We start from the raw sequence: 46156 nt of genomic DNA, 5'->3' as shown, positions 1-46156 counted from the left end.
TCTTCAAATTGTCCTCCAGTGGAAAATATAGATGTATTTACTGCAACCAGGAAGCTTCCCTCTTAAGATAGAAACTATCAAACCCTCCCTTGTATGTCGCTTAAGAGGAAAATACCCTTTAGGTTTATTTCTATTCCTAAAGGGTATAAAAATAATATTTTCTTCCCGTATCAGTTAGCAACCACCAGTTGAACTGGTGGTTGCTAACTTAGCTGATATTGCAGTATTTTTTATGGGATAAAAAAGTGAATATTATACTACTTTGTAATTATTAACTATTATTTGACACAAGCCATCATTTAACAGCAAAATTTGACATACTATATTTTATTATACCTACTCATGAATATAAATTCAAGGATATTATTGTGTAAAGAAAAAAGTGTATAAATCTGGAATATCTATAGGCTGCTGTTTTCGCTTTGGCGGTGTCGGCGGAAGGACTTCATTCATATAAGGTCCAATCATAGATACGGTATCTATAACTTCCATCCGGGATCTGATACTTCGATCCGCTGTTTTATCTAGTTCTATCGGAAGAATCACCTCAAAATGGCTTCCTTCTCCCAGTTTGCTCTCTACCTGAATGGTTCCGCCCATCATCTGGATGATATTGTGCGTGATCACCATTCTCTACCAAGTGTTCAAACTCTGTTTCATATTCCATCCATAATAAACTCATTTTCGGTCACTCCTCTTCCAAAACATTTTCATATAAAAAACGTCTTTCCTCAAACAGATGAAAAGACGTTTTTGCTCATATCATTATCTTATCAACAGGCATGGAGATGTTATCATTGGACGCAATAAGAGTGCTGTGCAAATTATATATTTCTCTAAACATGCGTCAATATCTTCTTGCTGACTTTTCTTATATATATTTATAAATGGTCATCTTTACTTTCTCAATATCCAAAGGTTTTGCCAGATGTGCATTCATTCCAGCAGCAATACATTTTTCAGCGTCCTCCTGAAAAGCATTTGCTGTCATGGCAATGATTGGAATTGTCTCAGCATCAGGATGTTTCAGTGACCGGATTGTTTTTGTCGCAGTAAGCCCATCCATTACAGGCATCATGATATCCATCAGAATTGCGTCAAAATAACCTTCCGGTTTCTCCTGAAACATCCTAACCGCCTGCAGTCCATCTTCTGCAACTGTCAGATTTGCACCTTCATCAGACAACAGAGTTTTCGCAATTTCTGCGTTCAGTTCATTATCCTCCACCAGCAATAAGTTTAATCCACTAATATCCATCTGTGCTGCTGTTTTCTTTACTGTATCTGGTGCGGAAGCAAGTTTAAACGGAATTCTGATAATAAAAGTTGATCCGATTCCTTCTTCGCTTTTTATTTTAATTGTTCCGCCCATTTTTTCAATCAGGCCTTTTACAATCGACATTCCCAGTCCAATTCCCTGTTGTGTACTTCCAGAATCATTCCTTTCCTGCGAAAACGGCTCAAATATATGCTTCAGATATTCCTTACTCATGCCAATGCCTGTATCTGTGATCGTCCATTCATATGTCGTAATTCCATCCACTACTTCTGTATAATCCAACACCGTTATTATCTTGCCGCCAATCCGGTTATACTTAATACAGTTTCCATAAATATTAAGAAAAATCTGTCTCATATGCACCGGACTTCCATAAATAAAAGGATATCGAAGCCCTTCTTTTTTTGAACGGAACTGCAGTTGAATTCCTCTGTCTTTTGCCCGCTGTTCTATGATAGTCAGAACATCCTGACTTAATTCATCAAAGTTGATGATTTCCTGCGTTAGCGGTACATTTCCATCTTCGATTTTGCTCATCTGAAGAATATCATTAATAAGTGACAATAGATAATCTGCGGCTACCTGCATTTTTCCGAAATTTTCCAGAACCAATTCACTGTCATCAAAATGCTTCTCAGCAATCTTCAGCAATCCGATAATGCCATTCAGTGGGGTTCTCATATCATGAGACATCCTGGAGAGAAAATCAGACTTGCTTTTATTTGCTTTCTTTTCACTTTCCAATGCAATTGATTTGTGCATGAAGTCATTTTTATCCAGCATGAGATTCCAATGTTCAATTGTTCCGTCTTCCTTTATTACTTTCTGTCCACGATCTTCGATGTATTTGTATGTGCCGTCCTTACAGCGTATCCGGTAAATAGTAGCATAATGATCGGAATGCGTATATTGATTTAATGCATCTGCAAGTCCGACCTTTACGTCATCTGGATGAGCAAGACCGATAATATTACCGCCAGAAGCGTCCATCAGTTCCTTCGGTGTTGCGTAACCGAGCATATTTGCAAATTGTTCTGAAACATATTTAAAAGAATATTCCGGGTCATCATTACTGATTTTGACACCGCCAGGGATGGATACGGTAAATAACTCCAGCTGACTTTGCAGTTTCTTCGTTAATTCCTCGATCATAGCCGTATGCTTTTTCTCTTCTTTCAGAAGCTTCGCATACTCTCTGTTTGATTTTTCCAGTGCCCTCTCTTTTTCCTCTAAGCGATAATGTTCTGTACGGTCAAGAACATAATTGACTGCAATGATATCTCCGGTTTCTTCTTCCCGGTACAGGGCCATGTGATCTTCTGCAAGCATGGGCTCAAAAGTAGCAGTCCTGGTCCAATATCGGAATGATATATGCCGTTCACCATTTTCAAAACGCTTTAACAGTCGTTCTCTGTCAAACTCGTGCAGAAAATCTTGGAGACCTTCTTCAGGTATGGTCAATGCCCATGCATCCACCAGACTCTGTAAGCTTGAATTTTCCGGCAAACCTAATTGTTCATTCAGATTATATTTTTTTCCATTAACTACCTGATACATGGAACCACGTACAATATTCTTTGTGAGATTGATCACGCAGTATCCATCGGCAATAGCAAATACCGACTCTTCCAAAAAACGGTTATTAATCATATCCTGACTCATACTTGTTTATCTCCCTGTAAATTCTCTGATACAGATTATATCCTTATCCAAATATATCCGTCAACAAAGAGTTTTTACATTGTAGAATGAAAATTTACACGCTCATCAGTAGTATTTGCAGGATTTAAAAACAGGAACATTTCATAAATTTCTCAGCTATATGGCAAGCCGGGAAGTCGGGAAAATAGCAATTCAGTAAATGTACTGAAAAAGAGTGGGGTGAGTGGGGATAGTTGCCAATATGGGGATGTTGGGGTAAAAGAAAAGCCATGGTTCGTGCCATGACCTTTCAAAAGAACATTTAATTTCCGCTTGCAACTCCGGCAAGTTTTACTGTCACATCATAAGTAGACGAATCATCTTCAACAGATTTTCCGTTGACGCAATCAGCGTCTGTTCCTTCCATCCAGATATACACATGAACGGCAATTCCATCATATCCTACATTTGTTGTATTTTTCTATTTTATAATGTCAAAATACCCGATAATTCCTATGCATACGTCTTTCTTCATAGGTGACCACAGCGTATGCAATTTCAGTTTATACATCTGACTATTATTTTCCAACGTCGCTTTTATCTGCACAGAGATTTCTTTATTTTGTACAGATGTCTGGTGTAACAAAACCCGAATAGATGCAGAAGATTCTTTAGAGCTGTAATTACATTTATAAATATGCCCCCGAATCCTATCTAAATATTAGGACATTTCAAGAAAAGCAGGAACTCTTCAAAGGAGTTTCCTGCTTATTTTTATTACCATTATTTTTTTACACCAATTAGTAATAGCCATCTATGATCAAACATGATTTGTGAATCTTTATTATATGGTGAAAAACCGGTTTTTCTACCGCCTTCCAATTCAGCTTTCATCAAATTTGTTATCTCTTCTTGCACATCTTCCGAAGTATCAGTCAGTTCCATCCAACTTTTTAGATTCACCGGCACCAGAGTAGTTTCTTCGCATTGCAGTGCAAAATCTTTCTTGAACATTTCTTCAAATTCTTCCCTGCTGAGGATTCTGGTATGAGAAGGATCACGCATATTTTCAATCTTATCATCAATTTCTCGTAAAGGCTCCTCGGCAGCTTCCATATCCCAGACCACCATCTTTCCCCCTTTTTTCAAGACACGTTTCATCTCTTCAAAAGGTTTCTCAGGATTGTCAAAATGATGGAAAGAAAGCCTTGTGATCACCAGGTCAAAGGTTTCGGGTTCGTATGGAAGTTTTTCTGCATTACCACTTTGAAAGTAAATATTTTCTATATGACTTTCTTCGGCAAGTCTGATTCCGTGTGCCAGCATTTCTTCCGTCATATCCAGACAGGTAATATCCTTTACATAAGGAGCCAGAGCCCTGCCACAAATACAGGTCCCGGCAGCTACTTCTAATGCATGTTCTTCTCCTGTTGCTGCGATTTTCTGAATCAGATAGTCTGTATATTCCACTTTTGACATATGATATGCTACAAATTTTTCAGCCTGTTTTTTGAATGACTGTCTGACTATATCATTATGATTCATTTCAAACGCCTCCTATCCTGTTCTTTGTTTTCTTATAATACCATAAAAACGGGATAAATGACTTAATATACAATATAAAATATATTATATTTAAAAAGAATATGTTAAAGCACAGTTTATGTCCAATAAAATACTGAACGGAGGAATATAAAATGGGTGATGCAAGTATTATTGCAAGACTGCTTGCTAATGGTCATGTTCAATACGGCTGGAGTGGAAATGGAGGGTATTTTAGCATGGTAGGAATTAGATTGCTATTATGGTATCAAGAGCCTAAAAATGTAGAATATCTATTTTCACTTGGGCAGACATCATTAATCGGAAAGATTGGAAGTGAAAAAGGCGGTTTTAACTGGTATGAAACTCATTGCCCTACAGGAGAGCCGTTCTGGCTAGCTAATACGGAAAGAATGATTTTTAGTAGAATAGTTCTATAAGCAACTGCTGATGATCGTCACAAGTTGTTTTTGGGGAGTCCGTGGCAGTAGTTTGGGAAGCTGCTGTCAAAGTGTCCAAAAAGATTTCTCTTAGTATACTGTCACCCCCAGCGGTTACAGATATAATTTTTATAAAATACATTAAGGGCAGACACCAAAAACCGAGGTCTTTGATGTCTGCTCTCTTGTAATTAGAATGAATCACCTGAAGACATATTTAGAATGGATTACTTGAAGCCGGGGCTTTTATTGAAGTGATCAGATCCATCCATTTATACATATACCAGTTTCCGTCCTTAGATGATTTATAAACATCGATCCATTTACCACTGTCAGAAGCCTTGCAATAGATAAAGGCTCTATACTGATCAGGAGATGGTATGGAAGGATTTGCCGGAATGTATATCTGATCTTCATCTACTACAGAATCCTGAGTTAATGTAATTGAATAAGGCTGTGAAGGTGTGTAGTCATTCGCCGGAGTTGCACCATTTAAGAATGCATTTCCAAGATAGAGATACTGTTTACTCTTTTTCATTTGCTCTGCTAATCTCTGCTTCTCATAAACAGATAACTGCTTATTGCATAAATATCCGATCATTTCTTCGCAATCTGTCTGATTTTCCGGTTTCCAGGTCCGAAGTGACATGACATAAAGAGCGAGCACCTTATATCTCCCATCATCACCGCTGATGTTATACTGCTTCAATTCTTCCACGTTTGTTGGAATTGTGCTGAAAGTATAGGTATAAGTATTCAGAGGAATCTCAATCACTACAGATTCGCCAGCTTCATTCTTGACTGACCGCTGCCCTTTTATAACTGCTTTCGAAAGAACTGGTTCAGTCTGAGGCTTTGTTTCCATGGTAACTGTAACTGTGCATGTAAGAACAATCCCTGCATCTACTTTGATTTCTGTTGTTCCAACATTAATTGCATGTACCTTTCCCTGACTATCTACCTCTGCAATATTCTTGTTTGAACTGGTCCATACGGGCAGATGCTTAGGATCCTGTACGCTAAGCTGATAATATTCACCTTTACGCATGCTTAAAGATGTTGCACTTAATACTGGTGTTTTTGCTGGAGCTGTGGTAGGTGTTGCTGTAGGCTCTGCCGGCGGATTTACCGGAGCAGAAGGTGTTGTAGGTGCTGGCTTTGCAGGTGCTTTTTTACTCTTAACAGTAACCTTACACTTGTATGTTTTTTTGCCAACCTTAGCTTTAATATATGCAGTTCCTTTTTTCTTTGCTGTAACGACACCCTTTTTATTGACAGTTGCCACTGATTTCTTTGTGGAGGACCATTTCACTTTCTTTTTTGTGCCTTTTACCTTTAAACGGTATTTCTTGCCCTGGGTCAAGGTAAGCTTTGTTTTGTTCAGTTTGATCTTCGCGGCACTTACAGATGTGGTATCCACTGCCAGACACATTACTACAAGTAAGAATGTAGTAAGCAGTACGCTGGCTTTTTTTAATGATTTTTTACCATTTCTCATAAGCATTTTCTCCTTCCTTATAAGCAATACTGTCCTTTTTATTCTTATTATACATAGTTGCTTCTGATTTGCACTAGCACTTCTGACAGTAATCGAAAAGGATTATAAAAATGCTGCTATGCATATATCATTTATTCATCTGCCTGCTCTGCCAATTTATTTCCTCTACAACGTATAACAATCATATCGAATCGCTTTTCCGCTTAACGTATAAGAAGGCTTCCTTCCTGCCAGAAAATCACTTTTCAGCGGTCGTTTTACAATGATCTTATCCGGGTCTGCGCTGATAGCGGCGTCGAAAAGGTCGGTCTCTTGGGAGCATGGGGGCTCCAGCTTCTGGATGAGCTGCAGTTTTTTGTTGATCAGGCTGGACTTTTGTCTTGCGGGGAACATGGGATCCAGGTATATGACGTCTACAGGATCCAGGAGTGCGGGCATTAATTCCACGCTGTTGCCTTCTGTCAGTTTCATGCGGGCAGCGATCTCTTTCAATACGGGATGCTTCTTTGCCCGGCGCAGGGCATCCTTCAAAAGAACAGCAATCACTGGATTCTGCTCATACAGAGTTACCTCATACCCCTGGGCAGCCAGAAGAAATCCATCCTCTCCCATACCTGCTGTGGCATCTATCGCCTTGCGCCCTGGCTTTTCTGATTTGGAAGCCCGTACCAGCATTTCATGCTGTAATCTTCCGTTGGTCACCCGGTGAAGCATATTTTCGAAATCTCCCTGATAAGCCAGACCATATCCGGTTAAAGAAACACCTTTGGAATTAAAAAGCACCGTCAGGTGCTCTCCCGGCTTTTCAGAGATTGGGGTATTTGTGCGCCTGGAAAAAGCTTCAGCCATATCTCTTGCGCCACCTTTTTCAAGGCAAACTACAATTTTCTCACTCATGTTCTCTTCTCTTTCTTTGTATCATATAAGTATTATAATTGTTGGCTTCTTTCATTACATTTTCTCAATCAGCTTGGAGTACACATGTTCTACAAACCATGGTTCTGTAGATTTCTTCAGCGCTTCTTCAGGGGAAAACCAGGCGACACCGCTGTTCTCGTCGGCTTTTATGGAGACAGCTTCCTCAGAATCTGCTTCCAGCAGATATGTTACATTCAGATGTAAATGGCTGGACACATATTTGCCCTTTTTCACATGTCCATCTACTGTAAGGGATTCCAAAGAAAAAATCTCCTCAGATACAGGACAGACATGGGAAATCCCCGCTTCCTCTTTCACTTCCCGAAGGGCAACTGCAAGTAAATCCGTTTCTCCGTCCGCATGCCCTCCCAGCCAGGACCAGGAATTATAAATATTGTGATAGACCATGAGAATTTTGCTTTTATCCTGATTTACCACCCAGGCAGAAGCAGTCATATGTGCTACCGTGTTTTCTCTGGAAAAAGCATTGGTATTATTTCTGATCCAGTTCAGAATAAGCTGCTTATCCGTCTCTTCTTGTTCATTGAACGGGGTATAATGCTCAATTTGGTTAAGTAGTTCCTGTCTGTTCATTATAGAGTGCTCCTTTTTATTGGTCTTGTACAATAGTATAACATAAGCAGATATTTATTTACACCTGAAAAGGAAGTATCTTTGTTATTCAAAAAGCTGTTTAGCGTTTTCAAGATTGGTCTTTCCCTTTATCTTTAGCAACACCTTTGTTACAGTCAGTGCAATGCCAGATTCGCTGCACAGAATTCTTACCTGGGAGAGAGGGCTATAGATCTGATCATCTTCTCCGGGGAGTATTGCAACAATTTTACAAGGAAGACTGGACATTGGTGAAATATTATTCCCGGGACTGTCCATAGCCGTGAAACTACTGTCGGAAATGGAACTGCTGTATTCAGTAGAACTTTTATTTGAATCGATACTGTCTAAGCAGTGCTGCTGTGTCACTCCACAGATTGCCTGGATAGCTGTCCTTCATGCACAGCACAGAAGTAAACAAAAGCATAAAACATGTATATAAAATCGTTACGAATGTAATATAGACAAACTGGCCTAAGAGCCATTTCTTCTTGGTGGTACGGATCAGCTGATAAGGAGTGACTGGTGTCATTTTCGGCAGGTCGGAGAACAGCAAAAGCAAAAGCATGGAACTTAGAAGCACTGCTGTTCCATCCCCGAAGGTCCACAGGAAAGGTTCAATTGCCTGTACAGGCGTATTGTAGTTATCCATAACAACCATGATTCTTCCTGTAAGCAGAAAACTGAGCACAAATTCCAGAAAGAGGGTAAAAATCACTTTGGGATTACGGAAAAAGCCGAAGAAATTGTAGCGTACAATTCCAAGTGTCTGCTTCATATCAGTATCCCAGACTACGGTCTATAATACTTCCGTCTACTGCATTGATGGTAAGAAAGCTCCAGGTAGGCCAATCTGTCGTATCTGAGTAGGTTTCGCCATCATATTCGGAGTCAATCTTGCGGGATCCGAAGAAATCCCAGACAGGAACCAGAAGACCGGTATGGGCATCTGTGGATGGCTCATAAATTCTGGCATAGCCAAGAACGATACGGTCAATATTGAATACCCTGGAATTTTCATAGGTAAGGTTGTCCGCGTTGGTGACGATCATCATTTTTTCGTAGATATTCATGATCTCGCTGAATGGAAGCAGGCTTAAATTCTCAGTCTTAGTTTCTCCGATGGTGTATGGATTGCAATAAGTCATGCTGTCGATTCCGTCTGCATTTACATAAAAATAAAGGTTTTCGTAAGCCCAGGTTTCCATAGTACTGTCCATGTCTTCAAGCGCTCCACCTGCATCCATGGTATAGGTAAGCGGAGTTCCATTTATGGTACGGCTGTAGTAGATAACATAACCACTTCCGAGATAACTGGAGTTATCATCTGTTCCAATGGACGTCTGAATCGCATAATCCCATCCGCATTGGTTTAAATCGTCAAGGCCCATGGCATCTGCTTTTTCCTGGGCTAATTTCTTCGCGTCATCCAACGAAATTCCAATAGATTTTTCGGTAGGTTTTTCATATGGACTGCTGCTGGAATAATCGGACCAGACAGCGTCAGAAGGGATTTCTTTACCGTCTTTTTGGGCTATCTTCTGGATTCTTACTTCCAAAGAATAGGCTCCCCAGGAAGAGGTACGATAAGAATATTGGGAGCCGTCATCTAACTGGGCGATACCGGTAAAAGCATTGTCTTCCATAACTTCACCAGTATTGCTGTATGTCTGTACTCCCACGGCAGGTCTTCCTTCTACCAGATTTCTAGTCTCAGGTGCAGATTCATACTGGTTTTCCCAATAATCAATGTCATCGTAAATATCATATATGAGATTGCCATTATCATCGGTTCCCCAATTATTAGGATCCAGATTTCCGTTGGCAACATCTTCTTTTAATTCGTCGATTTTTTTCTTGATCTCATCCTTTGTCTGTACATAATAGCTGTCTGCAGTGTAAATCTTCGCATTTGAGAAAAAGGCATCCGTGATACCATCAAGAAGATCCTGTGTGACTGCAGCTGGTGTAACAGAAATTGCAGATATCTTTTCCACATCTGGTATTTCTACTGCCGCATCCGTATTTACCACAAGCTTGGATGTGTCGTCTGTTACTTGACTTTTGTAAGTCTCAGGCGCATTGATCAGGTCGCGGATAGTGGTTCTGGCAGCTGAGGCATTATCCGGGTGAACGTCAGTGGAGGCAGCAGTATCACTTGTACCAGTACTTTCAGAAGCAGTTGTCTGATCAGCGGAGGAGGCATTTCCTGCCATATTGACATCCTTGTCATCCGCTTCTTTGTAAGAATCCAGTGCTTTATTTCCCTTCTGCCTTACAAGGGAAGATTCTGGTGTCTGTGCACATCCCGCTAACATTCCCATGCAGAGAGTAAGTCCAATCATTCTTTCTATATTCTTTCTCATTTGTTTGAAGTCTCCCTTTCGATGTTTGAACATAACCGGAGATTTAGGGGAACGGGTGTTTGATATTGCTCATAGTAATCACCGGTCATGTTCTGATATAGATTATAGTACTTGGAATTACACCAAATCTTCCGTAAATTGTAACTGAATTGTAATCTGGCAAGAATTTCTTTACCATTCAATGAATACACAGGTTCCCTTTCCTATTTCACTTTCAATTTTCATTTGAAATCCATGTATATCCGCGATTTTTTTACAAAGTGCAAGTCCCAGACCCACACTTCCATTCGCCCGGGAACGGGATTTGTCAACCATATAAAATGCCTCTGTCACTTTATCAAGATCTTCAGCTGGGATTCCTTTGCCAAAATCCTGGACCATCAGTTTCTCAGCCGTCGCTTCCAGTATGAGTCTGGAATTGTCCGCGGAGGCTTTTACTGCGTTGTCAATAAAATTGTTTACCAGACTTAACATAAGATCTTTGTCAAAGTTTTTCTTCAGATCAGCAGGTTCACACTGAAGTTCCAGACAGATATTCTTCTCTTTCAGACGGCAGAGGTTAAGCTGTCTGGAATCCTCCAGAAAAGATTTCACTGAATTTTCTGTTGGGGCAAAACGTGCCTCCCCAGTTTCATATAATCCGGTAAGTTCCAGCATTTTTACCGAAAGTCGGGACAGCCTGCGGCATTCACTGGAAATATAGGAGAGAGCTCTCTCCTGCTGCTGTCTTTGCAGGCGCACTGTGAGAAGGGTATCTGCATATCCCAGGATAGAGGTCATAGGTGTTTTCAGCTCATGGGCAAGACTTCCCATTAACTGTCGTTGTGTATGGTTTACAGTGGAAAGGCATTCAATCTGTTCTTTAACCTTGGAGGACATCTGATTAAAGCTTTTGCCAACCTGCGCCAGTTCCGTATCTCCTTCCGCAGGAACTTGTATATCATAGTTGCCTTCAGATACAGAAACCGCAGCTTCCCTTAATTTTGTAAGGGGTGCCATAATTTTCCGCAGGCTGAAAAAAAGAATTGTTCCGGTTAACAGAAGAAGAACCAGCGTCAACATACCCGCCTGATAAAAAAGGATCCTGTTACTCTCCAGAACATCAGAAACGTCTTTATAAGTGACAATCTGATAATTCAGATTTGTAGTTGACTCTGTGGAGGAATAAAAAAAAAGCAACAGTGTTTTACCGTCGGCTTTGCTGATAAGGGGATCACAGATATAAGTATCCGCGTCATACCATTTTCCGTGTAATTCCACTTCTCCCAGTTGTTCCTGGATTCCCTGAACATCGAAGTCATAGGCGGTACCGTTGTAAAGTTCTTCATCATTCTGATATAGAACAGCACTGTCATGGAAAATCTGTCGGAAAGCGTAGATAAGAATTCGGTTTCGGACTTTCTCATCGGAATTAGCGGACTGACTGCTTGTAAGTCTTAATTTCTCCTCAAATTGTAAAAGATTATTCTGAAATTTGGTATATTCATAGTTATTGATATACTGAATACTCTGATTCTTCCAGCGATATGAAGTATAGAAAAAAACAGCGGAGGATAAAATCAGGATCACGCAGGCCACCTGTAAAAAGATTTTTGTAAAAAGCTTCAAAATTCCACCTCCAGTCGGTATCCAATGCGGGGAATGGTTTTGATCCTGTTCTGCCAGCCCAGCTTTTTGCGGATACGTCCCACATGTGCATCTACTGTTCTTGTTTCTCCTTCGAATTCTACGCCCCAGAGACCGGCCAGAAGCTGCTCTCTTGTAAGAGCTTTATTGGGATTGCGGACGAACATCATAAGGCAGTTGTATTCCATTGGTTTCAGGTAAATTTCCTCTCCATTTCTGGTAACGGTATGGCTTATGGTGTCTATGGTAATATTGTTAATCTGTATCTGCTCCTGTAAATTTCCATGACGTTCCAGTACTTTCTCCAGGCGGACCATCACTTCCAGCATCTCGAAGGGCTTTACAATATAGTCTTCGGCACCTTCTTTAAGGCCTTTTACTTTGCTTGCGATGTCGGCTCTGGCGGTGAGAAAAATGACGGGAATGCCATAGTGATTCAGTTCTGGTAAAAGGGTATATCCATCTTTTCCAGGGAGCATAATATCTACAAGGGCGCACTGGAACTCATGATCCCAGGCAATTCCTTCGCTGGCGTCATTGCCGTCCAGGTAGCTTACGGTCTGGTAGCCGGTGACTTCCAGGTTCATGCAAAGTAAGTTATTGATTGCTGGTTCATCTTCTATTACAAGTATTCTGGCTTTCATTTCGGGTCCTTTCTTGTATACTCTGAAAAATAATCCTTATTTGATGTACTGGTTCTATTATACATGTTTTGGTAGTGATAAATGTAACCATATTGTAAAAAGCAGATATAGGGAAAAGTTGTGTGCGTTATTGATGGAAATGTGGCAGACTTTAAAGCTTTGTAGATATGGAGGCAGTCCTTATACAATCGCCCCACCTGAGATGGGTGGGGCGATTAAAAAATTATAGTATTTATTCAGCAGGTATTATTTCGCGAAGTGGTAACTGAGAAGTACAGAACAGTTACAAATTATTTACATGGAAATCAGTCCAAATGCATTTGCTACAGAGCTAAGCAGGATAATTGCTGCAAATATCGGGCAGAGGTATTTGATCATAAAGTTAAAAATCTTTTTCCTGCGGAAAGTTCCGCCTTCAGCTACTACTTCCTCCTCAATCTTTTCCACTCCCACTTTTCTGGAAATTAAAAGACAGGTTGCAAGTGCGGCAATTGGCATCATTACAGAATTGGTGAGGAAATCAAAGAAATCCAGAAACTGCATTCCAATGATTTTTACAAAGCCAAGCGGTCCATATCCAAGGGAAGAAAGAGTTCCAAGAAGAATCATGATCACACCAACAATAACGGTTGCTTTCTTTCTGTGCCATCTCAGTTCGTCCTGGAAGGTAGATACAGCGCTCTCCGTCAGGGCAATAGAGCTGGTAAGAGCTGCGCACAGCACCAGTACAAAGAACAGAATCCCAATGGGAGTTCCCAACCCCATACTGGCAAATACCTTGGGAATGGTGATGAACATAAGCGCCGGTCCTGCCTGTAAAGTATCCGGATCTCCACCGGAGAATGCAAACACAGCCGGAATGATCATCAGACCTGCCATAATGGCAATTGCAGTGTCAAACACTTCTACATTCTTGGTGGAACCTTCGATAAATACGTCCTTTTTCATATAAGAGCCAAAGGTTACCAGAATTCCCATGGCAATAGACAGGGAATAAAACATCTGACCCATGGCGGCTACCACTGTCATCCAGGAGAAATTCTCAATATTTGGTACCAGGAAATATTTCACTCCTGCAAGGGCACCTGGTCTTGTAACAGAGTAAACAGTAATAAGCACAGATAAAAATACCAGAACCGGCATCATAAATTTGGAAACGCGCTCTACTCCGTTTCGGACTCCTGCATATATGATTGCAACTGTTAAAAATGCAAAAATAAGGAAACAGACCTCTGTGGAGGTACCATTCGAAATAAACTCAGAAAAATATCCGTCTTCTGCCAGCTTCTGGCTGTTACCTTTTATATATTCGATCAGATATTTGATAACCCATCCGCCGATAACGGAATAGTACGGCACGATCAGGACTGGAATGATGGCATTGATCCAGCCACCAAAGGACAGCCATTTAGACTTGCCAAATTTTCCAAAAGCGCCTACCGGGCTTTTTCTTGTCATTCGGCCAAGGGCGGTTTCGGCGACAATCATAGAGTAGCCAAAAGTAAGTGCCAGAATAATGTAAATCAGTAAAAATATTCCACCGCCGTACTTTGCCGCAAGGTAAGGAAATCGCCATATATTTCCCAGTCCGACGGAAGCTCCGGCAGCAGACAGTACAAATCCCAGTTTACCGGAAAAAGTACTTCGTTCATGATGATGTTTTTCCATAAATTTTTCCTTCCAAATTCGTAAAATTTGTTTTTGCTTTTTATAAACTCCAACTCTTATGATGATAACATGGTTTTGTGTTAAAGGCAAACAATATATATAAAATAACAGCAATAACAAATAACAAATAATACAAAAACGAGGGAAAAATTATTGATTTTAATAAAATAAGATCTTATAATTAAGCTTATCAATTAACATATATATGTTATGGAGGGTGCGGATTATGAATGAAGAATTGTTTAACGAAGCAACGAAATCAAATGTTCTCACAAAGAAACTGATCGACCAGCTTCTGGAGAGCATGACCTACAGCAGCATTTCCTTTATCAACTGGACCATTGAGACTTTGTCTCTGATCAAGGCGCGTCTGCAGCGCGGAGACCGGATTACAGACGAAGTCAGCGGAGAGGTTTATACCTTATACTCTTTCCAGCAGTTTGTGGAGAAGAATTTTTCTACTTATATAGCAAGCCAGGTATTTAAAGAGACTTCTAAGCCGGAGAAAATTTACTTCTCTCTGAAACCGTGTGAAGAGGGATACAGTCTGGTTGCTGCTGATTCTGACAGTAATAAAACCTACTCCTGGATCTCAAGCCTGAGTAAACGTTTCTCATTGGTAGAAATGATCGCCACAGGAATTGTATATGTGAAAGATACACGTACGAATACTTATCAGCCATTTATTTCCGGAAATGGCAAATATTGTAAGTATGATAAAGAGAAGGGAATTCTTGTAGAAATTTAATTATATTAACTGCCAGAGCGTATTTGAAAAGGGCTTTCTGCAAAAACTCCCGCAAAGTGGGGCGTGCAGATTACGGGAATGATTTATCAAATACGCTTTAGGGTATCAGACATAACAGACGGACACAGATCGCAAGGACTGCTTTAGCGAAATTTCAGCAAAGAAGTCCTTGCAATCTGTGTCCATTTTATTACATTCTAAGTTTTTTATGAAACTCCCGAATAGTATCATTGCTGTTAAAAATAAACATTCCTGCAAATACCAGCAGGCTGATTCCTGTGCATACCACAGATGGGTATGGAAAACGGATCAGGTGAAGAAACATAAGGATCAGCGGTACGAGACCAGCAAAAGCAGCCTGAACAAGATAAAACAGATACTCTTCTTTTTCCAGCTTTTGTACTTTTACGATCACGGGTATAGAGCCAAGTACTGCAAGAGCGCCAAATGGAAGGACAAAATCCAGAGACCAGCCATGCCATCCGGTATATTTGTCCCACAGAACAGCGATAACAGTTACCAGGATCAACTGTATGATCTCGTTTTTTAAGATATTCCTCCGTTTGGCATAAGCAACCGCTACGATCAGCCATCCGCAAAGACAGCCAGCTGCGGCGAACCAGAACCAGTCCAGTTTTTCCCGTGTAAGGTAATTGATCATGCCGCAGAGAATTGCAGCTGCAATGCAGACAAAATTGAAAACCTGCACGATTCTCTGCGCCTCCTTTTTCTCTTTCAGGGAACAGCCGGGGAAATTATTGGTTTTTTCTGTATAAGGAATTTCTTCTTTTTTCAGCATGTTCAGAAAATTTCGCTGAATATTATCCTTGGGAAGCTTGGAGGTAAATCCAAGAACCATTTCGTTTTCGTAAGAACAGGAACAAAGCTGCATGGAGTTGGTACTTGCGAAAATTCCGAAACGGTCAATGTACTGGTTATACTCCTTTGGAAAACGAAGAATTCCAATATTGGAATAAACAGCCGTAATGCTTCTAGAGCTTAGGTTTGCTCCCAGCATAAGGAAATATTTCTTTATTTCCAGGGGAACTGCACGGATGACCGGATTTTTCTCCAGACGGACATAGCTATTCATATGTCTGGCAATTTTCTCTTCTACCAGTTCCGCGGCAAACTGCTCTTTCACGTGAGCCAGAATTTCTGTAAAATCAGAAGTTTGGGAAAAATCATGTCCCACTTCTATCCAGCCAAAAAAATTTGCCATAGACTGTGAGGGAAAATAATTCCGCAGATTTACAGGTACCATAAGGGCAATGGGGCGATTTTGTCTGCTCTTGGGAATTTCCTCATGGATGGAACAAAGAAACATGGCTGTGATCAGAATGGTTATGGAGACACCGTATTCTTTTGCTTTTGCATGAAGCTCTTTTACCGGAAGTACAATCTCTGTAATATGCATATCCTCATGAAGCAGCCGTTCTCCCGGAAGTCTGACAGCACGAGGTTTTTTCTCGGAATTTCCGGGAATATCCGAGGAATAATACAGGGAAAAGCTATCCTCCTCCTGATCACCGGGGGTGCTCATATCCGTGACTGGCAGAGAAGGCAGATCCTGTTCCGGGTGAGCCTTCTTCAGATAATTGCTTACCAGTTCCTGGAGAAAATGCATTGCCCCGGTACCATCTGTCAGTGCATGGAAAACTTCAAAATTGATTCTTTTTTCATAATAGCTGACCTGAAAAAGAAGATTCTTTTTGTCTGGAATATACAGCCTGCTGCATGGAGGCTTCTTCTCTTCCTTTACAATTGGACGAATATCCCTGTGTTCCAGGTAGAACCAGAATAATCCTTTTCGGAGAACCATCTGAAACAGAGGATATTTTTCCATGGTTTTTTCAAGAGCGGCCTGGAGAAGCTCCGGTTTTACATTTTCCTTTAGTTCACAGTAAAAACGAAATACTCTGGTATCATTTTTGCCAGTTACCAGAGGAAAAGCAAGGGCCGCGTTATCCAGTTTTCTCCAGTTCGAATATCCTTCTTTCAATTTTCACACTTCCCTTTTTAAGAATTCGTTCATATAAGAAAAACTTTCCTGCACATGGAAAAAGCGGATTCCAAGAGCAAAAAAGCCGTGAAGTGCATCTTTGATCCGGTGTACTTCTACATAATTACCAGCCTCTGCCAGTTTTTTTCCATAATCTTCGCCTTCATCACGAAGAGGATCAAACTCTGCTGTGAGAATCAGGGTTTCTGGCATATTAGAAAAATCTCTTGCCAGAAGAGGTGCAAAATAAGGGTTGACCCGATCCTCCGGACAGCTCTCATACAGATTCAGATAATCCTGCATTTTCACTGCAGTAAGCAGGTAGTCGGTGCCGTTCTTTTGCACAGAGGCATAGGGAGATGCGGTTGTATAGGTATTATATAAGGCTGGATAAATAAGAATCTGCCGGAATACCTGAAAGTCGCCCTTGTCTCTTGCCATAAGAGCAACTGCGGCTGCAAGATTTCCTCCGGCACTGTCACCCATGATAGTGATTTTACGGGGATCAGTATTCAGAATCAGCTTATTGGTGTAAAGCGCTTTCGCCGCTGCATAACAGTCCATCAGAGCCGTTGGAAAACGATATTCAGGAGCAAGCCTGTATTCCACAGATACTACAATATGACCGGTAGACTGGGACATTCTGGCACATACACGGTTATAGGTATCCACACTTTCTGTCACCCATCCTCCGCCATGAAAAAATAGAAGAACTGGAAAAGTATGGCCTTTTTCCACCCCGTTTGTCATGGCTTCTTCAGTAGGAAAATAAATCCGCAGAGGGATTTCGTAGTCCCCGTTGAAAATCTGGATATCCATTTTTTTCAGAAAAATATTCATGGCATCCAGCTTCTTAATGTCCACCAGTCTGCGGGAGGATTCCACTTCGATATTGCCGTAGGAAAGGGTGTGGAGAATTGCTCGCATGGTTTTGGAAATCATGGCCTGTATTCCTTTCTGGTTTTAAAATCAAGCTTCATCAGACTGTTCTGTTATGGAAAAATCAGTCTTCTGCATTAGCTGGCAGGCATCAGATAGAACGGAAGCCTTTTCCAATGATTTCGCTGCTGTTTACGATGGTAATAAATGCATGAGGATCAATCTGTCTTAAATGAATACGAAGACGGTTGGTCTCGCTTCGGGTAAGCACAGTCATCATTACCTTCTGCTCCTTCTTGGTATAGATGCCAAAGGCCTTCTGCTCTGTGGCAGAACGATGCAGGTCATTGATGATGAACTCTTCTACCTGCTCCGGATATTTACTAATGATCGTACATACCTTTCTCAGGTTCAGACTCTCAATTGCACTGTCTACTACAGTGCATTTCAGGATCATTCCAAGAATACAGTAAAGTCCGGTCTGGGCACCGTAAAGGTAAGCAGCGATCAACACAATTCCCAGGTCACTGACCAAAAGGGCACGTCCGATCTCAAGGCTGGTATATTTGTGCAAAATCATTGCCACAATATCAGTACCACCAGTGGAGGCACCGACATTAAATACCATAGCAGCTCCCACTGCAGGAAGGATCACTGCAAAACAAAGCTCCAGGAACACGTCATGTGTAAGTGGCGAACTAAGGGGATAAATAGCTTCACAGGCACTTACATAGAAAGACAGGGCAAAAGAGGAATAGACAGTCCAGCCCATGGAGCGGATTCCAAGGAAGAAAAATCCAAGTACAACAAGTGCTGCATTGACGATCCACATAAATGCACCTACATTCCACTTCGGAAATAAGGTAGAAAGGATAATAGACAGACCAGATGTACCACCAAATGCGAAATGGTTGGGTGTTTTAAAAATGGCAATTCCAACCGCTGTAAAAATCAATCCCAGATTCAGAATGATAAAGAACATCAGGTTGTCTTTTGTAAATATATTTTTTTTCATAAAACGAGTCCTCTCCTTCTTTCGGTGAACTCAGTATAACGTAAAAAATGAGTCCTGTAAAGAAACGGAATCAAAGAATCCCGCAAGGCAGAATTATACAAACTCTGTTTTCCCGCTCTTCGTCGCTGCATCTATAAGCTCTCCTAACCGCTTATTGCAGCTTCCAACCGGAACAGCCGTGCAGATTATCCTCTCACAGCTTTTCATGGCTTTTTGCGCCTTCTGGAAGGCTTCTTCACTGATTTCCATGAAGGGTTCTTCCGTGATCACCTTTGAAGCCAATAGTCTTGCCAGGCGGTAATCCACGTCATTGGTGTAAAGAATACCTGCAATAAAAGGTGTATGCTCTTTCTGCAGCTGACGGAATATGGGAATACCAGTGCCGTTTCCACAGATTACGAAAGTTTTCGCTTCTCCGTCTGGTTTCGGAAGCTCAATACTTCCAAACAGGGGATCAAAAAATCCATTGTTGATCTCATACAGCTCCTTGATCATGTTCTCTTCAAAAATATCTTCCGGCTTTCCAAAATGAGAAATAGTATCTCCCTTTACGCAGATGATCTTATCTGCAATTTTCTGTGCCAGATCGATTTCGTGAAGAGACATGATAACTGTGATCTGCTTCTTTTTTGCCATATCCCGAAGAATGGATAAAAGATCCAGCTTATGTTTGATATCAAGGAAAGAGGTTGGCTCATCCAGAATAATAATATCCGGTTCCTGGCAGATCGCACGGGCAAGAAGCACTCTCTGACGCTGGCCGTCGCTGATGTTGTTAAAGTCACGACTGCCAAGCGATTCCGCATGCACCGCTCTCATGGCTTCCTCTACCTTTTCCTCATCCTCTCTGGAAAGAATACCGAGTCTGCCTGTATAAGGGTAGCGTCCGGTTGCCACAATATCATGACAGGTCATAAGCTCCGGACGCATTCGTTCCGTAAGAACCACTGCCATGCGTGTGGAAAGCTCTTTATAGGAAAAAGAATTCAGATTGCGATCATCAAAGTAAACTTTTCCACCAATGATCTGCAGCTGTCTTGTGATACTTTTCAGAATCGTAGATTTACCAGAACCATTTGGACCAATGAGGGTTACAATCTCCCCTTTTTTAATTCCAATACAGATATCATGAATTAAGGCCTTTTTGTCATAACCGACAGAAAGGTTATCCATATGAAAATAGTAATTATCCATTTCAGTTTCCTCTCTTCTTCCGCAACATCATGAAAATAACAACAGGTGATCCAAAGATGGAGGTAACGGTACTGATATTCAGCTCCAGAGGGGCAAAAGCCATTCTGGCAATCAGGTCACACATCATACAGAAAACTGCACCGCCCAGGAATGTTCCCGGAATGATTATAAGTGGTCTGGATGTGCCGAAGCTTCTTTTCATCAGAAATGGGACTGCAATTCCAACGAAAGAAATCGGTCCTGCAAAAGCAGTTACAGTTGCTGATAAAATACTGGAAAGCAAAATCAATGCAACACGGAAGAATTTGATATTTACGCCCATGCTTTGTGCATAAGCTTCTCCCAGCTGATAAGCACCGATGGGCTTTGACAGCAGGAAGGTCAGGGCCAGGGTAATTCCTACCACCACACAGGAAATGTAAACGTTACTCCAGCTCATACCGGAGAAGCTTCCCTGTGACCATCCGTGAAGATTTACAATATCGGAATCATCTGCAAAAGTTACCACAAAATCAGTTACCGCAGAACAGATATAGCCAATCATGATTCCGGCAACCAGAAGGGTGGCCATGTGCTTGATCCTTTTTGAAATCAGAAGAATAAAACCTATGGAAATCAGGGAACCAATAAAAGCTGCAATGATCAGAGTGTAAGAAGTTACGTTTACGGCTCTGCCAAGATAATAAATCATGGTAAGAGCTACTACCATTTTCGCACCGGAAGAAATTCCCAGAACAAAAGGTCCTGCAATGGGATTTTCAAAAAAGGTCTGGAGAAGAAAACCAGATAGGGATAAGGCACCTCCAAGAATGGCAGCCATCAGGATCCTGGGAAGACGGATTTTCCAGATGATGCTGTATTCTTTTGTATCTGTGGCTTTTTTCAGCAGGATATCTATGATCTCAGACAGAGAAATATGAACATTTCCTGTGTTGATATTCAAAACTGTGATCAGGCCAAAGGCCAGGATCAGCAGAATGAAAACCATAGCGTAACGAGATCGTCTCTTAAAATTTTCCATGTGGAAGCTGGTTCCAGCGGATTGATTGCTCATTTTATTTTTCTCCATTTTTGTTTCATTTACAACAGAACCTGCTGTCAGCTCAGCTTATGAAGAAAAGTCATATCCTCTTCATTTCCGCCGGTAAGCATCAGGTTCAGATCTGTGATCAGTTCACCAATTGTATCTGTATGCTGGTACATGGAATCATCAGTTACCCAGACATTTCCCTCTTTTACGGCTTTAAAATCAGCCATCAGACTTTCTTTTGCAAGAAGATCGTCTATGCTTTTTACAGACGCATCAATACTGGAGTTGTAGATCAGATAATCTGCATCTGACGCAGTATTATAGAATTCCTCCATGGTAATGGCAACGGAAGTTTTTCCACTGTCATCCTGAAGATCTGCGAATGCATTTCTTCCACCGGCAATCTCGATCATGCTGGAAATATAATCTTTAGGATTACGTACTACAGGAGAACCGCTGGTATTGATGTAGAAAAATGCAACTGTTTTTTCTGTATTTGTAAAGTCCTTTAGCTTCTCAATAACCTGTGCCTGCTGGTCAAAGAAGGTCTTTGCCTCCTCTTCTTTGTTCATCATTGCGCCATAAAGCTTGATCCACTCTGTACGTCCAAGGGGCTGGCTCTCATAGCTGGAACGATCGGTGAAAACAGGAATTCCAAGAGTTTCGATCATCTCCTGTACCTTCGGTGCATGAAGGATCATGGTAGACTCTATTGCAAGATCACAGTCGTCACCTACCAGAAGCTCGTAATCCGGTTCATCGTATTTTCCCGCAAAGGTCATTTCGCCGTTATTGATAGCATCAGCTGCTGACTGGATATACCAACCGGAAGCATCGAGACCTGACAGCTTGATGGAGTCTACACTTCCGATTGCATCGAACAATGCCATCGGGGAAGTGGCTGCCATGTAGATGGTGTCAAGTGGCTGCTGAAGGATCTGGATTTCAGGATCCAGATCATCAGGTGCCTCTTTGCCCTCTGGGACGATCAGATATCTGGCATCATCATGGATGTCCAGAAGTTTGTAACCGTCATTGTAATAATACACGTCAAAGCATTCTGCAAAAGACAGATCCATGGCGGATTCATAGGTCAGACCTGCAATTTCAGGTGCAGCATTTTTTTCTGATGTGTCAGAAGAAGTCTCCCCGGAAGCATCTGCTTCCAGGTTCTCCTCTTCTGCCCATACCGGAGTAATGGCAGTAAATGTCATAACTGTTGCTGCAAAAATACTTAAAATTTTATATTTCAGCTTTTTGTCATACATTTTTATTTTCTCCTGCTGATTATTCTTGCTACTGTGCATATGGTGAAGAATAGTAATTTATTCTTCCTCATCAGTTACAAAAATTGCTTCGTAAGCTTTTTCCCACTCAGCTTTTGCATTGTCATCCTTTTCATCTGTAGAACGGTCCACGATAAACGGGATTTTCAGAGTGGAATATTTCTCTGCGGAATCTTTCAGAAGGTTTTCTTTTGCTTCTGTGTCTGCTTCCTCTGTCGGGAGAATATCAGAAGAAAGGATAGAAATACCGCACTGACTCTTTACAAGAGCTTTGTAATCTGTATCTTCATCTTTTCCTGCAAAAGTTACGGAACCATCTTCCAGAGCAGCTGTAAGGCTGTCTACCGTACAGTCCTCTTTTTCCATTCCAAGAGCAGTAACTTTGTCTGTAAGATCAAGCTTATCCAAAATGTTAAGAGCATCTGTGGAAGCCACATAAGCAGATTCTACCGGCTGGTTGATTACGATTACATCTTTATCAAGTCCTGCAGGGATAACAGCACCCTCAGGTACGATCAGGTATTTTACAACATTGCCCATGTAGAGCTTTTCTGTACCTGTAAGTTCCTGGAAATCAGCAGCTTCTGTTTTTGCATTTTCTTTTCCGGAATCAACAGTTTCCGGTTTTCTTGCAGTATCTGTTGTCATATCTACTTCAAGAAGGGTAATGCCCTTTGCGTAGTGATAAAGCTTAAAGTATTTTGCATGCTCAAGAGTAGTTTCGTCTTTATACTCAAGACCTGTGATCTCTGGTGCAGAATCATCCAGCTTCTTGTTTCCTGTGGAAAGCATGCTGTTGTCCTCTGCCGGGTTATCCTTGTCTGTTTTCTTCGGATCGTTTGCACCCTTTAAAGCGATATAAATGGTGTAAGTGATTTCATGAGCCTGGGACATTCTGGTTGTCATACCAATGATCGTATTATTCTGGTTCAGTGCTACCGGAATTGTGAAAGTAGAAGTTCCGCCGCCGCATGCACCGTAGTATTTATTTCCATTGGCTTTTACATAACCGTAATATTCACTGCTGAATACAATAGTCGCATATGCCTGACCATTTGTTACCGTAACTTTGTTACAGGTAATGCTGACCTTTCCGGAACCACCAGACCAGGAGAAGTTGTCAGGAGTATAGGTTCCATCTGCCAATGTGGTAGAACTATTTACTGTTGCTGTTCCGCCACTTAAGTCAGATTCGTATTTGGATTCCTCTTCCGGTTTCTTGTCTGGCTTTGGAGTTGCTGTTGGTGTAGGAGTTGCTGTCGGTTTTTTATTTGGCTTTGCAGTGGGTGCAGGAGTTGCTGTGATTGTTGTGTCAGGAGCAGTATCTGGCTGCGGATCATCCTGTACGTCACCTATCTTATTCAAAGTGCCGGACTGGAAAGTCAGGATCCTGTCATACCAGATCTGGTTTTTGTGGGAAAAAGCAGCAACTGCAATTCCATTGTCCAGGGCTTCAACGGGAATCTCATATGTATATTTGCCATTTGCGTCTGCCACATATGGAATCCAGGTGGAGGAATCGGCTGCGGCAGCTTCTTCTTTTGTTCCAAGACATAGATAGTCGTAACCAGTTCCGCTTAAAGTAAGAACAGCTGTCATCTTTCCGTTTTTGGAAGTAAGGACACAGTCAATTACACGGAACATAGATGAACTGGAGTTTACTGTAATATTATAAATTCCGCTTGCACAGCTGCCTGGAGCAGGGGGTGCTGTTGGCTCTGGGGTGGTGGTTGCTTCCGGAGTTGTGCTTGGCACTGGAGTTTCAGTTGGTGCAGGAGTCTCAACCGGTGCTTCGGTAGGCTCTGGGGAAACAGTTGGTTCCGGTGTTGGAGCAGCAGTTGGCAGTGGAGTGGCAGTTGGCTCAGGGGCTGCAGTTGGCTCTGGAGTAGCTGTTGGTTCCGGGGCTTTCATTCCTGGAACGTTCAGTTTCAAAGCCATATTTGTGTACCATTTCTGATTTTTTACAGAAAATGGTACGATGCTGAAAGTCTGGACCTGTTCACTGGCAGGAACCTCAAAAATGAAAGTATAACCATCTTCATTTTCTGTACCAACGATTGCTGCTGCATTTTTTGCTTCGTCAGGATCTTCCTTAGAACCAAGATAAAGCTTCTCATAGTTCTTTCCGTCAGTATTGAGGGTTATCTTAATTTTATCACCATTTAATTCAGCAGAAGAGCTTTTGATTTTAAGCATTTTATATGCACTGTTATCTTCCTTGTCAATGGTCATGTTGGAACCATCTGGGTTCAGATCCTCTGGCTTTGTTTCTGGTTTATCTGTCTCTTCGGTTTTGCCCTCTTCTGTTGTTTCTGGTGCAGCTGTAGGCTGTGGAGCTTCTGCTTCCTCATTTTTGCTTTCTTCAGCAAGTGATGCAGTAACCTCAGGAGTGGTCTCAGAGGCAGGTGTTTCTGTAGCAGCAGGTGTCTCTTTCACAGCAGAGGCATCCACTGCTGCCGGAGTTACTGTAGTGTCAGTGTTTTCTTCCTCAGCTGTTGCGTTCTCCTGCACAGGAGTCTCAGCAGCAACAGCAGTCTTCTCCGCCTCTGTTTCTGGAGTTGGTGTAACAGAAACCTGTACGTTTGCATCCTCATTTTCTGCCTGTGTAAGTACAGCAGGAGTGACCGTCATCGCGACGGAAAGAAACAGTGCAAGAAAGCGTTTTGAATTTCTTTTCATTTCTTTTTCCTCGATTCTTCCTATTATTTTATAATTTGAATAAATCCCAACTGCTTCTGGAGCCTGTTTGTACAATGGGCAATCCTGACAGGATTATTTCAAAAAAATGCCTGCTTCCTCTGAGAAAACAGGCATTAAAAATTCAATATATTGTATTATCAAATATATTAATGAGAATGAAGTACTTTCTTCGGAAGCTTTCATTAAACGAATTCAGCAGGTTTCCTGACTTACAGATCAACACAGAATCCATCCTTCTCAGCAATATACCAATGGTTTCACTGGATTCTACTCCCTGGTTACAGTGACCGGATCGTTCAGGACTTTCACCTGATTCCCTCTTAGAGCGTGTTGAAAAAATATTCTCACAATCTGCACGCTGTAGCAGACAGATATGTCTGGCACTGAAAACGGATTTATTCAATTCACCTCATTATAGCAGACCGTTATGTCGAAATCAATAGATTTATAGGGTTATTGCTTGTATTTACTGTACCCGACTTCATCTGTGCGGAGAAGTGTTCCATTCTCATCGTAGACACTGCGGTAGGTTTTACAGGTGTTTGGATCGGAATGCTCTGTAGTAATCTCTACCGTATTATTGTCAGTTTGGGTTCCGTAAATGGATACCGTTACGGCTTCCTCTTTTTCATCGTAAGAGGCTTCAATTTTAATTGGATAAGCAGTATTATTCTGAAAACGGAAATCCTGACCTCCCCACACCACTGCTGCGTCCAGACCATCCTCAACATAATCAATTCGGGCAGCGTGATTATGACGCTCAACAATGGTCAGATCAGACTGCAGGCATGCCATAAACAACGTAGTGGAAATCTGGCAGATTCCGCCTCCGATATCCTGGGCATGTTCGCCTCCTACAATTACAGTTGCTTCCCTGTACCCTCGTTCCTCAGTACGTGGACCTAAAGTATCGTTGTAGGAAAAAATCTGTCCTGGCTGAAGTTCCACTCCATCACAGGCTTCCACGGCAAGCTTCAAATTGGCAACACGGTTTTCGGTACCGCCGCCATATGTAGTATAAGTACCAAGAAGATTCAGATAAGGAAGGGCTTCTAGCTCTTCTGTAGAAACTTCGGGTAGGGTTATTTCAAGGGGGATGGTAATCTTTGCCCCTTCTTTTGCTTTTTCCAGCTTCTTTGCAGCTGACTTCACATCAAATGAAATTCCGGTAACTGCCGGAATAATTTCATTATTTTCCCCCAGAGAAGCATCTGTGGCATCTGTATGTACTTTTTCATAATAGGCTTCCAGATCCAGTTCCTCTGGCGGTGTCTTCATAGTAGGACATTCGATAACAGCTTCATAATCTTCTATGGAAATTGCTTTTAGAATCGCTTCTTTCAATGCATCCATATCCGGACCGATTCCGGTTTTTCCCTTAGTGATAACCAGCTCTGTATCTGTAAGTTCACAGGAAGTCTGTATAGTGGTGGATCCCTTTGAAATTCCAGCATCCTCCAGAAGCTTGTCCAGTTCGTCTTTGTTTCGGGCTTCTGGCATAAGGGTGACTTCTTCCTTTGTCTTGCTGTTCATCAGTTCGATGCGGTCAGTTCCATGAGTAAACCAGGCACCATGTCCAAGAGCATAGGCACTTTCTACAATTGATTTTACATCAAGACCGAGAACAGGATAGATGGATACCTTAAAGTTCTTTCCATTCAGGGTAATGGTCATCTGTGTGTTCTCATATTTTTCCTGAAAATCTTTTGAAATTGCGTCAATGGCTTCCTCTTTGGTCATTCCCTGAATGGCTATGCCGTTTATTTTAAGCTTCTTCCAGATTACATTATCTGTAAGAAAATGACACCACAGCCCATACGCACCTGCCAGAATCAGAACCAGGATCAGAACTTTGATCACACCGTTTTTCACTTGTTTTTTCATGTAATAATTTTACCTTTTGCAGTCTTTTTTAGAGCGTGTTTGAAAAAGGCTTTCTGCAAAATATATCGCAAAGTGGGGCGTGCAGATTGCAGGAATGATTTTTCAAACAGGCTTTAGAGCAATGGGGTAAAAAAGCATGTCCGGTTTCCGGTATGGCATGCAGCCCCTACCTGCTCTACTTTTGCCAGAATTGTATCATTATCACAGTCAATAGTCAATGATTTCACATACTGAACATGACCGGAGGTTAGTCCTTTGGTCCAGAGCTCGTTGCGGCTGCGGCTCCAGTAAGTCATTTTTCCCAGCTTCAGAGTGGTAAGGTATGCTTCCTCGTTCATGTACGCAAGCATAAGAACTTCGTCTGTTTTGTAATCCTGCACAATAACCGGAACCATACCGTCACTGTTTAATTTGAAATCTGACCAGGACATTTTGGACTTTAATTGGTTCTGTTCCATATTTTTAATACTCCTTTATGAAAAATTCTTCTGCAATTATGCCACCTGCTTTCATGCTCAATTCGAAAAAAATGAAAACAAGTGGCATATATCATATCGTCTTAATTGTAATTCTGTTTATTCTGCCTTTAGAGACTTCCCTTCGTAGAAAGCACATCTGTAATACGAGGATCATAAGCTACCGCCATATCCAGCGCCTTTGCAAAGCTTTTGAACATGGCTTCTGCCATATGGTGATTATTTCCCGGTGTTAGAACCTTAATGTGAAGATTCATGGCTGCCGTATAAGAAATGGCGTAAAAGAATTCCTTCACCATTTCTGTGGACATATCTCCAATTTTTTCACTGGTAAACGTACCTTCGAAGGAAAGATACGGGCGTCCCCCGAGATCAATGGCGCAAAGCACAAGACACTCATCCATTGGAAGGATGCAGCTTCCGTAACGCCTGATTCCTTTCTTGTCTCCAACCGCTTCTTTAATAGCTGTGCCAAGAACAATTCCTGTATCTTCAATGGTATGATGATCGTCAACCTGAAGATCGCCTTTTACATTTATCTCCAGATCAAAAAGTCCGTGGCGGGTAAAGCCATCTAACATATGATCGAAAAATCCCACACCTGTATCCAGACTGCTTTTTCCGGTTCCGTCCAGATTCAGCTTTATGGCAATTTTAGTTTCCTTTGTATTTCGTTCAACAGTAGCTTCTCTTGTCATGACTGCTCCTTTTTATCTTCCTCTTCAAAGCGGACTGCAATGGAGTTGGCGTGTGCAGTTAGCTGCTCTGAGGATGCAAACTGGATGATGTCCTTGTGGATTTCCTGTAATGCAGACCTGGAATAATATACAATACTGGATTTCTTAATAAAATCGTCGACGGAAAGTGCAGAGAAGAACTTAGCTGTTCCGTTGGTAGGAAGAACGTGGTTTGGTCCGGCAAAGTAATCACCAAGAGGCTCAGAACTGTACTCTCCAATGAAAATAGCGCCTGCATTTCGCACCTTCATCATTACCTCAAAGGCGTTTTTGGTGACAATTTCCATGTGTTCAGATGCAATCTCATTCGCTGCTTCAATCGCTTCATCCATATCTTCTGCAATAAGGATATATCCAAAATTCTCCAGAGATTTTTCGATGATCTCTTTTCTGGAAAGAACCTTCAGATAGCCTTCAATCTCTTTCTCTACATTCTGTGCCAGTTCTGTACTGGTAGTAATGAGGATTGCAGAAGCCATCTCATCGTGTTCTGCCTGAGAAAGAAGATCTGCTGCTACATAGTGTGCATTTGCAGTTTCATCTGCAAGGACAAGGATCTCACTTGGACCAGCGATGGAATCAATGCTCACATGTCCATAAACAGCCTTTTTTGCAAGGGCTACAAAAATGTTGCCAGGTCCTACGATCTTGTCTACCTTTGGGATGCTTGCAGTACCATAAGCAAGTGCTCCGATTGCCTGTGCACCACCAACTTTATAGATCTCATCAGCGCCTGCTTCTTTGGCAGCAACCAGAGTGGATGGATTTACTTTACCGTCTTTCCCAGGAGGTGTGGTCATAACGATGTGAGGTACTCCTGCCACTTTTGCCGGCACAATATTCATTAATACAGAAGAAGGATAAACTGCTTTTCCGCCTGGAACATAAACACCTACACGATTTAATGGTGTTACCTTCTGACCAAGCATGGTGCCATTTTCGGTACTGGTAAACCAACTGTTCTGACGCTGTTTCTCATGGTAGCTGCGGATGTTTACAAGTGCCTTGCGGATAACTTCCAATAAGGATGCATCAACTGCTTTATATGCTTCTTCAATTTCCGCTTCGGTTACACGTATGGTTTCCGGAGTTACCTCTACTTTATCAAATTCTTTTGTGTAAGAAAAAAGAGCTTCATCCCCTTTTTCTTTTACATTTGCAAGAATATCTGCTACTGCTGCTTCGAACTTGCCGTAATTATTAGGGCTCCGTTTTAAAAGATTTTCCAGGATATCTTTGGTAGATTCTTTTGTTAATCTTACTGTACGCATTGTGATCGATCCTTCCAATTTTATTTTATTCCAGAAAAAAACAGTAATTTCAGATTACCTTTCGTAAATCTTCAATCAGCTTACTGATTCTTTCATTTTCCATTTTCATGCTTACCTGATTCACAACCATTCTTGCTGAAAGAGGGCAAACTTCTTCTAACACCTTCAGTCCATTTTCGCGAAGTGTGCTTCCGGTCTCAACGATATCTACGATCACTTCAGAAAGACCTACAATAGGTGCAAGCTCAATAGAACCATTCAGCTTAATGATTTCCACAGTCTGATGCTTCTTATTATAGAAATAATCTTTGGCAATGTTTGGATATTTGGTTGCCACACGGATCAGCTGGTTTGAATTCAGAAGGGGTTTGGCACTATCAGGTCCGCAAACGCACATGCGGCAGGCTCCAAATCCAAGATCCATTACCTCGTAAAGCTTACGGCCTTCTTCCAGGATCGTATCCTTTCCGACAATTCCGATGTCAGCTGCGCCATATTCTACATATGTAGGTACATCTGGTCCTTTGGCAAGGAAAAAACGAAGCTTTAATTCTTCATTTACAAAAATTAGTTTACGGGAATCCTTATCTTTCATCTCTTCGCAGGTGATCCCGATTTTCTCAAGTATGGCAAGGGTTTTGTCTGCAAGTCTTCCCTTGGTAAGGGCAAAAGTCAGATATCTCATAATTCCACCTCACAAACCTTAGTAACTTTCTCTGGGCGAAGGGCTACATTTCTGCCCTGGGCGCGAAGCTCTTTGGCCTTCTGGATTGCCTGGATACGGTTTTCTTTGCGGTAAGTGATAACCGTAACGCCCTCCTCTTCCTCCATTTCGATTTTTTGTCTGGAAAGAGCCATCAGAAGGTTATCTACTACAATGGCAAACCCGATGGATGCAGCAGGCTTGCCGAAATGTTTCATCAGCTGGTTGTAACGGCCGCCCTTGATCAACGCTTCTCCTGTACCGTAGGTATAAGCTTGGAAAATGATTCCGGTATAGTAATGATATTTGCTTAACATTGCAAAATCAAAAGTAACGTATTTTTCATAGCCGTAAACTTTCAGAAGCTCATAGATTTCTTCCAGACGCGCAACCGCCTTTAATGCCTGTGGATTGTCCGTAAGGGATTTTGCCTTTTCCAGAACTTCTGTCGATCCGAACATCTGAGGAAGCTGGGAAAGAACTCTTGCAAGGGATTTATCCATGTTCTTATTCTTTACAAGCTCTTCCACACCAAAATAGTTTTTCTGGGAAATCAGCTCCCGAAGCTCTTCTTCCTCTTCCTGGCTCATGCCTGTCTGGGCAAAAATCGCTTTATAATAATCAACCTGCCCAACGCTTACCTGAAATTCGGTAAGTCCTGTCGCAAGCAGACACTCTACCGTCATAGCCAGAATCTCTGCATCTGCTTCTGGTGAATCATCGCCCATACGCTCAACGCCCATCTGGGTTGTCTCTTTCAATCTTCCGCGAAAGCTGGAATTATTGATAAAAGTGTTGCCTGTATAACACAGACTTACTACCTCTTTTTCAGGGTTAAAATAGGTGGCACAGGCTCTGGAAACAGACGGTGTAAAGTCAGGTCGAAGAACAAGGGTATTGCCTTCTCTGTCAAAAAATTTATAAAGCTCCCTGGAGGGAATGGTTCCCACTTCTTTACTAAACACTTCAAAATATTCAAATGTGGGAGTTTCTATATCTTCAAAGCCATACTGATGGAATACACGGTGAAGCTTTTCCTGAAGTTTTTGCTTTCGGCTGCATTCCTGACTGTAAATATCCCGTACACCCTCCGGCGTATGAAAAATTCTCTGCATATCATGTTTCCTCCATGTTGTTTCTTGCTTGTTAATTACATAACACTTTATCACGCTACTACGATAATGCAAAACCAATGTTGATTATAGTGGAATATTCCAAGATTGTCAAGACGAAGTGTTGCGTGGTTACTGTTCACTGGTAACATTCCGCGAGATGTTTTTTGTGAACAAAGTTCACAGAAAACCCGAGAGTTGCGGCGCGAAATCATGCAAAGCATGATTTCTGTGCATCGCGAAGCGTGTTACTGTAAACGGAGTGAACAGTAACGTTGCGTGTGTTATGGTAACACGCGTGTTTCCAGATCCAATTTTAATCCCTCTAAATAAGGAACCAGAAAGCCGCTCTTTTTCGGCAGGTAATACTTCTCATCCAGTTCCTCCCTGCGGAAGCTTTTCCGTCCGCCCTCTTCCATCCGTCTCCAGTATACCAAAAGTTCCTGAAAAGGCAGATAATAAAATAGATTCAGCTGACTGAAAAATATAAGAAAAAATGCCACGCCATTCTGTTTTTCAAAGTCCTCCATAAATTTCACCTGATGAGGATGAATATTTGCCAGAGGAAACGTCTGGGCGCTGCATTCCTTTGCATCAAAGCAGACAGGAATTCCCTGTACTGCACCTATATAGTCAACAGTACTTCGCTGGTCAAAGTATGCCAGAGTAATGTGACGGTTCTCTTTGTCCATGCGTACCGGAGTGATGGGAGTGGGAATCTTCTGTATCAGAGCAAGTCCCTTCTCCCTGTACTGATCGTTTGTTCGGTTTACAAGGTCCTCCAGGGTAGAACCCCGGAGCCCTCTGCTGTTCCATGTCGCCATTCTTACGGTTCCTCGTAGCCAAGAAGCTTGATGGATGGATAATATCTTACAACTGCTTTCCCTACAATCTGGTCAAAGCGGACGAATGTGTTCTTCCAGAAGCGGGAATCCTTAGAATCATTTCGGTTATCACCCAGCATAAAATAGCAATTGTCCGGAACGGTATATGGACCGAAGCTTCCCTGCATTTTCTCTGGAATAAAGGAATCATCAAGAGCAGTCTCAGAACCGTCGATGTATACCTTTCCGTCTTTGATCTCAACAGTCTCTCCCGGAAGTCCGATCACACGTTTGATGAAAAGCTGGCTTTCATCATCCGGATACTTGAAAATTACAATGTCAAAGCGCTCGGGATCCTTGACTTTTTTGGAAATCTCATGTCCAAACAGATCCAGATTGATACCATATGCAAGACGGAATCCAAAGATACGGTCGCCGGTCATAATAGTCTTCTCCATGGATGGAGAAGGGATTTTCGCGTTGATCAGTACTACATTGTTGATAACCAGGACTATAGCAACTACAATGATGATCATTTTTATATAGTCCCATACTTCATGCCAGATTTTCATATTATTTATTCTCCTCTACGTGTTCTTCTTTCAGGATTTTTTGAAACAGATAAGGCAAAGGGGCCGTGAACTCTTTGCCAGACAGATAGGAAAGACGCCCTTCAATTTCCGGAATTTCCAACCTGTGTGCGTGAAGCAGCTGCGATTTCAGACCATACTTTCTGCGGTATTCATCGTTTAAGGTACGCCTGCCGTACTTGTAATCTCCAATAAGGGGATGACCAGTTCCTGCAAGGTGTGCCCTGATCTGATGTGTGCGTCCGGTGATCAACTCCACCTCAAGAAGGGTAACGGTTCCGTTATCTCCAAGGGGACGGTATCTGGTCTCAATGGGAAGTGCTCCGGATGTTTCCGTTTCCTGTACTGTTACTTTATTACATTTTTCGTCTTTATGCAAATATCCTTTGATATATTTTTCATTTTTTATAACACCATTTACCAGGCAGCGGTAAAATTTGTGAAGGCTTCGATCATGAAACAATGAAGAAAGCTCCTGAAGTCCTGTCAGGGATTTTCCTGCAGCCACAAGTCCGCTGGTATTACGGTCCAGACGATTGCAGACAGATGGGCGGAAGGTATGTAAAGACGCCTCTGTAACCGCTCTGCTTTCCAGAAGATACCCCGTCAGATATTCTACCAGTGATGGTTCCTTATCATCTGCAGGCTGGGAAAGCATTCCCACAGGTTTGTTGATCAGAAGGATATTATCGTCTTCATACATAATATCAAGCTTCTGATGAGCTCTGGCTACCGTTTCCTGTACTCCTGCAAATTTCCCGAAAGTCTCATCCGAAAGGAAAAGCTTTACGTGGTCACCAGTGGAAAGCTTCTCATTTCCAGTGGCCCTACCGCCGTTTAAGGTAATATTTTTCTTGCGGAGCATTTTGTAAAAAAAGCTTTTGGGAGCTTCACGGAGAAGCTTTCCTAAATATTTGTCAAAGCGCTGTCCCGCTTCATTTTCATTAATAATAAACTCTTTCATGCTGGATATCCTCTTAGATACACAAATTCAGGATCACATGCTTCACCATTTCATCTCTGGTAAAATCAGGATATCTTGGATCTGGTGTAAAGCGAAGCCCTTCTTCTAAGGATTCCTTGTGTTCGTTCATAGAATCAAGACGTTCCAGAAAAGGACGAAGCTCTCCAAGAATTTTTACATCTACTTTATAGCCGTTTTTGCGAACCAGTTTCTGGGCTTCTGCAGCCATAAAATTTGTATCTGCTTTCGGATCACTGGTATAACCGACTACAGTATTTCCGCATACTGCAATGGCATCTATGGTGCATTTTTTTTCATAGAAAGTCATATACATCTCGTACGCCATTACAAGATCACCCTGATGCGCATGGATCTTCTTGTACAGGACCGGATCTACAGGCTTTGCCAGATAGACCATGATCACATCTACCACAGCCTTACAGCCTGGAAGAGATCCTACCAGAGCAATGATAGTCCAGATAGAATTTCTGGTACCCAGGTAAATCCACATACTGATGAAAATAAAAATGGGGACACCAAGCATAATGGCAGCAATTATGATCCTGCGCTTTCGTTCACGCTTCAGATATCCGAATTCTCCTTTGTTTGTCTGCATTAGTTTCATGAAAACACTCCTATTTCTGCTTTTTTCTTGTGTGATGATTGCGGATGGTTTTCTTTGGTGCCGGACCATGCTTTGATCCTCTGTTACGCCCGGCATTCTCTGTATATTTGTTGTCGCCATGCTCTTTTCTGACAGGCCGGATCAGACATTTTTCCCCATACCCAACCAGATCCATACGCCCTGCAATTTTCAATCCTTCGAGAACCAGTTCTCTGTTGGCCGGATTCTTATATTGCATAAGCGCACGTTGAATGGCTTTTTCATGGGTGTTCTTCGGCACATAAATCTTTTCACCTGTAAGAGGATGGATTCCCGTGTAATACATACAGGTAGACAGTGTAGAAGGTGTTGGGTAAAAGTCCTGCACCTGCTCCGGAGTAAAGCCAAGATCACGGACATATTCTGCCAGTTTCACCGCCTCTTTCATGGTACATCCCGGATGGGAGGACATAAAATATGGAACGGCAAACTGCTGTAAGCCAGCCTTCTTATTTGCCTTGTCAAATTCCTTCAAAAATTTCTCATACACTTCGTGGGACGGCTTGCCCATATATTTCAGTACCTGATTGGAAACATGCTCAGGAGCTACACGAAGCTGTCCGCTTACATGATATTTGGCAAGTTCATTAAGAAAAGTCTTGTCCGGGTCTGCCAACACATAATCGAAACGCACACCGGAACGGACAAATACTTTTTTTACTTTTGGAAGATCCCGGAGCTTACGAAGAAGAGAAACGTAATCTTTGTGATCCGCGGTCAGATTCTTACATGGTTCAGGAAACAGACAATGACGGTTCTTGCAAACGCCCCGGGTCAGCTGTTTCTGGCAGGAAGGCTGGCGAAAGTCTGCTGTAGGTCCGCCTACATCGTGGATATATCCCTTGAAATCTTTCTCCTCGGTCATGTGGACCGCTTCTTTCAGAATTGATTCATGACTTCTGGTCTGCAGGATTCTTCCCTGATGAAAAGTTAATGCACAGAAGCTGCAGCTTCCGAAACATCCTCTGTTGCTGGTAAGGCTGAATTTAATTTCCTCTAATGCAGGAATTCCGCCGTCTTTCTCATACATGGGATGATAATTTCCCACATAAGGAAGATCATATACATCGTCCATCTCCTCCTGTGTAAGAGGTAATGCAGGTGGATTCTGGATTACATAGCCCTTTGTTCCGTAGGATTCGGCCATGGTTCCTGCTGTAAAAGGATCTGTATTCTGATACTGGATGGCAAAGCTTCTGGCATAAGCCAGCTTATCCGCCTGTACTTCATCAAAAGAAGGAAGTATGATCGGCTCGTAAGTGCGGGACAGATCCCTGCATTTATAGACGGTTCCTGCCACGTAGGTAATTTCGCTGACAGGGATTCCGCTGTCAAGAGCCTCTGCAATCTCAATAATAGAATGCTCTCCCATTCCGTAGGAAATCAGGTCTGCGCCGGAATCTATGAGGATACTGTGCTTCACCTTATTTTCCCAGTAATCGTAATGTGCCATACGTCTGAGGCTTGCCTCGATTCCACCAAGGATTACAGGAGTTTTCTTAAAAGTCTGACGAATCAGATTACTGTATACAATAACAGCACGGTCCGGCCGCAAACCCATTTTACCGCCAGGAGAATAAGAATCCTTCTGGCGGTGCTTTTTTGCAACGGTATAGTGATTAACCATGGAATCCATATTGCCGGCACTTACAAGGAAGCCAAGGCGAGGCTCTCCAAATATGGCAATACTCTCCTTCCTGCGCCAGTCGGGCTGAGGGATAATTCCCACTTTATAGCCCCGGCTCTCCAGAAGGCGGCTGATAATAGCAGTTCCAAAAGAGGAATGATCTACGTAAGCATCTCCTGTCACGTAGACAAAATCTACCTGATCCCAGCCTCTGTCCTCCATGTCTTTTTTTGTAACTGGTAAAAATTGTGACATCTATATTTTTCTCCTATGCACTGCTCATTCTGTAAGGCGTGTTCCAAGAATGATGTGAACAAAATGAACAGTAACGTATTTTCGGACAGATTTATGAAATACAGCTCTTGCCTGGCTGATGTCCGATATTATGGTAAACAGCCTGGGCGCGGTAACCTTCCGCGATAATATCAAGCTGTCTGTGAAAACGCTCCAGCTGTTTCAAATCTTTGGTATGGAAAACACGAAGAAATTCTGTTTGAATTTTGGTAATCTCCCGTTCGCTGGATACGCGGTAAAGATTTTCTATATTATTGAGAATATCTTTTACAAGATTGGACTGCATCTGGGAAGAATTCTGGGCATCCATGATTTCATCGCGCACAGAAGACATTTCCTGATCCAGCAAAATAATAGCATCCGCGGCATTCGTCAGACGCTCTGCCACATGCGGCGGCATGTCCCCTTTATATTTGTACTGAAGGGAATGTTCGATCGTTGCCCAGAAGTCCATAGCCATGGTGCGGATCTGAATTTCCGCCTGCAGCTTCCGGGGACCATTTAATGTTTCTACTGTATAATAAATGATCAGATGGAGACTTCTGTAACCACTCTGTTTCACATGCTTCAGATAATTCTTCTCACTCTTAATGGTCATATCTGACCGGTTTTGGATCAGGGATGCTACTGTCTCAATATCTTCCTCAAACTGACAGATAATACGGATTCCGGCAATGTCTTCTACTTCTTCCTCCATGCGTTCCATAGGAATATGCTTGCGCTGCATTTTCTCCAGAATGCTGGATACACTTTTCACTCGTCCGCTTACCTGCTCAATAGGGGAATACAGATCATTTTCTCGATGTTCGCTGATAATGTGTTCAAATTTGACAATCAGTTCCCTGACTGCCAGTTCGTAGGGGCATAAAATGCTTCTCCATAACTGTATTTCCATATAAATCGCTCCTTACAGAATATGGGCATTGTATTATGAAAAATATTCTGCAGTTAAATTTAAGTGTGTCTGCCCATATGTTTAATCATTATAGCATATATTTCAAAAAAATTGTTATCAATAAGTGTATTTTTTTACTTTTTTCTCCATTGCCTGTAAGACATAGTAAGGGTTTACACTCAGTTCCTCTTTTCCCTGTGGATTTATGTAGATTCCCAGATGAAGATGAACCGGAAATTTTCCGGACATTCCTTCTTCTCCGTATCCGGTATCTCCCATGAATCCAAGGATCTGCCCCGCTTCCACTGCTTCACCTGTCTGAAAATATTTTTCATAGGATGCAAGATGGGCATAATAAAAATACCCTCCATGAGGAGAACGGATTCCGATCCGGTATCCGCCAAGAGGAAGCCATCCGATTTTTTCTATTTTGCCATCAGTCATGGAAATCACAGGATAAAATCCGGATTGAGAAACCCTGCCAAAGAGATCGCAGCCTTCGTGCGTCCGGCTTCCACCATAGCTTCGGGCAGCGCCAAAGGTGTTTTCATAAAAAATCTCTTGCCATATTTCTCTATCGTTTCTGATTGGAATGGGAAAACTTTCCAGGTCTTTCCAGACAGCCAGATAACAGCTTCTCAGGTCATAATAGGCTTTGGGCTTGAAGCGGAGATATGCTTCCCTGTTCCCGGAAAGATATTTTGGAAAAAATTTTCCATTCAGCATAGTTGTTGTAAGAAGATCGGCAAATTCTCCATCCGAATGTACTCTTTCTTCTAACTCTGCATATAGCGCAGACGACAAAGCCTGTTCCCGGAAGCTTTCTGTAAAACAGGTGTCCGGTTTTAACAGGGAGGCCTGGCTTCTTTGCTGAATAAAATTCTGAAGCAAGATAAGCAGCGGCAAAAGAAAAAGAAGAAGGAGTAAGTGTTTCCCGGTCTTTCTTTTCATGGCATTTCCTCTCTTTAATATATGGGAAAAGGTGGATGATTTTTTTGTTACCAGTAAATAGTAACGATTTTTTCACCCTCAGATAATATATGGAAAATCAGAAAAATTAGAACAAAAAATCAGCTGTATGGAAAATATTTTTCCAAATACAGCTGATTCGAATGATTAAAGGCTATGGCAGCCACAGTTACTATTTAATGGGGGTATGCCAAAAGCTTTATGAAAAACAGGCTTTTAAATATACATGTAATTATCAGTCTTTCAAATTTTTCAATACCTCTGTCAGATATTCCCAAACCCGTTTCACAGATGCCATATCCAAGCGTTCTTTGCTGGTGTGGATGTCCAGAATATCCGGTCCAAGAGAGGTACAGTCAAGGTTTTCCATTCGCTCATAAAAAATACCACATTCCAGACCGGCATGAATGGCAACTACCTCCAGGTCTTTACCGTACATGTTTTTATAAATTTCTACCATCTTGTCACGAAGAGGAGAAGCTTTACGATACTCCCATGCAGGATAAGCCCCCTCAGTCTCATATTCGCCTCCCAGAAATTCTGTCAGATATTGGATTTTATGGGAAAGAGCCTCTTTGGCAGTTCCTACAGAGCTTCGGATACTGGTCTGTACAAACAACTCGTCCCCATACAGCTTCAGAATTCCGGGATTGCAGGAGGTTTCCACCAGATTTTCTATGGTACCACTCATTTTCTTAACACCAAATGGCATGTTCATCAGATAAAAAAGCACTTTTTCCTGACTGGTGGGATGAAGAACCTGTGCATCCATATCCCCTTCTTCTGTTATCTGAATTGTAATAGTATCATCTGTACCAGTGTATTCTGCCCGGAAATCCTTCTGCATTTTCTTTGCAAGGGAAGTGATCTGAGAAATTTCTTCCGGAAGCACAAGAAGAACCGCTTCGCATTCTTTGGTAATAACGTTGTCCTGCTGACCACCTTCTAATTCTTTTAATGCATAGCCACAGACATGGGAAAGTTCATAAAGGAACTGTCCCATAAGAATATTGGCACTTGCGCGGTTTTTGTGTATTTCAGCTCCGGAATGGCCGCCCACAAGTCCACAGACTTTTACGTTAACTTTTCTGCCGGAAGCGTCCACACGCCGGACTGGCAGATAAGAATTTCCAGCAACACCACCAGCGCAGCTTACCCACAGACAGCCCTCTTTTTCAGAATCCAGATTGATCATTCTTCTTCCCTTCAAAAGGCTGCAGTCGAATCCGTCAGCGCCCAGAAGCCCCGTCTCTTCATCGACGGTGAAAACAACCTCCAAAGCCGGATGCGGCAAATCTGTACTGTCTAAAAGCGCAAGGCCATAAGCCACTGCAATTCCGTCATCGCCGCCAAGAGTAGTGCCCTCGGCTGATAAAAAGCCATCTTTCACAACCAGCTTTAGTCCATCCTTTGTAAAATCATGTTCGATTTCCGGGCATTTCGCACAAACCATATCCATATGTCCCTGAAGGATGACTGTGGGCGCGTTTTCGTAGCCAGGTGTTGCAGGTTTATAAATCACAACATTATTCATGTCATCCTGAACATATTTCAAATCATGCTCCTTTGCAAAATTCACCAGATAATCACTGATTTGTTTTGTATTTCCTGAACCATGTGGAATACCACAGATTTCCTCAAAATAGTGAAACACATTTTTGGGTTCGAAGTTTTCTAAAATTGCCATATGGGTTACCTCCAAAATTTTATATATGGTTTGTATTTATCTTTTCGGCATTTTGAGACAGAAACAGAATATAAATTTTATATAATGATTTTTTAAACATACTTCAGGCTGCTGAACACAACCTGACTATAACTTCACATGTTGGGCTTTTATTTTAATAACGAGGTCAAAATGAAGAAAAAAATAATCCTGCTTTCTGTTATCCTGCTTTTACTCTTCCTTCTGTGTTACCCGGCCGAAGCTCTTGCTGCGGCAAGAAACGGACTGAAACTATGGTTGGAGACCTTACTGCCTACCCTTCTTCCGTTTATGATCCTTACAGGAATTCTGGTGCACACAGATTGGATTACAAAAATTTTACAACCAACTGCTCCTTTTTTCAAGGTCGTTTTTGGGCTTTCTCCGGGAGGAGCCTATGTATTTCTTCTGGGACTTCTCACCGGTTACCCTATGGGGGCAAAATTAACCGCAGATTTGTATTATGCTGGAAAAATCAGCCGGCAGGAGGCTGAATATTTGTTAACTTTCTGCAATAATCCAAGTCCGGCCTTTCTTATTACTTATGTGGGACATATCTGTCTGGAGGGAAAATTACATATTGGTTTTCTTGTGAGGATTCTGCTTCTATCAGACATGATCTGCATGTGTTTTTTTCGCTTTACATTCTATAGAAAAAACTCACTGCTTTCCTTTTGTACGCCAAAAACATCTGAGCAGGAATATACTTCTGCCGGGCTTCTGGATTTTGTCATTATGAATAGTTTTGAAACTATGGCAAAACTGGGTGGTTACATTCTTATGTTCTCTATACTGTCCGCTGCCATAAGTCATTTCTGGTATCTTCCGGCACAGGGAAAATATATTCTTCTCGGACTGATAGAAGTTACCACTGGTCTCCATGGGCTCCTGCTGTCCGGGTTTTCTTATTCACTTCGTGTACTTCTTGCACTGTGTATGAGTGCATTCGGAGGATTCTGTATTATGGCGCAAACAAAAAGCGTACTTGGAAAGGAACTCTCCCTTCATCCGTACGCTTCTGCCAAATGTATGAATGCAGCAGTTACTGCTGCTCTCATACTTATATTCTTATAAACATGATCCCTGCTCACATAAAACATTTATAGAATAGTTTTAGTGAATCACAATCAGATAAAGTCTGCTATATTTCGCGCAGCAAAATTAGTTATCGCCAATCTCGTCCAGAAGAGCTTCATCTTCCTTGGAAGCCTCTGTATCAGCCGGCTGATAAGAGCCGGACATTGCAGCTGCCTGAGCAGTCTGTGGCGCAAGCTCCTGACGATTATGGTTTACAACATCCATGCATGCCTGAAGAGCATCGATGAATTCTTTATATTTGCCACCAGCATCCTCAAGAGTCTGGGTAAGTACGGAACCGATGTTTGCCATCATGTCATCTGTGTATGTGATCGCGCTGAGACGAATGCTGTTAGCATCCTGTGTAGCGGAATCCAGAATCTCCTGAGCCTGACGATTCGCTGCATTGATAGTCTCGTTTGCCTGCGCATATGCTTTCTGCATGATCTCATGCTGGGTAACAAGCTCCTGAGCTTTATTCTGTGCATCTGCGATCAGTGCATCTGCCTTGGTCTGTGCATCCTCAAGAATGGCATCCTTATTGCTGATGATCTTTTGATAACGTTTGATCTCGTCTGGAGTCTTAAGACGAAGTTCACGAAGAAGCTCTTCGATCTCTTCTTTATTCACTACAATCTTAGTTGTAGAAAGTGGCTGATATTTACAACTGTCTACATATTCTTCGATTTCTTCAATGATCTGTTCAATTCTGCTGCTCATAGTAAACTCTCCTTATTCTATTTCTTCAAATCGTGCATCTTTTTCTTAACAGCTTCGGTAATTTCCGGCGGAGCAAATTTGCTCAGGTCGCCATCATAGCCTGCTACTTCTTTCATAATAGTAGAGCTAAGATATGCATATTCCAGGCTTGTCGTCAGAAACACGGTGTCAATATCCGGAGCAAGCACCCGGTTTGTCTGTGCCATCTGCAGTTCAAATTCAAAATCTGTAACTGCACGAAGCCCGCGCACGATCACCTGTGCATGATTCTCTCTGGCAAAGTTCACAGAAAGACCCTTGAATGCCTTGATTTCTACATTCTCCATGTCTTTTGTTGCCTTTTCTAGTATATTAACACGTTCTTCAACAGAAAACAACGGACTTTTTGCAGAATTATGCAAAACTCCTACGATTACTTTGTCGAAAGATACGCTTGCACGCTTGATTATGTCCAGATGACCATAAGTGGCCGGATCAAAACTTCCTGGATAAACAGCTATTACCATGTATTTTTCTCACTTTCCCCGGCATAAAAAGATATGCTTGTTAGTTTTGTATTCTTTGGAACGCAGCTGTCTGTAGCCAAGATCTTCCACATAACCGAAATCTGTAGTAAGGTCAGCTTCCACGATGATCAGTGTATTCTCATCCAGAATACTGCTGTCCTGAAGGTATTCCAGAACCTGACGCTCCAGCCCATGGTTATATGGGGGATCCATAAATATGCAGTCGAAAACGCCCTTTCCTTCTAAGGAACGAAGGGCCTGCATCACGTCCATATTCAGCAGTGTACCACTATCTGCAAGTTTTGTAAATGTCAGATTTTCTCTTATGCATGTGCATGCCTTGGGATTTTTTTCAACAAAAACAGCCCGAGCTGCTCCGCGGCTTAATGCCTCAATGCCGATTGCACCGCTTCCGCTGAACAGATCAAGGAAGTGACAATCCAGAAGTTCAGGCTGAAGAATATTAAAAAGAGTTTCTTTGATGCGGTCTGTGGTCGGGCGTGTGTCCATACCCGGCACAGTCTTAAGGTTCAGTCGTCTTGCTTTTCCTGCGATGACTCTCATTTCAGATTCAGTCTCCAATCCAGATCACCACGGGCCAGTCCAAGAATAAGAAGTTCTGCAGTAGCGATATTGGTCGCCACCGGAATATTATACTGGTCACAGCGCTTTACAATAGCTGTGATGTCTGGCTCCTTTGGATCTATCATAACAGGATTATAGAAAAGTATTACCATATCCAGATCCTGCCGCTCTACCATTTCCATGAACTGCTTATCGCCTCCGATACTGCCCGGTAAAAACTTATGGACATGAAGACCGGTGGCTTCCTCAATTCTTCTTCCTGTAGTGCCGGTAGCATATACTTCATGCTTGGCCAGGATGTTCTTATAAGCGATACAGAAATCTTCAATGAGAACTTTTTTACTATTATGTGCAATGATACCTAAATTCATAGTTCACCTCTCCCATTTCTTTCTGTTTATTGTACCAATTATAGCAAATTGACAAAAGAAGTGCAACAAAAACGTTTGAATATATACAAAATTCATTATTTGTTAAGAATTTGTTTTTAAATGACGTATTGATTTATTTGGTTTTTTTATATTTTATTGTGCAAATCAGCTCCGTATTCTACCGCTACGCTTCATTTTTTAGCCTTATTACATGAAAATTCTTCTGTATAAGTATATGAATACGCATAATTTTCATAATTTTCGCACATTTAAAGATAAAAATTTCACAATTTCTTTTTATATGTAAAAAAATATAACAACCCACTTTTTTTTGCATATTTATATGAGAAGCGTATTGTTTTCAATAGTTTTCAATAATCTTCACAGCTGATTTTTGTTTGTTTACACCACTTTTACACCATTTTATTTTCCTCCAAATCATCCCAAGGTTTCAGACCCATTTCCTCCAAGGTGATACCATACGGTGCACCTCCGGAGGTATAACCGGCAATAAAGAAAAATCGGTCATCTTGCAAGATCTCTTCTTTAGCCAGATTATCTCTTGTTTCTTTTGTTTTGCAACAGCTGCTTTTTCTTCCGGTGTTTTCTTATGTTTTTTTGTCATAAGTATTTCTAGTGTAATTCCATTCTGAATGTCTTCTTTCATCAGCATAATCATTGTATCAGGATAAAGTTCACAAAGTATCCGCAATACGTTCCCATAAGTTCATGTCATTATTGAAATCGTACATATTTCAGTATAAAAAGTTCACTATTCAAATTCTGATTATTATTTCTCCATATACTCTTCTGCCATATGTACTGCCATAGCACCATCTGCCACTGCTGTTACTATCTGACGAAGTAACTTTGTTCTGACATCTCCTACAGCATAAACACCCGGAATACTCGTTTCAGTGTTTTCACCTGCCACAATATATCCTTTATTATCCAGTTCTATCTGATTATCTAAAAAATCTGTTGTCGGTTTTCTTCCTATACTCACAAACAGGCCGTCACATTCTATAATGTTTTCTTCTCCTGTAACTGTATCTTTCAACCGCACACCAGTCAATCGTTCTCCATAAATCAGTTCATTTACTGTATTATTCCATCGAAACTCTATATTTTCAGTTTTCATCAGCTGGTCATGGTAGATTTTCGTTGCACGTAATGTATCTCTACGATGAACAATGATGACTTTCTTAGCAATTCGACTTAAAAGAGCAGCATCTGATACAGCAGAATTTCCACCACCAACAACCACCACGATCTTATCTTTATAAAACATACCATCACAGGAGGCACAATAAGCAACCCCATGACCTATCAATTCTTTTTCTTTAGCGAGACCAAGTTCTCTTGGATTTGCTCCAGTAGCAATCACTACTGTTTTCCCAATATAAATTCCCGAACTAGTTTCTACTCTCTTAAGCTTTCCTGTTAAATCCATATTAAAAACTTCAGCATATTCACTTTTAGCGCCAAATTTTTCCGCCTGTTTTTGCATTTTCTCTGCCAATGAAAATCCGTCAATTCCATTTTCAAAACCAGGATAGTTATCAATCTGCCAGGTCAATGACATCTGACCACCTGCAGATAATTTTTCTAAAACAATTGTATCAAATCCTGCTCTGGCTGCGTATAATGCTGAAGTATACCCTCCAGGTCCTCCCCCCACGATAATCATATCGTAAACATGATTTTCATTCATACAGCAGTCCTCCTTTTATTTTTCCAATGCTTCATTAATAAAATTCTCTATCATTATTTTTGATTCAGGTGCAACAATAGAATCTATTGCCTTTCCATCCCGATATAAAACCAGCGTAGGAATTATCTCAATCTTTTCAGCTTCTGCAATCTGTGGTTCTTCATCAATATTTACTTTTCCAGCAATAAGAATATCGCTGTATTCTTCACTTATTTTTTTATAAGCCGCTCCAATTCTACGGCAATAACCACACCAAGGTGCCCAGAAATCAACCAAAACCGGTTTTTCTTTATGAATTAATTGTCCAAACTTTTCTTTATTTATATTTATTGATGTCATATTTTTCAACTCCTTCTCCTGTTTGAACTTAATATATCGCATAAAAGATCTTGCTTCTGTGATGATATCACAGAAAAGATAATTTACTTTATTACACTTCTTTTTATTTCTATTTATGGCATATGCCAGTTACATAATTGACGCATCTAAAAAAAGCAAGTATACTATATTCGTAAAGGAGATAACAGTTATGAACTTCGAAAATTGTTTTCCACTATGGAATGACTTAAACACAACACAGAAAAAAATAATTTCAGACAATTTAATCACACAGTATGTAAAAAAAGGGACAATCATTCACAATGGAAACCTGGATTGCACTGGATTATTACTGGTTAAATCCGGGCAGCTTCGAACCTACATACTTTCAGATGAAGGACGAGAGATTACACTTTACCGTCTGTTCGATATGGATATGTGTCTTTTATCCGCCTCATGTATCATACGCTCCATTCAATTTGAAGTAACCATTGAAGCAGAAAAAGATACTGATCTTTGGATCATCCCTGCTGAAATCTATAAGGGCATTATGAAGGAATCTGCTCCCGTCGCAAACTATACCAATGAGTTAATAGCCACCCGTTTTTCTGATGTCATGTGGCTGATTGAACAAATCATGTGGAAGAGTTTGGATAAGCGTGTTGCTTCATTTCTTTTAGAAGAGACCTCTATCGAAGGAACAAACGAGCTGAAAATCACTCATGAGACGATTGCTAATCATCTTGGTTCCCACAGGGAAGTTATCACTCGAATGCTTCGATACTTTCAAGGCGAGGGTCTCGTCAAACTCTCCCGCGGCAAAATCACAATCCTTGATCCAAAAAGACTGGAAACACTCCAAAGGTCATAAAATTGTTTTTCTGTAACATATAAAGAAGAATCCTCCATTTATCAGAATTATGAAAGTCATTCTAATAAATGGGGGATCTTTTTATATTACGAAAAAATTATAAAACTATTATGAGGGAGCATCCCAAAGTTTGTGTAAACCTCCAAACTGATGTAAGATAAAATTACTCAGTTTGGAGGTTATTTTTATGG

The 46156-nt window shown here is 41.5% G+C and carries 43 protein-coding genes, 3 pseudogenes and 1 riboswitch; of the genes and pseudogenes, 6 read left to right on the top strand and 40 right to left on the bottom strand.

Features of this window, described 5'->3' with window-relative positions; translation table 11 throughout:
- Window positions 1-363 precede the first annotated feature (363 nt).
- The 3 genes from ACESTK_RS17455 to ACESTK_RS17445 all read right to left on the bottom strand — a co-directional run bounded on the left by ACESTK_RS17455 (window position 364) and on the right by ACESTK_RS17445 (window position 4465).
- Window positions 364-630 (bottom strand): hypothetical protein, encoded by a 267-nt coding sequence (locus ACESTK_RS17455; protein WP_148463375.1) that lies wholly within the window; start codon window positions 628-630, stop codon window positions 364-366.
- A 241-nt stretch (window positions 631-871) separates the two neighbouring features.
- Complete coding sequence (locus ACESTK_RS17450) at window positions 872-2941, bottom strand: hybrid sensor histidine kinase/response regulator (protein ID WP_226855458.1); 2070 nt, start codon at window positions 2939-2941, stop codon at window positions 872-874.
- Window positions 2942-3703: 762 nt separating this feature from the next.
- Complete coding sequence (locus tag ACESTK_RS17445) at window positions 3704-4465, bottom strand: class I SAM-dependent methyltransferase (RefSeq protein WP_173716759.1); 762 nt, start codon at window positions 4463-4465, stop codon at window positions 3704-3706.
- A gap of 152 nt (window positions 4466-4617) precedes the next feature.
- Here ACESTK_RS17445 and ACESTK_RS17440 point away from each other — a divergent pair, with 152 nt between their 5' ends.
- Entirely contained in the window at window positions 4618-4902 is a 285-nt protein-coding gene (locus ACESTK_RS17440) for a hypothetical protein (RefSeq protein WP_173716758.1), read from the top strand.
- A gap of 217 nt (window positions 4903-5119) precedes the next feature.
- Here ACESTK_RS17440 and ACESTK_RS17435 read toward each other — a convergent pair whose 3' ends face one another.
- The 8 genes from ACESTK_RS17435 to ACESTK_RS17400 form a co-directional block, all read right to left on the bottom strand.
- Window positions 5120-6400, bottom strand: coding sequence for an Ig-like domain-containing protein (locus tag ACESTK_RS17435; RefSeq protein ID WP_118583507.1), 1281 nt, complete (start codon window positions 6398-6400; stop codon window positions 5120-5122).
- A 165-nt stretch (window positions 6401-6565) separates the two neighbouring features.
- A complete protein-coding gene (locus ACESTK_RS17430; protein ID WP_148463380.1) occupies window positions 6566-7297 on the bottom strand; it encodes a class I SAM-dependent methyltransferase in 732 nt (243 codons plus the stop codon).
- A 54-nt stretch (window positions 7298-7351) separates the two neighbouring features.
- Window positions 7352-7912 carry an NUDIX hydrolase gene (locus ACESTK_RS17425; protein WP_173771917.1) on the bottom strand — a complete coding sequence of 187 codons (561 nt, stop codon included), beginning with the start codon at window positions 7910-7912 and terminating at the stop codon, window positions 7352-7354.
- Between the two features lie 346 nt (window positions 7913-8258).
- The gene (locus ACESTK_RS17420) at window positions 8259-8708 is read right to left on the bottom strand and encodes a hypothetical protein (RefSeq protein ID WP_226855457.1); all 450 of its coding nucleotides are present in this window, start codon (window positions 8706-8708) and stop codon (window positions 8259-8261) included.
- Between the two features lies 1 nt (window position 8709).
- Complete coding sequence (locus ACESTK_RS17415) at window positions 8710-10296, bottom strand: DUF6034 family protein (protein ID WP_173716752.1); 1587 nt, start codon at window positions 10294-10296, stop codon at window positions 8710-8712.
- Between the two features lie 171 nt (window positions 10297-10467).
- A complete protein-coding gene (locus ACESTK_RS17410; RefSeq protein WP_148463382.1) occupies window positions 10468-11904 on the bottom strand; it encodes a HAMP domain-containing sensor histidine kinase in 1437 nt (478 codons plus the stop codon).
- Complete coding sequence (locus tag ACESTK_RS17405) at window positions 11901-12566, bottom strand: response regulator transcription factor (protein WP_173716751.1); 666 nt, start codon at window positions 12564-12566, stop codon at window positions 11901-11903. Before ACESTK_RS17405 ends, ACESTK_RS17410 begins: the two co-directional genes overlap by 4 nt.
- A gap of 294 nt (window positions 12567-12860) precedes the next feature.
- The gene (locus ACESTK_RS17400) at window positions 12861-14234 is read right to left on the bottom strand and encodes a sodium-dependent transporter (RefSeq protein WP_173716750.1); all 1374 of its coding nucleotides are present in this window, start codon (window positions 14232-14234) and stop codon (window positions 12861-12863) included.
- A gap of 226 nt (window positions 14235-14460) precedes the next feature.
- Here ACESTK_RS17400 and ACESTK_RS17395 point away from each other — a divergent pair, with 226 nt between their 5' ends.
- Both ACESTK_RS17395 and ACESTK_RS17390 read left to right on the top strand, forming a co-directional pair.
- Window positions 14461-14982, top strand: a complete 522-nt coding sequence (locus ACESTK_RS17395) for a hypothetical protein (RefSeq protein ID WP_118583489.1) — start codon at window positions 14461-14463, stop codon at window positions 14980-14982.
- 48 nt (window positions 14983-15030) lie between these two features.
- A pseudogene (locus ACESTK_RS17390) lies at window positions 15031-15129 on the top strand (DUF6783 domain-containing protein); the annotation flags it as partial.
- A 43-nt stretch (window positions 15130-15172) separates the two neighbouring features.
- Here ACESTK_RS17390 and ACESTK_RS17385 read toward each other — a convergent pair.
- From ACESTK_RS17385 to ACESTK_RS17345, 9 genes and pseudogenes are all read right to left on the bottom strand, one after another.
- Window positions 15173-16984, bottom strand: a complete 1812-nt coding sequence (locus ACESTK_RS17385; RefSeq protein ID WP_226855456.1) for a DUF6320 domain-containing protein — start codon at window positions 16982-16984, stop codon at window positions 15173-15175.
- Window positions 16985-16987: 3 nt separating this feature from the next.
- The gene (locus ACESTK_RS17380) at window positions 16988-17926 is read right to left on the bottom strand and encodes an alpha/beta hydrolase (protein WP_330382812.1); all 939 of its coding nucleotides are present in this window, start codon (window positions 17924-17926) and stop codon (window positions 16988-16990) included.
- Window positions 17927-18014: 88 nt separating this feature from the next.
- Window positions 18015-18878 carry a YitT family protein gene (locus tag ACESTK_RS17375; RefSeq protein ID WP_118583485.1) on the bottom strand — a complete coding sequence of 288 codons (864 nt, stop codon included), beginning with the start codon at window positions 18876-18878 and terminating at the stop codon, window positions 18015-18017.
- 93 nt (window positions 18879-18971) lie between these two features.
- Complete coding sequence (locus ACESTK_RS17370) at window positions 18972-20072, bottom strand: ABC transporter ATP-binding protein (protein ID WP_173716748.1); 1101 nt, start codon at window positions 20070-20072, stop codon at window positions 18972-18974.
- A gap of 1 nt (window position 20073) precedes the next feature.
- Complete coding sequence (locus tag ACESTK_RS17365; RefSeq protein WP_373120365.1) at window positions 20074-21126, bottom strand: FecCD family ABC transporter permease; 1053 nt, start codon at window positions 21124-21126, stop codon at window positions 20074-20076.
- A 44-nt stretch (window positions 21127-21170) separates the two neighbouring features.
- Window positions 21171-22370 carry an ABC transporter substrate-binding protein gene (locus ACESTK_RS17360; protein ID WP_226855455.1) on the bottom strand — a complete coding sequence of 400 codons (1200 nt, stop codon included), beginning with the start codon at window positions 22368-22370 and terminating at the stop codon, window positions 21171-21173.
- A 57-nt stretch (window positions 22371-22427) separates the two neighbouring features.
- Window positions 22428-25067: a hypothetical protein gene (locus tag ACESTK_RS17355; protein WP_226855454.1), complete on the bottom strand. Its 2640-nt coding sequence runs from the start codon at window positions 25065-25067 to the stop codon at window positions 22428-22430.
- A 197-nt stretch (window positions 25068-25264) separates the two neighbouring features.
- Window positions 25265-25466: riboswitch (cobalamin riboswitch) on the bottom strand.
- Window positions 25467-25541: 75 nt separating this feature from the next.
- Window positions 25542-26972 carry a VanW family protein gene (locus ACESTK_RS17350; RefSeq protein WP_187566438.1) on the bottom strand — a complete coding sequence of 477 codons (1431 nt, stop codon included), beginning with the start codon at window positions 26970-26972 and terminating at the stop codon, window positions 25542-25544.
- A gap of 28 nt (window positions 26973-27000) precedes the next feature.
- Window positions 27001-27075 (bottom strand): annotated as a pseudogene (locus tag ACESTK_RS17345) (DUF6783 domain-containing protein); the annotation flags it as partial.
- Between ACESTK_RS17345 and ACESTK_RS17340 the strand changes: the two are divergent.
- Window positions 27055-27102, top strand: a pseudogene (locus ACESTK_RS17340) (hypothetical protein); the annotation flags it as partial. The pseudogenes ACESTK_RS17345 and ACESTK_RS17340 overlap by 21 nt on opposite strands.
- On the opposite strand, the gene hisI reads toward ACESTK_RS17340, so the two are convergent.
- The 13 genes from hisI to ACESTK_RS17275 form a co-directional block, all read right to left on the bottom strand.
- Complete coding sequence (gene hisI / locus ACESTK_RS17335; protein WP_173771934.1) at window positions 27086-27430, bottom strand: phosphoribosyl-AMP cyclohydrolase; 345 nt, start codon at window positions 27428-27430, stop codon at window positions 27086-27088. The pseudogene ACESTK_RS17340 and the gene hisI overlap by 17 nt on opposite strands.
- 128 nt (window positions 27431-27558) lie before the next feature.
- A complete protein-coding gene (hisB, locus tag ACESTK_RS17330) occupies window positions 27559-28146 on the bottom strand; it encodes an imidazoleglycerol-phosphate dehydratase HisB (protein WP_187566439.1) in 588 nt (195 codons plus the stop codon).
- Window positions 28143-29456, bottom strand: a complete 1314-nt coding sequence (gene hisD / locus ACESTK_RS17325; protein ID WP_173716743.1) for a histidinol dehydrogenase — start codon at window positions 29454-29456, stop codon at window positions 28143-28145. Before hisD ends, hisB begins: the two co-directional genes overlap by 4 nt.
- A gap of 49 nt (window positions 29457-29505) precedes the next feature.
- On the bottom strand, window positions 29506-30141 hold the full coding sequence (hisG, locus tag ACESTK_RS17320) for an ATP phosphoribosyltransferase (protein ID WP_118583467.1): 636 nt from the start codon (window positions 30139-30141) through the stop codon (window positions 29506-29508).
- On the bottom strand, window positions 30138-31274 hold the full coding sequence (gene hisZ / locus ACESTK_RS17315; RefSeq protein WP_118583465.1) for an ATP phosphoribosyltransferase regulatory subunit: 1137 nt from the start codon (window positions 31272-31274) through the stop codon (window positions 30138-30140). The genes hisG and hisZ overlap by 4 nt, the downstream gene beginning before the upstream one ends.
- A 281-nt stretch (window positions 31275-31555) precedes the next feature.
- Window positions 31556-32095, bottom strand: coding sequence for a Holliday junction resolvase RecU (locus ACESTK_RS17310; RefSeq protein ID WP_173771938.1), 540 nt, complete (start codon window positions 32093-32095; stop codon window positions 31556-31558).
- A gap of 2 nt (window positions 32096-32097) precedes the next feature.
- Entirely contained in the window at window positions 32098-32667 is a 570-nt protein-coding gene (gene lepB / locus ACESTK_RS17305) for a signal peptidase I (protein ID WP_173716740.1), read from the bottom strand.
- A gap of 1 nt (window position 32668) precedes the next feature.
- Window positions 32669-33649, bottom strand: coding sequence for an RluA family pseudouridine synthase (locus tag ACESTK_RS17300; protein ID WP_226855452.1), 981 nt, complete (start codon window positions 33647-33649; stop codon window positions 32669-32671).
- 13 nt (window positions 33650-33662) lie between these two features.
- Window positions 33663-34274, bottom strand: coding sequence for a hypothetical protein (locus tag ACESTK_RS17295; RefSeq protein WP_226855451.1), 612 nt, complete (start codon window positions 34272-34274; stop codon window positions 33663-33665).
- A gap of 10 nt (window positions 34275-34284) precedes the next feature.
- Window positions 34285-36195, bottom strand: coding sequence for a YgiQ family radical SAM protein (locus tag ACESTK_RS17290; protein WP_373120362.1), 1911 nt, complete (start codon window positions 36193-36195; stop codon window positions 34285-34287).
- A 91-nt stretch (window positions 36196-36286) separates the two neighbouring features.
- Window positions 36287-37129: a GTP pyrophosphokinase family protein gene (locus ACESTK_RS17285; RefSeq protein ID WP_118583092.1), complete on the bottom strand. Its 843-nt coding sequence runs from the start codon at window positions 37127-37129 to the stop codon at window positions 36287-36289.
- Window positions 37130-37246: 117 nt separating this feature from the next.
- The gene (locus tag ACESTK_RS17280) at window positions 37247-38080 is read right to left on the bottom strand and encodes a M23 family metallopeptidase (RefSeq protein ID WP_237925893.1); all 834 of its coding nucleotides are present in this window, start codon (window positions 38078-38080) and stop codon (window positions 37247-37249) included.
- Between the two features lie 253 nt (window positions 38081-38333).
- Window positions 38334-39785 (bottom strand): aminoacyl-histidine dipeptidase, encoded by a 1452-nt coding sequence (locus ACESTK_RS17275; RefSeq protein WP_195700302.1) that lies wholly within the window; start codon window positions 39783-39785, stop codon window positions 38334-38336.
- Between the two features lie 171 nt (window positions 39786-39956).
- Between ACESTK_RS17275 and ACESTK_RS17270 the strand changes: the two genes are divergently transcribed.
- Entirely contained in the window at window positions 39957-40877 is a 921-nt protein-coding gene (locus ACESTK_RS17270) for a nucleoside recognition domain-containing protein (RefSeq protein WP_173716735.1), read from the top strand.
- 87 nt (window positions 40878-40964) lie between these two features.
- Here the strand turns inward: ACESTK_RS17270 and ACESTK_RS17265 are convergent, their stop codons facing one another.
- From ACESTK_RS17265 to ACESTK_RS17235, 7 genes are all read right to left on the bottom strand, one after another.
- On the bottom strand, window positions 40965-41600 hold the full coding sequence (locus ACESTK_RS17265) for an ATPase (protein ID WP_373120360.1): 636 nt from the start codon (window positions 41598-41600) through the stop codon (window positions 40965-40967).
- 17 nt (window positions 41601-41617) lie between these two features.
- The gene (gene coaD, locus ACESTK_RS17260) at window positions 41618-42106 is read right to left on the bottom strand and encodes a pantetheine-phosphate adenylyltransferase (RefSeq protein WP_118583104.1); all 489 of its coding nucleotides are present in this window, start codon (window positions 42104-42106) and stop codon (window positions 41618-41620) included.
- A gap of 9 nt (window positions 42107-42115) precedes the next feature.
- Window positions 42116-42670 carry a 16S rRNA (guanine(966)-N(2))-methyltransferase RsmD gene (gene rsmD / locus ACESTK_RS17255; protein WP_173736053.1) on the bottom strand — a complete coding sequence of 185 codons (555 nt, stop codon included), beginning with the start codon at window positions 42668-42670 and terminating at the stop codon, window positions 42116-42118.
- Window positions 42667-43062: a methylglyoxal synthase gene (locus ACESTK_RS17250; RefSeq protein ID WP_021926957.1), complete on the bottom strand. Its 396-nt coding sequence runs from the start codon at window positions 43060-43062 to the stop codon at window positions 42667-42669. Before ACESTK_RS17250 ends, rsmD begins: the two co-directional genes overlap by 4 nt.
- Window positions 43063-43513: 451 nt before the next feature.
- On the bottom strand, window positions 43514-43729 hold the full coding sequence (locus ACESTK_RS17245; RefSeq protein WP_373120359.1) for a hypothetical protein: 216 nt from the start codon (window positions 43727-43729) through the stop codon (window positions 43514-43516).
- Between the two features lie 123 nt (window positions 43730-43852).
- The gene (trxB, locus tag ACESTK_RS17240) at window positions 43853-44776 is read right to left on the bottom strand and encodes a thioredoxin-disulfide reductase (RefSeq protein ID WP_026648815.1); all 924 of its coding nucleotides are present in this window, start codon (window positions 44774-44776) and stop codon (window positions 43853-43855) included.
- Between the two features lie 15 nt (window positions 44777-44791).
- Complete coding sequence (locus ACESTK_RS17235) at window positions 44792-45115, bottom strand: thioredoxin family protein (protein WP_373120366.1); 324 nt, start codon at window positions 45113-45115, stop codon at window positions 44792-44794.
- Window positions 45116-45230: 115 nt separating this feature from the next.
- On the opposite strand from ACESTK_RS17235, the gene ACESTK_RS17230 reads away from it, so the two are divergent.
- Entirely contained in the window at window positions 45231-45965 is a 735-nt protein-coding gene (locus ACESTK_RS17230; RefSeq protein ID WP_334285474.1) for a Crp/Fnr family transcriptional regulator, read from the top strand.
- The last annotated feature ends 191 nt before the right edge of the window (window positions 45966-46156 follow it).

This window comes from Ruminococcus sp. Marseille-P328 (assembly GCF_964249465.1).
GTDB lineage: Bacteria > Bacillota > Clostridia > Lachnospirales > Lachnospiraceae > Blautia_A > Blautia_A faecis.
Note: the sequence above shows the minus strand (reverse complement) of the source record. Positions and strands in the feature narration are given on the sequence as shown.

Excerpts from the sequence above, each read along its gene's own strand:
- ACESTK_RS17455 (WP_148463375.1), bottom strand. The coding sequence starts at position 630 with ATGGTGATCACGCACAATATCATCCAGATGATGGGCGGAACCATTCAG.
- ACESTK_RS17450 (WP_226855458.1), bottom strand. The coding sequence starts at position 2,941 with ATGAGTCAGGATATGATTAATAACCGTTTTTTGGAAGAGTCGGTATTT.
- ACESTK_RS17445 (WP_173716759.1), bottom strand. The coding sequence starts at position 4,465 with ATGAATCATAATGATATAGTCAGACAGTCATTCAAAAAACAGGCTGAA.
- ACESTK_RS17440 (WP_173716758.1), top strand. The coding sequence starts at position 4,618 with ATGGGTGATGCAAGTATTATTGCAAGACTGCTTGCTAATGGTCATGTT.
- ACESTK_RS17435 (WP_118583507.1), bottom strand. The coding sequence starts at position 6,400 with ATGAGAAATGGTAAAAAATCATTAAAAAAAGCCAGCGTACTGCTTACT.
- ACESTK_RS17430 (WP_148463380.1), bottom strand. The coding sequence starts at position 7,297 with ATGAGTGAGAAAATTGTAGTTTGCCTTGAAAAAGGTGGCGCAAGAGAT.
- ACESTK_RS17425 (WP_173771917.1), bottom strand. The coding sequence starts at position 7,912 with ATGAACAGACAGGAACTACTTAACCAAATTGAGCATTATACCCCGTTC.
- ACESTK_RS17420 (WP_226855457.1), bottom strand. The coding sequence starts at position 8,708 with ATGAAGCAGACACTTGGAATTGTACGCTACAATTTCTTCGGCTTTTTC.
- ACESTK_RS17415 (WP_173716752.1), bottom strand. The coding sequence starts at position 10,296 with ATGAGAAAGAATATAGAAAGAATGATTGGACTTACTCTCTGCATGGGA.
- ACESTK_RS17405 (WP_173716751.1), bottom strand. The coding sequence starts at position 12,566 with ATGAAAGCCAGAATACTTGTAATAGAAGATGAACCAGCAATCAATAAC.
- ACESTK_RS17400 (WP_173716750.1), bottom strand. The coding sequence starts at position 14,234 with ATGGAAAAACATCATCATGAACGAAGTACTTTTTCCGGTAAACTGGGA.
- ACESTK_RS17395 (WP_118583489.1), top strand. The coding sequence starts at position 14,461 with ATGAATGAAGAATTGTTTAACGAAGCAACGAAATCAAATGTTCTCACA.
- ACESTK_RS17380 (WP_330382812.1), bottom strand. The coding sequence starts at position 17,926 with ATGATTTCCAAAACCATGCGAGCAATTCTCCACACCCTTTCCTACGGC.
- ACESTK_RS17375 (WP_118583485.1), bottom strand. The coding sequence starts at position 18,878 with ATGAAAAAAAATATATTTACAAAAGACAACCTGATGTTCTTTATCATT.
- ACESTK_RS17370 (WP_173716748.1), bottom strand. The coding sequence starts at position 20,072 with ATGGATAATTACTATTTTCATATGGATAACCTTTCTGTCGGTTATGAC.
- ACESTK_RS17365 (WP_373120365.1), bottom strand. The coding sequence starts at position 21,126 with ATGAGCAATCAATCCGCTGGAACCAGCTTCCACATGGAAAATTTTAAG.
- ACESTK_RS17360 (WP_226855455.1), bottom strand. The coding sequence starts at position 22,370 with ATGTATGACAAAAAGCTGAAATATAAAATTTTAAGTATTTTTGCAGCA.
- ACESTK_RS17355 (WP_226855454.1), bottom strand. The coding sequence starts at position 25,067 with ATGAAAAGAAATTCAAAACGCTTTCTTGCACTGTTTCTTTCCGTCGCG.
- ACESTK_RS17350 (WP_187566438.1), bottom strand. The coding sequence starts at position 26,972 with ATGAAAAAACAAGTGAAAAACGGTGTGATCAAAGTTCTGATCCTGGTT.
- hisI (WP_173771934.1), bottom strand. The coding sequence starts at position 27,430 with ATGGAACAGAACCAATTAAAGTCCAAAATGTCCTGGTCAGATTTCAAA.
- hisB (WP_187566439.1), bottom strand. The coding sequence starts at position 28,146 with ATGACAAGAGAAGCTACTGTTGAACGAAATACAAAGGAAACTAAAATT.
- hisD (WP_173716743.1), bottom strand. The coding sequence starts at position 29,456 with ATGCGTACAGTAAGATTAACAAAAGAATCTACCAAAGATATCCTGGAA.
- hisG (WP_118583467.1), bottom strand. The coding sequence starts at position 30,141 with ATGAGATATCTGACTTTTGCCCTTACCAAGGGAAGACTTGCAGACAAA.
- hisZ (WP_118583465.1), bottom strand. The coding sequence starts at position 31,274 with ATGCAGAGAATTTTTCATACGCCGGAGGGTGTACGGGATATTTACAGT.
- ACESTK_RS17310 (WP_173771938.1), bottom strand. The coding sequence starts at position 32,095 with ATGGCGACATGGAACAGCAGAGGGCTCCGGGGTTCTACCCTGGAGGAC.
- lepB (WP_173716740.1), bottom strand. The coding sequence starts at position 32,667 with ATGAAAATCTGGCATGAAGTATGGGACTATATAAAAATGATCATCATT.
- ACESTK_RS17300 (WP_226855452.1), bottom strand. The coding sequence starts at position 33,649 with ATGAAAGAGTTTATTATTAATGAAAATGAAGCGGGACAGCGCTTTGAC.
- ACESTK_RS17295 (WP_226855451.1), bottom strand. The coding sequence starts at position 34,274 with ATGAAACTAATGCAGACAAACAAAGGAGAATTCGGATATCTGAAGCGT.
- ACESTK_RS17290 (WP_373120362.1), bottom strand. The coding sequence starts at position 36,195 with ATGTCACAATTTTTACCAGTTACAAAAAAAGACATGGAGGACAGAGGC.
- ACESTK_RS17285 (WP_118583092.1), bottom strand. The coding sequence starts at position 37,129 with ATGGAAATACAGTTATGGAGAAGCATTTTATGCCCCTACGAACTGGCA.
- ACESTK_RS17280 (WP_237925893.1), bottom strand. The coding sequence starts at position 38,080 with ATGAAAAGAAAGACCGGGAAACACTTACTCCTTCTTCTTTTTCTTTTG.
- ACESTK_RS17275 (WP_195700302.1), bottom strand. The coding sequence starts at position 39,785 with ATGGCAATTTTAGAAAACTTCGAACCCAAAAATGTGTTTCACTATTTT.
- ACESTK_RS17270 (WP_173716735.1), top strand. The coding sequence starts at position 39,957 with ATGAAGAAAAAAATAATCCTGCTTTCTGTTATCCTGCTTTTACTCTTC.
- ACESTK_RS17265 (WP_373120360.1), bottom strand. The coding sequence starts at position 41,600 with ATGAGCAGCAGAATTGAACAGATCATTGAAGAAATCGAAGAATATGTA.
- coaD (WP_118583104.1), bottom strand. The coding sequence starts at position 42,106 with ATGGTAATAGCTGTTTATCCAGGAAGTTTTGATCCGGCCACTTATGGT.
- rsmD (WP_173736053.1), bottom strand. The coding sequence starts at position 42,670 with ATGAGAGTCATCGCAGGAAAAGCAAGACGACTGAACCTTAAGACTGTG.
- ACESTK_RS17250 (WP_021926957.1), bottom strand. The coding sequence starts at position 43,062 with ATGAATTTAGGTATCATTGCACATAATAGTAAAAAAGTTCTCATTGAA.
- ACESTK_RS17245 (WP_373120359.1), bottom strand. The coding sequence starts at position 43,729 with ATGAAAGAAGACATTCAGAATGGAATTACACTAGAAATACTTATGACA.
- trxB (WP_026648815.1), bottom strand. The coding sequence starts at position 44,776 with ATGAATGAAAATCATGTTTACGATATGATTATCGTGGGGGGAGGACCT.
- ACESTK_RS17235 (WP_373120366.1), bottom strand. The coding sequence starts at position 45,115 with ATGACATCAATAAATATAAATAAAGAAAAGTTTGGACAATTAATTCAT.
- ACESTK_RS17230 (WP_334285474.1), top strand. The coding sequence starts at position 45,231 with ATGGCATATGCCAGTTACATAATTGACGCATCTAAAAAAAGCAAGTAT.